Origin of the sequence: Enterobacter sp. Lyrl_3 (assembly GCF_051948675.1) — a bacterium.
In the GTDB taxonomy this organism is placed as follows: Bacteria; Pseudomonadota; Gammaproteobacteria; order Enterobacterales; family Enterobacteriaceae; genus Enterobacter; species Enterobacter cloacae.
This window is the reverse complement of sequence record NZ_JAYJLI010000008.1, coordinates 115,344-170,461: the sequence shown is the minus strand read 5'-3', so window position 1 is coordinate 170,461 and position 55,118 is coordinate 115,344. Positions and strand designations below refer to the sequence as shown.

Below are 55,118 nucleotides of genomic sequence, written 5' to 3'. Positions count from 1 at the left end.
CTCCCGTGGGAGAGGGAGGAATAAAGCGACTTACTGACTAAACGGCGATGCCGCAGGGACGCGCGCCTGCGATACCGCCAGGCCCAGCTGCCACACGGCCATCGCATAGTGCGTGCTGTGGTTATAGCGGGTGATGGTGTAGAAGTTTGGCATACCGTACCAGTACTGATACCCGGTTCCTACATCCAGACGCAGCAGGCTCACCTGATCGACATTACCCAGCGGCTGCGTTGGCGTTAAACCTGCCGCCGTCAGCTGCGCAACGCTGTATTTGGTTTTGAAGCCGTTTTCCAGACCAAACGCTTCGCCGTTAGCCTGCACGGCAACCTGCCCACCCGGCGTCCAGCCGTGTGCCTTGAAGTAGTTCGCCACGCTGCCGATGGCGTCCACCGGATCCCACAGGTTGATGTGACCATCTCCGTTAAAGTCGACGGCATACTGCTTGTAGGAAGAGGGCATAAACTGGCCGTAGCCCATCGCTCCGGCAAACGACCCTTTCAGATCGAGCGGGTCATCCTGTTCGTTACGCGCCATCAGCAGGAAGGTTTCCAGCTCGGAAGAGAAGTACTCGGCACGACGCGGATAGTTAAACGAGAGCGTGGCCAGCGCATCAAGAATGCGCGTTTTGCCCATCACGCGGCCCCAGCGCGTTTCCACACCAATAATGCCGACGATGATTTCAGGCGGCACGCCGTAGACCTGCCACGCGCGATTGAGGGCATCTTCATACTGATTCCAGAACACCACGCCATTTTGCACGTTGTCCGGGGTAATAAACTGTTTGCGATAGCGCAACCACGCACCGTTTGGCCCGGTTGGCACCTGCGCTGACGGTGCCTGCCTGTCCATCAGGCGCAGCACGTAGTCCAGACGTTTCGCCTGCGACAAGATTTCATGCAGTTGCTGTCTGTCAAAGCCGTGTTTGCTCACCATTTTATCGATGAACTGTTCGGCCGCCGGGTTATTCGCGAAGTCGCCCCCCATCTGCATCATATTGTGCTGCGGCTCCAGCAGGAATCCTCCTGAAGGCGCGCCAGCCGTCTGCACAGCGGCTTCAGTCTTGGGTTTACTACTACAGGCGGACAGCAGAATAAGCGCAGGTAACAACGCTGCATAACGACGCTTGAACATGGGACATCCATTTAACGGGTTCGATAAGAACCCAGTATGGTAAAGCATCCGCAACACCTCAAGGAAGCGGTACGCGCCTTACCCACCAAATCTTTACGCTCCTCAACGCAAATCTGCGCTTTTTTCAACCAAAATGCGTCTCCCCCGCCCATTAACTTTCAAAATAATCCATTTTTCTTTCATTGTGAGATCTGATTAACACTTTAAAACCTTTCAAAGTGATTATTATTAGTCCCGGAAATACAAAACAAGAAAAGCCTCACAGGAGAGAAGAATGATAGAAACCATCACCCACGGCGCCGAGTGGTTCATCGGGCTGTTTCAGAAAGGCGGAGAAGTCTTCACCGGCATGGTGACCGGGATCCTGCCCCTGCTGATCAGCCTGCTGGTGATCATGAACGCGCTGATTAATTTTATCGGCCAGCAACGCATTGAACGCTTCGCCCAACGCTGTGCCGGGAACCCGTTATCCCGTTACCTGTTGTTGCCCTGCATTGGAACCTTCGTTTTCTGCAACCCCATGACCTTAAGCCTCGGCCGCTTTATGCCAGAAAAATACAAGCCGAGTTATTACGCCGCCGCCTCATATAGCTGTCACTCCATGAACGGCCTGTTCCCGCATATCAACCCGGGGGAACTGTTTGTTTATCTCGGCATTGCCAGCGGCCTGACAACGCTTGGCCTGCCGCTCGGCCCACTGGCGGTGAGCTATCTGCTGGTCGGCCTGGTCACCAACTTCTTCCGTGGCTGGGTGACCGATCTCACCACCACCATTTTTGAGAAAAAAATGGGCATCCAGCTTGAGCAACGCGTTCATTTGTCAGGAGCCACAGCATGAGCCGGATCCGCATTGAGAAAGGTACGGGTGGCTGGGGCGGCCCGCTGGAGTTCGACGCCACCGAAGGCAAAAAAATCGTCTATATCACCGCAGGCACACGCCCGGCGATTGTCGACAAACTACGCGAGCTGACCGGCTGGGAAGCAGTCGACGGTTTCAAAGAAGGCGAACCACCGGAGGCGGAAATCGGCGTGGCAGTTATCGACTGCGGTGGCACCCTGCGCTGCGGCCTCTATCCGAAGCGTCGCATTCCGACGGTGAATATTCACTCCACCGGAAAATCAGGCCCGCTGGCGCAGTACATCCTCGAAGACATTTATGTCTCAGGCGTGAAGGAGGACAACATCACGCTGGTGAATGGCACTTCCGCGCCGCAAAAAGCCGCACCGCGTGATTACGACACCAGTAAGAAGATCACCGAGCAGAGCGACGGCCTGCTGGCGAAGGTCGGCATGGGAATGGGATCCGCCGTGGCGGTACTGTTCCAGTCCGGGCGCGACACCATCGACACGGTGCTCAAAACCATTCTGCCGTTTATGGCCTTCGTCTCCGCGTTAATCGGCATCATCATGGCCTCCGGTCTGGGAGACTGGATCGCCCACGGCCTCGCCCCGCTTGCCAGCCACCCGCTCGGTCTGGTGACGCTGGCGCTGATCTGCTCCTTCCCGCTGCTGTCGCCGTTCCTCGGCCCGGGGGCGGTGATTGCTCAGGTCATCGGCGTCCTGATTGGCGTGCAGATTGGTCTGGGCAACATTCCTCCGCACCTGGCTCTGCCTGCGCTGTTTGCCATTAACGCTCAGGCGGCCTGCGACTTCATTCCCGTAGGCCTGTCGCTGGCCGAAGCGCGCCAGGACACCGTACGCGTGGGCGTGCCGTCTGTGCTGGTCAGTCGTTTCCTGACGGGCGCACCGACGGTGCTGATTGCCTGGTTCGTTTCCGGCTTTATTTATCAATAAGAGGTTCCTGCGATGACCGTGATTTATCAGACCACCATCACCCGCATCGGCCAGAGCGCGGCCGATGCGCTCAGCGACCAGATGCTGATCACTTTCCGCGAAGGTGCACCGGCAGATATCGAAGAGTTTTGTTTTATCCACTGCCACGGCGAGCTGCACGGAGCGTTAAAGGCAGGAAGCCAGCTGGAGCTGGGTGACACCCGCTATGCCGTCACCGCCGTGGGCGACGTGGCCGAGCAAAACCTGCGCGAGCTAGGCCACATCACCCTGCGGTTCGATGGCCAGCCGCAGGCAGAGTATCCCGGCACGGTTCACGTGGAGGGGCCGGTTCCGCAGGCTGTTACCCCAGGCTGCACATTAAAATTTGTTGCGTAATTAAGGAGAGCGTTATGAGTCAGGTTGCCGTTGTCATTGGTGGAGGACAAACCTTAGGAGAGTTTCTCTGCCGTGGGCTTGCCGCAGAAGGTTACCGCGTGGCGGTAGTGGATATTCAGAGTGAGAAAGCCGCCCGCGTGGCGGATACCATCAACACCGAGTTTGGTGAGGGGATGGCGTACGGGTTTGGTGCCGATGCCACCAGCGAGCAGAGCGTCATGGCGCTGGCTCGCGGGGTAGACGAGATTTTTGGCCGTACCGACCTGCTGGTCTACAGCGCAGGGATCGCGAAAGCGGCGTTTATCAGCGATTTCGAACTGGGGGACTTTGACCGCTCGCTGCAGGTGAATCTGGTGGGTTACTTCCTCTGCGCCCGCGAATTTTCCCGTCTGATGATCCGCGACGGCATTCAGGGGCGCATCATTCAGATCAACTCCAAATCGGGCAAAGTGGGCAGCAAGCATAACTCCGGCTACAGCGCGGCGAAATTTGGCGGCGTAGGGCTGACCCAATCTCTGGCGCTGGATCTGGCCGAATACGGGATTACCGTTCACTCGCTGATGCTGGGCAACCTGCTGAAGTCGCCAATGTTCCAGTCGCTGCTACCTCAATACGCCACCAAGCTTGGCATAAAAGAAGACGAAGTGGAGCAGTATTACATCGACAAAGTGCCGCTGAAGCGCGGGTGCGACTATCAGGACGTGCTGAACATGCTGCTGTTTTACGCAAGCCCAAAAGCCTCGTACTGCACCGGCCAGTCGATTAACGTCACCGGTGGGCAGGTGATGTTCTGATCGAGCAGGCTGATGTCCTCACCCTCACCCTCTCCCTGTGGGAGAGGGAATATAACAAGGAGCCGATATGGTAACCGCACTCATCACCGTCGCCGCCCTCGCCTGGATCTGCCAGATGGCATTCGGCGGCTGGCAGATCCATCAGTTTAACCGCGCATTTGACGCCCTGTGCCAGAAGGGCCGCGTGGGCGTCGGGCGCTCCGGGGGGCGCTTTAAACCGCGCGTCGTGGTTGCAATTGCGCTGGATGAACAGAATCGGGTATGCGACTCCCTCATCATGCGCGGGATGACGGTGTTTGCCCGCCCGGTGAAAATTCAGGCAATTAACGGCATATCGTTGCAGGAATTACAGCCTGATGTGATCTTCCCCCACGATCCACTCTGTCAGAATGCACTATCATTAGCGCTTAAATTGAAACATGGATAATTTCGTTGTGAACGCGATAAGCTTGCGAAATTATCATTTCGCAACGTAAGGAACGAAGCGCCTATGAAACCTCGTCAGCGGCAGGCGGCCATTCTTGAGCATCTGCAAAAGCAGGGAAAATGCTCAGTAGAAGAGCTGGCCCACTACTTTGACACCACCGGCACAACGATACGCAAGGACCTGGTATTGCTCGAAAACGCAGGCGCGGTCATTCGAACCTACGGTGGGGTGATGCTCAACAAAGATGAAGCCGACCCGCCTATCGATCACAAAACGCTGATCAACACCCACCAGAAAGCGCTGATTGCCGAAGCCGCGGTGAAATTTATCCATGATGGTGACTCCATTATTCTTGATGCGGGCAGCACCGTCCTGCAGATGATCCCGTTGCTCAACCGCTTTAACAACATCACGGTGATGACCAACAGCCTGCACATCGTCAACGCCCTGGCAGAGTTCGACAGCGAACAAACCATTCTGATGCCCGGCGGTACCTTCCGTAAAAAATCGGCGTCCTTTCACGGCCAGCTGGCGGAAAACGCCTTCGAGCACTTCAGCTTTGACAAACTGTTTATGGGCACCGACGGCATCGACCTGAACGCCGGTGTCACCACGTTCAACGAGGTGTTCAGCGTCAGTAAAGCCATGTGCAACGCCGCCCGCGAAGTCATTTTGATGGCGGACTCCTCGAAGTTTGGCCGTAAAAGCCCCAACATTGTCTGTAGCCTTGAAAGCGTCGATACGCTGATTACCGACGCAGGGATCGATCCGGCGTTCAAAAAAGCGCTGGAAGAGAAAGGCATCGATGTGATCGTAACGGGAGAAAAAGATGAGTGATTTTCTGTTAAACGCAGGCCGTCAGACCCTGATGCTGGAGCTACAGGAGGCCAGCCGCCTGCCGGAACGGCTGGGCGACGATTTTGTCCGCGCCGCCAATACCATCATCCAGTGTGAAGGCAAAGTGATTGTCTCCGGGATCGGCAAGTCCGGCCACATCGGCAAAAAAATTGCCGCAACGCTGGCGAGCACCGGGACACCGGCGTTCTTCGTGCACCCGGCTGAAGCCCTGCACGGCGATCTGGGGATGATTGAAAGCCGTGACGTGATGCTGTTTATCTCCTACTCCGGCTCGGCCAAAGAGCTGGACCTCATCATCCCGCGCCTGCAGGAAAAATCGATCGCCCTGCTGGCCATGACCGGTAAATCCCGTTCGCCGCTGGCGCTGGCGGCCAAAGCGGTGCTGGATATTGCCGTGGAGCGCGAAGCCTGCCCGATGCACCTCGCCCCCACCTCCAGCACCGTCAACACCCTGATGATGGGCGATGCGCTGGCAATGGCGGTGATGCAGGCGCGCGGTTTCAATGAAGAAGATTTCGCCCGTTCACACCCTGCCGGGGCGCTCGGCGCACGGCTGCTGAATAATGTTCATCACCTGATGCGCTCTGGCGATGCCATCCCGCAGGTCAAACTCGATACCAGCGTGATGGACGCGATGCTGGAGCTGAGTCGCACCGGGCTGGGGCTGGTCGCCGTCTGCGACGATACGCGCCAGGTGAAAGGCGTCTTTACCGACGGCGACCTGCGCCGCTGGCTGGTGGGCGGCGGCAAGCTGGAGGCACGCGTCTCAGAAGCGATGACCTCTGGCGGGTTAACGCTGAATGCCAACAGCCGCGCAATTGAAGCCAAAGAGGTGCTGATGAAACGTAAAATCACCGCCGCGCCGGTGGTGGATGACGCTGGCCGTCTGTGCGGCGCCATCAACCTGCAGGATTTCTACCAGGCAGGCATTATTTAACCCTTCAGTCCCAGACGCTTCGCCAGCCGGTGCAGGTTGGCGACGTCCATTTCCAGCGCCCGCGCGCACGCCGCCCAACTCCGGTTGTTCTGTTCCAGCGCGCGGGTAATCATCTGACGCTGAAATTCTTCCGTCGCTTCACGCAGATTCTCGTTCACGCTTTCAGGCGCAGCGGGCTTCACGGACGGTATATTTTCATCATGCAGGGCAAAATGGCGCGCATGAATCACGATTTCATCCCCCGAGCGCGTCGCCCGCGCCAGCACCACCGCGCGATGGATGGCGTGCTCCAGCTCGCGTACATTACCCGGCCAGCCGTAGGTCAGCAGATGGCTTCGCGCCCCCGGGCTTAATACCACGCGCGACAAGCCCATTTTGAGCCGACACTGTTCGCAGAAAAAACCCGCCAGCAGCACCACATCGTCCCCACGCTCGCGCAGCGGCGGCACGGTAAGCGGAAAAACACTCAGACGATGGAACAGATCGGCGCGGAAATTGCCGTTCAGCACCGCTTCGCGCAGGTCGCGGTTGGTTGCCGCCAGCACGCGCACGTTGACCCGTAAGCTGCGGTCGTCTCCCACGCGCTGAATATCACCGTACTGTAATACGCGCAGCAGCTTGGCCTGCAGCGACAGCGAAAGCTCGCCTATTTCATCGAGGAATAGCGTGCCGTTATCGGCCATTTCAAACTTGCCGCTGCGGTTGCTGATGGCCCCGGTAAATGCCCCTTTGACGTGACCAAACAGCTCGCTTTCCGCCACGCTTTCCGGCAGTGCGGCGCAGTTAAGGTAGACCAGCGGGTTGGCCGCACGCGGTGAAGCTTCGTGAATGGATTTCGCCACCAGCTCTTTACCGGTGCCGGTCTCACCGAAGATCAGCACGTTCAAATCGGATGCCGCGACGATCTCAATCTCTTTTTTGAGTTGTACCATGCCTGGCGAGAGGCCAATCATCTCCGTATGCGCGACCTGTTCAAACGCCGCCGGGCTGCCGGGAAGAATATTCTGGCTCTCCAGCTGTTCAATCAGCAGAGCATTGTTCAGCGCCCCGGCCGCCAGGGCCGCAATCAGGCGCAGCTCTTCGTCGCTGAAGGTATCGAACTGGTCCGGCGACATGCCGTCGAGGGTCAGCGCCCCAATCAGGTTTTGTCCGGCAAACAGCGGCAGGCCGATACAGGCGTGCACCTTCAGGCTCTCCTGTCCGGGTATAAGGCCGTCGTACGGGTCGGGCAGATCGCTGTCTGCCGGAAAACGCACCACGTCACCCGCCCGGGCGATGGTCTCCAGCCGCGGGTGGCCTTCCAGCGTAAAGCGTCGCCCGAGCACGTCCTGCGCCAGCCCGTCGATGGCCAGCGGAATAAACTGCCGTCCCTCGTAGCGCAGCAGCGCCGAAGCATCGCAGTCCAGCACGTGGCGCAGCGTGGAGATCAGCCGCTGAAAACGATCCTGATGCCCGATGCCGGTTTGCAGTTCAATGGCGATTTTCGCCAGCACGTCTACGGAAAAGCTCATGTCTGCCTCGCTGTCATTTTGACAATACATAGTGTCATATTGACATCTTTAACGATAGTCATAATGACTACCCATTCGGGGGCATAAAAAATTTAACCCATAAAAATCAACAAAATAAAAGTTGGCACGCAAGTTGATATAGACAAAACAACTTATTCAACACGCCGTATTATTTGAGGTTGCTATGTCTATTCTGGTTAAAAATAACATTCATTGGGTTGGTCAACGTGACTGGGAAGTGCGTGATTTTCACGGAACGGAATATAAAACGCTGCGCGGCAGCAGCTATAACAGCTATCTCATTCGTGAAGGTAAAAACGTACTGATCGATACCGTCGATCATAAATTCAGCCGCGAGTTCGTGCAGAACCTGCGCAGTGAAATCGATCTGAACGACATCGACTACATCATCATCAACCACGCGGAAGAGGATCACGCCGGGGCGTTGACCGAGTTGATGTCCCACATTCCGGATACCCCTATCTACTGCACCACCAACGCCATCGACTCCATCAACGGTCACCATCACCATCCGGAGTGGAACTTCCACACCGTGAAAACCGGCGACACGCTGGATATCGGTAACGGTAAACAGCTGATCTTCGTAGAAACCCCGATGCTGCACTGGCCGGACAGCATGATGACCTACCTGACCGGCGATGCGGTGCTGTTCAGCAATGACGCCTTTGGTCAGCACTACTGCGACGAACGCCTGTTTAACGATGAAGTGGATCAGACCGAGCTGTTCGAACAGTGCCAGCGCTACTACGCCAACATCCTGACTCCGTTCAGCCGTCTGGTGACGCCCAAAATCACCGAGATCCTCGGCTTCAACCTGCCGGTGGATATGATTGCCACCTCCCACGGCGTGGTGTGGCGTGAAAACCCCACCCAGATCGTTGAGCTGTACCTGAAATGGGCGGCGGATTATCAGGAAGACCGCATCACGATTTTCTACGACACCATGTCCAACAACACCCGCATGATGGCAGACGCCATCGCCCAGGGCATCAACGAGGTGGACCCGAACGTGGCGGTGAAAATCTTCAACGTGGCGCGCAGCGATAAAAACGAGATCCTCACCAACGTCTTCCGCTCTAAGGGCGTGCTGGTGGGCACCTCCACCATGAACAACGTGATGATGCCGAAAATTGCTGGCCTGGTGGAAGAGATGACCGGTCTGCGCTTCCGTAACAAACGTGCCAGCGCCTTTGGCTCCCACGGCTGGAGCGGCGGCGCGGTAGATCGTCTCTCCACCCGCCTGCAGGATGCCGGTTTTGAGATGTCCATGAGCCTGAAGGCCAAATGGCGCCCGGATCTTGACGCGCTGGAAGTCTGTCGTCAGCACGGCCGCGATATTGCTCGTCAGTGGGCGCTTGCACCGCTTCCTGAGGCCGCAGCACTCCCCGCCGAACAGCCGCAAACCTGTGCCGGGGCAGCCAGCGCCGATCTCGGTCCACGCATGCAGTGCAGCGTCTGCCAGTGGATCTACGACCCGGAACTGGGCGAGCCGTTGCAGGACGTGGCTCCAGGTACGCCGTGGAGTGAGGTGCCGGACAACTTCCTCTGCCCGGAATGTTCCCTCGGAAAAGACGTCTTTGACGAACTGGCAACGGAGGCAAAATGAGCAACGGTATCGTCATCATCGGCTCGGGCTTTGCCGCCCGCCAGCTGGTGAAAAATATCCGCAAACAGGACGCTAACGTGCCGCTGACGATGATCGCGGCCGACAGCATGGACGAGTACAACAAGCCCGATTTAAGCCATGTGATTAGCCTGAACCAGCGCGCCGACGATCTCACCCGCCAGACGGCGGGGGAGTTCGCGGAGCAGTTCAACCTGCGTCTGTTTCCGTACACCTGGGTCACCGATATTGACGCCGATGCCCACGTGGTAAAAGCGAAAGATAAAACCTGGCAGTACGACAAGCTGGTGCTGGCGACGGGGGCCTCTGCGTTCGTGCCGCCGGTTACCGGCCGCGAGCTGATGATGACGCTCAACAGCCAGCAGGAGTATAGGGCCAGCGAAACGAAGCTTCGTGATGCAAAACGGGTAATGATTGTTGGCGGCGGTTTGATTGGCACCGAGCTGGCAATGGATTTTTGTCGGGCGGGTAAAGCCGTCACCCTGGTCGACCACGCGGCAAGCATTCTGTCGGCCTTGATGCCTGCAGAAGTAAGCAGTCGCTTACAGCACCGTCTGACCGACATGGGCGTGCATCTGCTGTTGAAATCGCAACTGCAACATCTGACCGAAACCGAAGGCGGCATTCGCGCGACGCTTGACTGCAATCGCAGCCTGGAAGTCGATGTGGTGGTTGCCGCGACGGGGTTGCGCCCGGAAACGGCGCTGGCGCACCGCGCAGGCGCTGAAACAGGCCGTGGCGTGAAGGTGAATAGCTACCTGCAAACCACGCAACCCGACATTTACGCCCTGGGGGACTGCGCGGAAATCAACGGCCAGGTACTGCCTTTCCTGCAGCCGATCCAACTTAGCGCCATGTATCTGGCAAAAAACCTGCTCGGCAACAGCGCGCCGCTGAAATTACCGGCCATGCTGGTGAAGGTGAAAACGCCAGCGTTGCCGCTGCATCTGGCAGGTGAAACCCAGCGCCAGGATCTGAACTGGCAGATCGCTGTGGAAGCTCAGGGAATGGTCGCGCGCGGCTCTGACGCCGATGGCCAGCTCCGCGCCTTCGTGGTTAGCGAAGATCGGATGAAGGAGGCTTTCGCGCTACTGAAATCACTGCCCGCTTAACCCTTAACCTTTTACCACGCTTACTTAACCCTGGGATTTTATTATCCGCAGCCCCGATGTCCCGGGGCTTTTTTTTACGTAATTTATTAGCAAGATAAATACAAAAGAGGTAAATCATCGCCATCTGTCCTTAACTTATCATTTGACTGAATATAAAAGTGTAAAAACCTTCATAAACAGCAAGATATTCATTCCATTTTTCCAGCAAAACGGCACCCTGCTTCGCTTTACCGGAACGACATCATGGCGATTTTACCCCTCAAACACAATGGTTTTAGCGCAGCGCTCAGGAATGTATGACCAGCGCGTCGTAGCCGCGCCAGCGGTAGTTGATCATGGAAATCAGCCAGCAGGCGACAAACAGCCCAACCACCACAAAACCGGCGTTGCCGAGGTTATCGTTGACGGCACCAATGCGATCCCAGATGCCGCCGCTGAGGGCAAATTTTTCCATCAGCAGCCCAAGCGCTTCCAGCCCGCCGATAAACACCGCCACCACCACAGAGGTACCGGTAATGGTCATGTTGTAGTAGAGCTTGCGCTGCGGCTTGTTAAATGCCCAACCGTAAGCCCCCACCATCAGCAGGTTGTCGAGGGTATCCACCAGCGCCATGCCGCTGGCGAAAAGCGCCGGGAAGATCATGATTGACCACACCGACATACCGTTTGAGGCGCTGGCGGCAGAGATCCCGAGCACGCCGATTTCAGTGGCGGTATCAAAACCAAGCCCGAACAGAAAACCGACCAGATACATCTGCCAGCTTTTGTTGACCAGGCGGAAAGTCGCGCCAAACAGCCAGTTCATTATTCCGCCCTGCGCCGGGAGGGAGATGTCTCCCTGCACCGCCTGCCCGTTTTTCAGCGCCTGAAAATTGCGCCAGACGCCGCGCAAAATCACCATATTGACTAACGCCATCGCCAGCAGGAACGTCGCGGAGACGGCCGTGCCAATCAGGCTGCCGGTTTCATGAAACCAGGCCATATTTTTCTGAAACGCGGTCGCCGTCGCGGCTATGGCGATGGAAGCCAGCACCACAATGGTGGAGTGCCCCAGTGAGAACCACGCCCCGACGCCTGAGGGGCGCTTGCCCTGCTGCATCATCTTGCGTGTCACGGTATCAATGGCCGCGATGTGGTCAGCATCCACCGCGTGACGCAACCCATAGCACCAGGCAAGCAGGCTTGCGGCCATTAACGCAGAACTGCTGCTAAAGGCGTTCCACGCCCAGCCCCACGCCAGAAGATTAGCCATTACCAGCGCCAGCAGCAGGAGCGCGGCGCGAGGTTCATTGCGTAAGCGTCGTAACATTTTACATCCTTTTTGAACATGACCGGGCTGCGGCAACCACCGCCTGCCCGAAGGAGATAGCCCCGTCACCCGCAGGCAGATGATGGGGAAAAAGAAGCGTGAAATCAGAGAGGTGTGCACGCAGACGCGCCCGCAGCAGGCGGTTATGCAACACGCCGCCGCTGAAACAGACGGTAGAGAGCGACAGGCGTCGGGCATGGTGTCGGGCTAACGCCGCCAGCCCTTTTGCCAGCGCATCGTGAAAGGCCCACGCGCGCTCGCAGGGTTGCGCCTGCCAGGCCAGCCACTGCCGCCAGAAGAGCGCAAGGTTTTCAACCTGAAGCGTCACCGGGTGCTCAACACCCGGGCACTGCGCGGCCAGCGCCTCCAGCCTGCAGGCGGCTTCGCCTTCATAGCGTTGTGTTTCAATACCCAGAGCACAGGCCACCGCATCAAACAACCGCCCGCAGGACGACGCCAGCGGCGCGTTAAGGCCGCGCTGAACGGCGGTCGCTAAAAGCGGCCAGTTTTGCGAACGTACGGCGCGGGTTTCCGGGTAGCGTTGCCAGTCAGGAACAAACGCCAGGCAGTGTGCCAGCAGATTTCGCCAGGGCTGCATGGCCGCGAGATCGCCGCCCGGCATCGCCACGGCGGGCAGGCCGCCCAGATGCTCGCACTCAAGGTAGTTCACCCGCAGACACTCCCCGCCCCACAGCGCGCCGTGCTCGCCCATGCCGATCCCGTCCAGCGTCAGGGCGATGGCGTCGCCACCGTCGAGCGGCCAGCCGTTTTCGGCAAGGCAGGCCGCGGCATGCGCGTGATGATGCAGTACGGTATCGACCGGCAGCGCCTGCTCCTGTGCCCAGTGCCGGGCGTGATAGCCAGGATGGGCATCGCACACCAGCCGCTCTGGCTGAAAGGCGTAGATCTGCTGCATCAACGACAGTGCTGAACGCCACTGGGCCTCGACACCGTCGTCACTGAGATCGCCAAAATGCTGGCTCAGCACCGCCTGGTTACCGCGCACCAGACAGAAGGTATTCTTCATGTCGGCACCGGTCGCCAGAATAGAGGGAACAGAGCTAAAACCGGCGGGTAACGTGATGGCATCCGGCACGAAACCCCGCGCCCGACGCAGCATGGCCCCGTCCTGATCCAGTACGGAATCGTCCATCCGCTGCAGGATGTCGCGGTTATGGAGCAGAAAACCGTCAGCAATCTCTGCGAGCTGTTCCAGCGCCTGTCGATTACTGATGGCAGGCGGTCTGCCGCTGAGGTTGCCGGAGGTCATCACCAGCGGGCGTTGCGTCGCCTGCATCAGCAAATGGTGCAGCGGATTGGCCGGGAGCATCACACCGAGGCTATCCAGGCCCGGCGCGATGTCGTCCGGAAAGGTCGGCAGCCAGGCTTTAGGGATCAGCACGATGGGCGCGGCAGGCGAGCGCAGCCGTGTTTGCACCGGCTGCGGAAAGCCGTCGGCGCTGGGGATCATCACCGCCAGCGGTTTCCCCGGACGCTGTTTACGTGCCCGCAGCGTTGCCACCGCCTGCGGGTTAAGCGCGTCGCAGGCCAGATGAAATCCGCCCAGCCCTTTGATAGCCACGATGCCACCGTTTTTCAGCATCTGCACCGCCGCGTTCAGCGCCAGCTCGCGGGTGACAACCCGATCGGCCGCACGCCACTCAAGCTCAGGGCCGCAGTCCGGGCACGCCACCGGCTGGGCGTGAAAACGTCGGTCCGCAGGGTTGCGGTATTCCGTTTCGCACGGCGAGCAGAGCGGGAATGGCGCCATGGCCGTGGCCGGGCGGTCATACGGCATGGCGCGGATAATGGTAAAACGCGGGCCGCAGTGGGTGCAGTTAATAAACGGGTAACGATAGCGGCGCTCGTGGGGGTCGTTCATCTCCGCAAGGCACGCGGGACAGGTGGCGGCATCCGGTACAATCTGGGTGTCCATTGCTCCGCCCGCGCTGTGGCGAATGGTGAATATCTCCGGCAGCGTTGACCAGTGGAACGGCTGCGTGTCGATACTCTCGATGCGCGCCAGCGGCGGGCAGTCCTGGCGCAGCCTCGCGGTGAAATGCCCCCCATTACCCGCGAGGCGCACCAGCACGCCCTCTCCGTCGTTGCAGACATCGCCGGTCAACTGCAGCGCCTGAGCCAGTTGCCAGACGAAGGGCCGAAAGCCCACGCCCTGCACCTTGCCACGCACCCGCAACTGTACGCCGTTACCGCCCATGACGGATCAGAACAGCAGAGATGAGGTGGTATCGAACGCTGCGCGACGGCGCTTCTCGGCGCTCATCTGCTCGAGCTTATCGCGATCCACGCAAACCAGCGCGTGTGTCGGGCAGGCCTCCATACAGGCCGGACCGGCGTCACGGTGATAGCAAAGATCGCATTTGTTGGCTTCGGCTTTTTCCGCCCGCACATTCAGCCCCATGCCGCTGTTGCGGACCACCGGACGAACCACCACCTCCATCGCGCCATACGGGCAGGCGACCACGCAGGTTTTACAGCCGATACAGCGCGCCTGCATCACATGCACAAAGCCTTTTTCACGTTTGATTGCTCCGTTCGGGCAGACGTTGGCGCACGGCGCATCTTCGCACTGACGGCAAATAGCGGCGGTGGAAATATTCACGCCTTTGATGACGTGGATCCGCGGCAAAAAGGTCTCAGGCGTAAGCGAAGCGCAATCCTGCTCCGCCTGATGAGACACCACGCACGCCACTTCACAGGTACGGCAGCCAATGCATTTACTGGCATCGGCCATAATAAAACGGTTCATCTGCTTCTCCAGCATTACAGTCATGCGCGGAGATATTCATAAACCGTGCCAGTTTTTAACTCGTTGATTTATAGTGATTTAGAAAATGTCGCGGGGGCTGTCATCGTCACTTCTGACGATGACAGCTGTCGACATCAGCGGTGCGGGCCGTCGATGACAGAGTCGCGCAGGATAAGCTCACCCGAGAAGGTTTGCTGATACTTAAACTCGCCGCCGTCGAGCATAAAAATCAGGCGGCTGATGGTCTCTTTAATCATCTCCGTAACCGGAATACGCACGCTGGAGAGCGAGGGCACGATGTAGGGCGCAATCGCCACATCGTCGAAGCCTACCACCGACACCGCATCAGGCGTGGCGACGCCGCTGTCGTGAAGCTGTTTCATGGCGCCAATCGCCATATCGTCGTTACTCGCCACCAGCGCGGTAAAGGTTTCGCCGCGCGAGAGCAGCTCAGACACGGCCGCCGCGCCGCTGGCCGGGTTCCATTTGCCGTGGGCGATCAGCGTCGGACGCAGCGGGATCTGGTGCTGCGCCAGGGCATCTTTGTAGCCGGAGAGACGCTCCACGCCCGTGGGCGAATCCAGCGAGCCGGTGATAAACGCAATGTCACGGTGCCCTTTCTCAATCAGCTGTGACACCGCTTCCTGACAGGAGGCTTTATGATCTGACCAGACGCTGTGGCTGCTGTTTTTACGCAGGCGACGGTTCAGTACCATGATCGGCTGCTCGTATTTCTCGACGATCTCGTCCATCTCTTCCACGCTCAGAAAACGCGGATAGATAATGACCGCGTCACAGCGCATATCAAGCAGGTACTGGATGGCTTCGCGCTCTTCATCGGCGCTGTGCTTGCCGTCCGCCAGGATCAGCTGCCGCCCCTTCTCTTCCGTCATGCGGGCGGCGTGAAACAGCAACTCACTAAAATAGACGCCGTGATACAGGGTGTTGGTCACCACCAGTCCCAGCGTCTGGGTGCGTTTGGTCGCCAGGTTGCGCGCCAGCAAATTGGGGCGATAGCCGCTCTCTTCGATGGCCTGAAACACCCGGTCTTTGGTCTCCTGGCTGACATAGCCATTCCCCGACAGCACCCGGGAAACCGTCGCTTTCGAAACGCCTGCCCGCTTCGCCACTTCAAGCATCGTGGTCATGTTGTTATTCCCTTTCATACTGATGGCACGCAGTGTACTGCACTGCAAAACAATTGTCGCAACGACGCGCTCACGCTTTTTGAACCGTCTGGTGATCGCCATCACGAAATGAAAAAATGGTCAAAATGCGATCTTGTTTCATTCAAAGAAACTCATGATGATTATGTGGAACCGGTTTCCTACATACTCTCACAACGACAACAGGATCACATCCGATGGCCAAAAATTATGCCGCGCTGGCGCAAGACGTTGTCAGCGCGCTTGGCGGCAAAGACAACATCGTCGCCGTCACCCATTGCATGACGCGACTGCGTTTCGTCCTGAAAGACGAAACCGCTACCGATACCGCACGCCTGAAAAATATCAGCGGCGTACTGGGCGTGGTACGTAACGACAACCAGTGCCAGGTGATTATCGGCAATACCGTTTCTCAGGCGTACCGTGAGGTGGTGAGCCTGCTGCCAACCGACCTGCAGCCTGCCGTGCCGGAAGGCCCACAGAAATTGACCCTGCGCCGCATCGGTGCCGGGATCCTCGACGCGCTGATTGGCACCATGTCGCCGCTGATCCCGGCGATCATCGGCGGCTCGATGGTCAAGCTGCTGGCGATGATCCTTGAGATGACCGGCGTGCTGGAGAAAGGCGCGCCGACGCTCACCATTTTGACCGTCATCGGCGACGGGGCGTTCTTCTTCCTGCCGCTGATGGTGGCAGCATCTGCCGCGGTGAAATTCAAAACCAACATGTCGCTGGCGATCGCCATTGCAGGCGTGCTGGTGCACCCGAGCTTTATCGAGCTGATGGCGAAAGCCGCGCAGGGTGAGCACGTCGAATTCGCGTTTATCCCGGTGACGGCGGTGAAATACACCTACACCGTGATCCCGGCGCTGGTGATGACCTGGTGCCTGTCGTATATCGAACGCTGGGTGGATCGCATTACGCCTGCGGTGACGAAAAACTTCCTCAAGCCGATGCTGATCGTGCTGATTGCCGCCCCGCTCGCCATCGTGCTGATTGGGCCGCTGGGGATCTGGATCGGCAGCGCCATCTCCGCGCTGGTCTACACCATCCACGGCTATCTGGGCTGGCTCTCCGTGGCGATCATGGGCGCACTCTGGCCGCTGCTGGTCATGACCGGGATGCACCGCGTCTTTACCCCGACTATCATTCAGACCATTGCCGAAACGGGTAAAGAGGGGATGGTGATGCCGTCGGAAATCGGTGCCAACCTGTCGCTCGGCGGTTCATCCCTGGCGGTGGCATGGAAAACGAAAAACCCGGAGCTGCGCCAGACGGCGCTGGCCGCGGCGGCTTCCGCCATCATGGCGGGCATCTCTGAACCGGCGCTGTACGGCGTGGCGGTTCGCCTGAAACGCCCGCTGATTGCCAGCCTGATTAGCGGCTTTATCTGTGGCGCGGTGGCCGGTATTGCGGGGCTTGCCAGCCACTCAATGGCGGCGCCGGGGCTGTTTACCAGCGTGCAGTTCTTCGATCCGGCCAACCCGATGACCATTGTCTGGGTATTCGGCGTCATGGCGCTGGCGGTCGTGCTCTCCTTCGTGCTGACCCTGATATTAGGCTTTGAAGATATCCCGGTCGAAGACGAGGCTGAAAAAGCCCGCGCCCTGCAGAGCGCGCCGGTGCAGGCCAAAACCGCACAAGTTTAACCGTATAACGAGGTAGAAATGTCTGTTTTTCCACAAGGATTTTTATGGGGCGGCGCGCTTGCCGCCAACCAGAGCGAAGGCGCTTACCGTGAAGGCGGCAAAGGGCTGACCACGGTCGACATGATCCCTCACGGCGCAAACCGCCTGGCGGTGAAGCTTGGTAAGGAAAAGCGTTTTTCGCTGCGTGACGACGAGTTTTACCCAAGCCACGAGGCGATCGATTTTTACCATCGCTACAAAGAGGACATCGCCCTGATGGCGGAGATGGGCTTTACGGTGTTCCGCACCTCGATTGCCTGGAGCCGCCTCTACCCGAACGGCGACGAACCGCTGCCGAACAAAGAGGGCATTGCCTTCTATCGCGCGGTGTTTGAAGAGTGCAAAAAGTACAACATTGAGCCGCTGGTCACCCTGTGCCACTTCGACGTGCCGATGCATCTGGTGACGGAGTACGGCTCCTGGCGCAACCGCAAGATGGTGGATTTCTTTGCCCGCTACGCCCGCACCTGTTTCGAAGAATTTAACGGCCTGGTGAAATACTGGCTCACCTTCAACGAGATCAACATCATGCTGCACAGCCCGTTCTCCGGCGCGGGGCTGGTGTTCGAAGAAGGTGAAAACGAAGATCAGGTGAAATACCAGGCCGCGCACCACGAGCTGGTCGCAAGCGCGCTGGCGACCAAAATCGCCCACGAGGTAAACCCGGAAAACCAGGTCGGCTGCATGCTGGCGGGCGGGAATTTCTACCCTTACTCCTGCAAGCCGGAAGACGTATGGATGGCGCTGGAGAAGGACCGCGAGAACCTGTTCTTCATCGACGTGCAGGCGCGCGGCAGCTATCCGGCCTACTCCGCCCGCGTGTTCCGCGAAAAAGGGGTGGTGATTGTGAAAGATCCGGGCGACGACGAAATGCTGAAAAACACCGTCGATTTTGTATCGTTCAGCTATTACGCCTCGCGCTGCGCGTCGGCCGATATGAATGCGAACAATACCAATGCGGCGAACATCGTCAAATCCCTGCGCAACCCGCATATTCAGGTGAGCGAATGGGGCTGGGGCATCGATCCGCTCGGCCTGCGCATCACCATGAACATGATGTACGACCGTTATCAGAAACCGCTGTTCCTGGTGGAAAACGGCCTTGGCGCAAAAGATGTCATTGATGAAAACGGCGAAATTAACGATGACTACCGCATCAGCTATCTGCGCGAGCATATCCGCGCGATGGGCGATGCCATTGAGGACGGTGTGCCGCTGATGGGCTATACCACCTGGGGCTGCATTGACCTGGTGGCGGCCTCAACGGGCGAAATGAGCAAGCGCTACGGGTTTGTCTACGTTGACCGCGACGATGCCGGAAACGGCACGCTGGAGCGCAAACGCAAGAAGTCGTTCTGGTGGTATAAGAAGGTGATTGCGAGTAACGGGGGGGATCTGGCGTAGCCTGTTGCCCTCACCCTAACCCTCTCCCACAGGGAGAGGGGACAAAAAACACCCTCACCCCTATGAGGAGAGGGGTTCAAACCCACCCTTTCCAACCCACCCCGCAAGCCGTGAATAGACCACTTCCACCGCGGCTTTCACCGGGGGTGTCATCGGGTAATAAAATCCGACGATGTCCGGCTGAATGCCCAGAAACAGCACCTCGCCCACGTCCTCTTTGATCTGATCCACCAGATAGTTAAGCGGCATATTATGCGTGGTCATCATGAACATGTCGGCAATGTCGTCCGGGTCGATCAGGCGGATGTCCCCCGGGTTCAGCCCCATATCCGTAGCATCGACAATCAACAGCCGATCAGGGTGAAGTTCGCGGATGGCCACCACGTCGTTTTCCGGCGCGCTGCCGCCGTCAATCACCACCCAGTTGCCCTGCGGATTCGCGGCACACATCTCTGCCAGCAGCGGGCCTGCGCCGTCGTCGCCCATCATGCTGTTGCCGACACACAGTAAAACGTCAGTCACGTAATCTCCTCACCATCAGGTAGATGGCACTTTCCTGATGAATATCATGCAGCATGCTGAGCAGCGTTTTGCTCCACGCCTGCTGTTCGGGGGTTTGCCGTTTCAGCGCCGCGTCAAACGCGTTCGCCAGCATCGCAATATGGTTGGCGTCGATAACGATCTCACCGTACTTCGGTACCCCTTCCATTTTGCGCCGCGCCGTACTGCCCTCTTCCAGCGTGGCGATCCACGCCAGATAGTCGGACCACGGGCAGCTCAGCGCCGCCTCCAGGCAGTCGATCACCCCGAGGTGATGCCCAATCGCCAGGCTGTAATAGACCACCTGCTGCGCCGCGTCCGGCGTGGCATCGTTCTCATCAATAAATTTACGGCTCAGCTGACTGAACACCACCGTCTCACTCATCGGATACGCGCCTCATCCACAATGCTGTTCAGGTTCGCCACAATCTCATTGAGACGCGGATCGTTTTCCGCCTCCAGCCAGCGCGCCACCTGGTGCTCGCCCTGGCTCAGCAGGCGCAGGTAATCGTCGGCAATCTGGCGGCCATAGCGATAGCCCGCCAGCCTGCGCGCCGTGCGGTCTACCTTCACCCGCAGCGGCTGCACCATGTCCGGGTGCAGGATCATCGCAGGCTGATTGTCGGGTTCACCCGGTTCACGGGCGTGGATTTTCTGCTCCAGCAGGCCGAGCGCCATGGCAAAGCCGTACAGCGTGGCGGCAGGCGTCGGCGGACAGCCCGGAATGTAGACGTCCACCGGCACGATTTTGTCGGTGCCGCCCCACACGCAGTAGAGGTCGTGGAAGATGCCGCCGCTGTTACCGCACGCCCCATAGGAGATGCAGATTTTCGGATCGGGCGCAGACTGCCAGGCGCGCAGCGCGGGCGATCGCATGGCGCGGGTGACGGCCCCGGTGAACAGCAGAATGTCGGCATGACGCGGAGACGGCACCACTTTGATGCCGAAGCGTTCGGCGTCAAACAGCGGTGACAGCGTGGCGAAGATCTCAATCTCGCAGCCGTTGCAGCCGCCGCAGTCCACGCGGTAAACGTAGGCCGAGCGTTTGATTTTTTTCAACAGCGACGCTTTCATGCTGGCGATGGACTCCTCCACCGTCATTGGCACCGGAATGCCCCGCTCGTCGCGCGGACCGAGTAAGTTTTCCATCAGCTGGCCTCTCTCATATGACGGGTGATATCGATGCGGTCGGACGGCAGCAGGCATTTCTGCCGTTTGCATTCCGGGCAGGTTTCAAAGCTTTCGCGATGATGCTCCGCGCGGGCATCGCCGTTGTGCTTAAGCAGCGCGATGGCATAGTCGATCTCTTTTTGCACGGCGAACGGACGTTTGCAGACGCGGCAGTTACACAGGGCAAAACGCGACTGCTGCAAAAAGTCCTCTTTCTTCCACACCGCCAGCTCGTACTCCTGAGACAGACGAATGGCGACCGTCGGGCAAACCTCTTCGCAGCGGCCGCAGAAGATGCAGCGTCCGAGGTTAAACTGCCAGGCCAGTTGGCCGGTTTTCAGATCCGTTTCCACCGTCAGGGCATTCGACGGACAGGCGTTGACGCAGGCCGCACAGCCAATGCACTGCTGCGGGTTGTGCTCCGGCTTGCCGCGAAAGTTTTTATCCACCGGCATCGGCTCCAGCGGGTAGCGGCTGGTGGGCGTGCCGGTTTTGATCACTTTTTTGATAAAGGTAAACATGACGAGTCCTTATTTCAGCGGCGAGTTCTTACGCTCGATGCTGTAGCGCTCAAGCTCTTTGTACGGCACCACCTGGCTTTTCTTCTTGCGCACGTCCACCACGGTCATGCGGTCGGTGCAGGAGTAGCACGGGTCGAGGCTGCCGATGATCAGCGGCGCGTCGGAGACCGTGTTGCCGCGCAGCATATAGCGCAGGGTTGGCCAGTTGGCGTAGGTGGCCGCACGGCAGCGCCAGCGGTAAAGCTTCTGATTATCGCCGGTCATGCTCCAGTGGATGTCGTCCCCGCGCGGCGCTTCGGCAAAGCCGAGGGCAAAGCGGTTCGGGATGTAGGTGAAGCCCTCCACCATCAGCGGGCCGCCCGGCAGGTTATCGAGCCCAAAGTCGATCATATTCAGCGCGGTGAAGACCTCGTTGATACGCACCTTCAGGCGGGAGATGACGTCGCAGCCCTGTTCGCTGTGTACGGTCATTGGCAGCAGGCCGTAACCGACAAACGGGTGATCGGCGCGGGTGTCGCGGGCGTGGCCGCTGGCGCGCACCATCGGGCCAACGTTGCTGAAGTCGCGGGCGATCTCCGGATCAAGGCGGCCGATCCCCACGGTACGCTGCTCGATGTTGGGCGTGCTGAGCAGCATATCCACCAGCTCCTGCACGTCGCGACGCATCTGCTGTGCCAGCTGTCGGGTCTGGATCATGTCGTTTTTAAGCAGGTCACGGCGGATCCCACCGATCAGGTTCAGACCGTAGGTTTTACGCGCCCCGGTGAGGATCTCCGCCATCTTCATCGACGCCTCGCGCACGCGGAAGAACTGCATAAACCCGGAGTCGAAACCGACAAAGTGACAGGCCAGACCGAGATTCAGCAGGTGCGAGTGCAGACGTTCCACTTCCAGCAAAATGGCGCGGATCATCTGCGCGCGCTCCGGCACCACGATCCCCATGCCGTTCTCCACCGAGGTGGTATAGGCGGTGCTGTGGGCGAAGCCGCAGATGCCGCACACACGGTCCGAGAGGAATGTCACCTCGTTATAGCCCATCCGGGTTTCCGCCAGCTTTTCCATGCCGCGATGGACGTAGAACAGACGGTAGTCGGCGTCAATGATGTTTTCGCCGTCAACAAACAGGCGGAAGTGGCCTGGTTCATCAGAGGTGACGTGCAGCGGGCCAATCGGCACCACGTTGTTCTTTTTGTTGCCGAGTTCGTTAATGAACTCGTAGGTTTCGCTGTCGGTGGTCGGGGCCGGACGCTGGCGGTAGTCCATGCTGTCCTTGCGCAGCGGATACAGTTCGTCCGGCCAGTCGTCCGGCAGCACCAGGCGGCGTTCATCCGGCAGACCCACCGGCACCAGGCCATACATGTCACGCACTTCGCGCTCGCCCCAGACGGCGGCAGGCACGCGCGGTGTGACGGACGGGTACTCCGGCTTGTTCGGGTCGACTTCCACGCGCACAGTAAGCCAGCACTTCTCGCCCTTCTCCATAGACATCACGTAGTACACCGCGTAATTGCCGCACAGCTGACGCTCGTCATTGCCGAACAGCACCGACAGCCAGCCACCCTGCTGGTAGTAAAGAAATTCCACCACTTCCGGCAGATAGTTCACCTTAATGGTGACGGTTACCTGGTCTTTGGTCTGCCATCCTTCATCCAGCACAACACCCGGAAAAGCCTGATGCAACGCGGCGAGATACTGCTGACCTTTCTTTTCTTCAGACATAAATACTCTCTTTAATCACGCCACCAGCAAGGAGACGAACGCTAAAAATGCAAAACCAAAACCGGCCCAGGTGATGCGCGAGGTCGCGACAAAGCGCAGACGTGCCATGCTGTTTTCAAACAGGGCAATCACCAGCACGCCGACCAGCAATTTGAGCGCGGCAACCACCACGGCCAATACCAGCCCCCCAGCGGAGAAGTGCGTCATCTGCCCCCACGGGAAGAAGACGCCAACAAACATCTGCAGGACCACCAGCTGCTTAAGGCTGATGCCCCACTTAAGCACCGCAAAGCCGTAGCCGCTGTATTCGGTGAGCGGCCCTTCCTGCAACTCCTGTTCGGCTTCTGCGAGGTCAAACGGCAGTTTGCCCATCTCAATAAAGGTGGCGAATGCGCAGGCGCAAAGGGCCAGCACTAGCGGGAGGGTACGTGACACCGGCCAGTGGTAAACGGTGTGGGTGATAAAGCTGATATGGGTGGAACCCGCGACCTGCGCGGCCACCCATAGCCCCAGCAGCAGGATCGGTTCGACCAGCACGCCCAGCATCGCCTCGCGGCTGGCGCCGATACCGGTAAACGGGCTGCCGGTATCCAGGCCCGCAATAGCAAAGAAGAAGCGGGCAATGGCGAAGAGGTAAATCAGCGTAATCAGATCCCCAAGTGCAGGCAGCGGCGAGCCCACCGTCACCACCGGCAGCGCGGTGGCGATGGTCAGCATCACGCCGACCATCACGAACGGCGTCAGGCGGAAGACCCAGCCTGCGGCATCCGGCGCCACGCTCTGGCGGGAGAGCAGCTTGAAGAGATCGCGGTACTCCTGGAGCACGCCAGGCCCGCGACGGTTGTGCATCCGGGCGCGCGCCACGCGCGTGATGCCCGACAGCAGTGGCGCAACGGCGAACAGCACCAGCGCCTGAAGTATTGCCAGTAACAGACTCATGTCAGGCTCCTCGTGAAATCACAATGACCACCAGCACCGCCAGCTCGATCAGCGCCAGACGGCGGAACAGCGCAGGTACGGCGGCGCTCTGCCAGCCCGGCATCCAGCCCACCGGGTTCAGCCAGTGGCGCAGCTTCAGCACGGCAGCGAAGTTCTCTTTCACCGGCATGGCAAAACCGTGGGCGGTGATGACCATCGATTGTTCGTGTTCGTAGCCACAGGCCCAGGCCGCCCCGCGCGAGCGGGAGGGGAGTCGGTCGCGCCTGAAGAACAGCATCAGCACAAACGGCAGCAGCGGTGCGGCAATCAGCAGCAGCGCCATCATTGGCTGGGAGACGGTGGTATGGGCGGTGGTCAGCGGCAGTGGAATGGCGTTACCCAGCAGCGGCAGCAGCCATGGGGCGGCGACCCCGCCCGCGATGCAGCACAGCGCCAGCGCGACCACGCTGGCACACATCAGTACCGGGGCGCAGCAGGCGTTTTCCGCTTCGCGGGTGCGCGGTGCGCCGAGGAAGGTGACGCCGTAGACTTTTGCCATACACATCACCGCCAACGCCCCGGTTATCGCCAGCCCAACCGCCAGCAGCGGGCCGAGCAGTCGGGCGATAAAGGCGTCGCTCTGACCGAGCGCGAAGAAGGACTGGTAGATCACCCACTCGCCCGCAAAGCCGTTCAGCGGCGGCAACGCGGCCATCGCCATCAGCCCGACCAGCATGGCGAGAGAAATCACCGGCATCTTTTTGCCAATGCCGCCGAGTTTTTCGATATCCCGATGACCGGTACGGAACCAGACGCTGCCCGCGCCCAGGAACAGGGTGCTTTTAAACAGGCTGTGGTTAACGAGGTGATACAGCCCCCCGATAAACCCGGCGGCAATCAGCGCCGGTTGATTAAGTGCCAGGCCGGTCACGCCTGCGCCGATGCCGAGCAGGATAATGCCGATATTTTCCAGGGTGTGGTACGCCAGCAGACGCTGAATGTTGTGCTCCATCAGCGCATACAGCCCGCCGACAAAGGCGGTAACCATACCTGCGATAAGCAGCGCGACACCCCACCACAGCGGCGGCTGGCCGCCGGTCAGGGTGATCGTCAGAACGCCGAACAGACCGACTTTCATCACCACGGTGGAAAACAACGCGGCGGCGGGTGCAGAGGCATTCGCGTGCGCCTGCGGCACCCAGCCGTGCAGAGGGATGATCCCGGCCAGCAGGCCAAAGCCCACCACGCCCAGCAGCCAGACGTCATTTCCCAGCGGCTGACCGTTAAGCGCTGCGAAGTCGAGCGTGCCGAAACGTTGCCACACCAGCCAGCAGGCCAGCGCCAGCAGCAGCGTGCCGAGGCGACCGAGCGCAAACCACAGCTTGCCGGAGGCGCTACATCCCGTCAGGAATACGCCGCAGAGCGCCATGATCTCCGCCATCACCACCAGCGCGCCGAGGTTGCTGGCAATGACGGTGCAGACCGCCGACGCCATCAGCAGATTAACCAGCAGACCATTCGCGCGGGTGTGCTGATGGCGGTGCCAGTCAATATTGAACAGGCTGATAAACATCCCGCACAGACCAAAAGTCACCAGCCAGATGGCGTTCAGCGGCGTGAGCTGAACGGTATGACGGACGATCGGAATCATTGCTTCGGCGGTCTGACCGCTGAGTAACACTGCCGTACCTGCTGCCAGCGTCATCAGGCTGCCCACCGCCCCGCCGATACCGGCGATCCAGCCGCTCAGGGTTTTATGGAATGACAGGAGCCACGCCAGCACAGCAGCGGCGGCAAAGTACGCCACGGCGCTGTTAATCATGAATATCGCGTTCATTTCGCCCCCTCGTTAAGCGCCTGAAGCAGAGAAATATCGCCGACGTCGGTATTAATGGTCAGCTCGCGCTTGCGTTTGCTGGTGCGGGCAATATCGCGAATGTTGACCAGAATCAGCGCTTTGGTCGGGCAGGTGCGCACGCAGGCCGGGCCCTGCTCATCGAAGCTGCACAGGTCGCACTTCACCGCCACCGCACGCACGCCGGGCACCCAGTCAAGCAACGTACTGACACGTGCCGGAGCCGGGGGAGCAGGCGGCGCTTTTGGAGTATTGGCATTCGCCGGAATATGCAGCGGACGGCTGCCGGAAAATTCAATCGCACCGAACGGGCAGGCTATGCCGCACAGCTTGCAGCTCACGCACAGGCTTTCGTTCAGCTGTACCGCGCCGTCAACGCGGGTGATGGCATTCACCGGACAGACGCCCGCGCACGGCGCATCTTCACAGTGGTGGCAGAGCTGCGGGGCAGACTCTTTTTCATTACGCATGACGCGCAGGCGCGGCATGGACTGGAGCCCGTGCAGGCGGTGCGTTTCCGAACAGGCCGCCTCACAGGTTCGACAGCCAATACAGACCGTCGAGTCAGCAATTACAAAACGGTTCACCGGGTCATCCTCTGGTGATAGTCATTTTTGACGAAAAACTGTCATGTCGACACTTCTCGACACGTGATGATCAGGCCACGTCCGCTGAGGCGTGTTCATCCATCAGCTGCTTCAGGTTGACCGGGAGATCGTGTTCAACGGCGGTGTACAGACCGTTATAAACCGGCGCGATTTTTTCCAGATAGTGCTCCAGCACCTGCTGGCGATCGCGGTTGCTGACGTGACCGTCAACCATGCCGTCGGCCATCAGTTGCGCCTTCGCAATACACTGTTTTTCACCCTCTTTTGTCTCGACGTAGTACTCAATGGTGTGACTGTTGAAGGTGTCGGCCAGGGTGACGTAAATCGTGAAATGGCCGAACAAAACAAAGCGCATATCCCCCTGCGCCGCACAGCTCATAGCGTGGTGAAGACGGGCTTTGGAGAGGGTGATCCCCTGGACCAGCGAGTTGCAGTAAAGGTGCCACTGGTCCTGTAACTGCTGGTGACGCTGCGCGATGTAATCCGCTTTTTCGCTAATTTCCCAAATAGTCATAGAAGGTATCCGGTTTATGGAGATAGCGGCTGTTAAGCAGATTCCATGCCAGTTTTTAATACATTGATATTTAATGGATTTAATTCAAAACAGGCTGTCAACAAGAGGGTGTCGACGTGTCATTTCGACAGCGTTGACATCGTCACCCCCTAACCAAAACCAGGCTGGCATTGTTATTGCATTAACGGGGCAATTCATTAAGGAGGCGTTATGCACGAAATCACCCTCTGCCAGCGGGCACTGGAACTCATCGAACAGCAGGCAGCGCAAAACCACGCGACGCGCGTGACCGGCGTCTGGCTGAAGGTCGGGGCCTTTTCCTGCGTCGAAACCAGCGCCCTCACCTTCTGTTTTGAGCTGGTGTGCCGCGGCACGCTGGCGGAAGGCTGCGAACTTCATATTGAAGAGCAACAGGCGGAGTGCTGGTGCGAGCAGTGTCAGCAGTACGTCACCCTGCTGTCGTCGAAGGTCCAGCGCTGCCCACAGTGTCAGCACACCGGCCTTCGCATCGTGGCGGATGACGGGATGCAGATCCAACGCCTTGAAATCGAGAAGGAGTAAAGTATGTGTAGCACCTGCGGTTGCGCCGAAGGCAACCTGTATATCGAAGGGGATGAACACCGTCCTCACTCCGCGTTTCGCTCCGCCCCTTTTACCCCCGCACCGCGTCCGGCAGCGGCACTCACCGGGATTCGCTTTGCGCCTCAACGCTCCGATATGGGCGATCTTCATTACGGCCACGGCGAGGCGGGTACCCATGCGCCGGGCATGAGCCAGCGCCAGATGCTGAACGTGGAAATCAACGTACTCGATAAAAACAACCAGATCGCCGCCCGCAACCGCGCCCGGTTTGCCGCACGTCAACAGCTGGTGCTCAACCTCGTCTCCAGCCCCGGCTCCGGCAAAACCACGCTGCTGACGGAAACGCTCAAACGCCTGAACGAACGCGTCTCCTGCGCAGTGATCGAAGGCGATCAGCAAACGGTCAACGATGCCGCCCGTATTCGTGAAACCGGCACCCCGGCGATTCAGGTCAATACCGGTAAAGGCTGCCATCTGGATGCGCAGATGATTGCCGATGCCACACCGCGTCTGCCGCTGGCGGATAACGGCATTCTGTTTATCGAAAACGTCGGCAATCTGGTCTGCCCGGCCAGCTTCGATCTCGGGGAGCGGCATAAAGTGGCGGTCCTCTCGGTGACCGAAGGAGAAGACAAGCCGCTCAAATATCCGCATATGTTTGCCGCCGCGTCGCTGATGCTGCTGAACAAAGTGGACCTGCTGCCGTACCTGAATTTCGACGTGGATAAATGTCTGGCTTATGCCCGTGAAGTGAACCCGGACATTGCGATCCTGCTGGTCTCCGCCACACGCGGCGACGGCATGGCGCACTGGCTAAACTGGCTGGAGAGAGAACGATGTGCATAGGCGTCCCTGGACAAATCCATTCCATTGATGGAAACCAGGCCAAAGTGGAGGTCTGCGGCATATTGCGTGACGTCGATTTAACGCTGGTGGGCAGCACCGATGAGACGGGCGTCTCGCGCCTTGGTCAGTGGGTGCTGGTACACGTGGGGTTTGCCATGAGCGTGATTAATGAAGCGGAAGCGCGCGACACGCTGGATGCCCTGCAGAACATGTTTGATGTGGAGCCGGACGTCGGCGCGCTGCTGTACGGCGAGGAACGGTAATTATGCGTTACGTTGATGAATACCGCGCACCTGAGCAGGTGATGCAGCTTATCGGTCATCTGAAAACGCGGGCCGCCCTGCTGAAACACACGGCGGAAAAGCCGCTGCGGATCATGGAAGTCTGCGGCGGGCACACCCATGCCATTTTCAAATTTGGCCTCGATCAGCTGCTGCCGGACAACATAGAGTTTATCCACGGCCCGGGCTGCCCGGTTTGCGTGCTGCCCATGGGGCGCATCGACAGCTGTATCGAGATCGCCAGCCAGCCTGACGTCATTTTCTGTACCTTTGGCGACGCGATGCGCGTGCCGGGGAAAAAGGGCTCGCTGCTGCAGGCCAAAGCGTGCGGCGCGGATGTGCGCATCGTGTACTCGCCGATGGATGCCCTGAAGCTTGCAACCGATAACCCTGGCCGAAAGGTGGTATTTTTCGGGCTGGGTTTTGAGACCACCATGCCCGCTACGGCGATCACGCTGCAGCAGGCAAAACGCAGCAACGTCACCAATTTTTTCTTTTTCTGTCAGCACATTACGCTTATCCCGACGCTGCGTAGCCTGCTGGACGCCCCGGACAACGGCATTGACGCGTTTCTGGCACCGGGCCATGTCAGCATGGTGATCGGTACCGGGGCCTACGGCTTTATCGCTGACGATTACCATCGCCCGTTAGTCGTCGCTGGTTTCGAACCTCTTGATCTACTGCAAGGCGTCACCATGCTGGTTGAGCAGAAAATAGCAGCCCTGAGCGCGGTGGAAAATCAGTACCGCCGCGTGGTGCCGGATGCCGGAAATGAACGGGCGCAGCAGGCGATAGCTGACGTATTTAGCGTTGAGGGCGACAGCGAGTGGCGCGGGCTGGGGTTGATTGCTGAATCCGGCGTGCGCCTGACCCCAGCCTACCGGTCGTTTGATGCAGAAACGCATTTCCGCCCACAGCCACAACAGGTTTGCGACGATCCCCAGGCTCGCTGCGGCGAGGTCCTTACCGGAAGATGTAAACCCCACCACTGCCCGTTATTTGGCAACACCTGTAACCCGCAAACGGCATTTGGCGCGCTGATGGTCTCTTCCGAAGGGGCATGTGCCGCGTGGTATCAGTACCGCAACCAGGAGAGTGAAGCATGAACACGGTTGAAATGGCGCACGGCAGCGGCGGTCTGGCGATGCAGCAGCTGATAAACCGGCTGTTTATGGAGGCCTTTGATAACCCCTGGCTCGCCGAGCAGGAAGACCAGGCCCGCATTGACCTCGCTTCCCTCACCGCCCAGGGCGACAGGCTGGCCTTCTCCACCGACAGCTATGTGATTGACCCGCTATTCTTCCCCGGCGGCGATATCGGCAAGCTGGCCGTCTGCGGTACCGCGAACGATGTCGCCGTCAGCGGTGCCATTCCGCGCTACCTCTCCTGCGGATTTATCCTTGAAGAAGGTTTGCCGATGGAGACGCTCGCGGCGGTGGTCAGCAGCATGGCGCACACCGCGCGCGAGGCAGGGATTGCTATCGTCACCGGCGATACCAAGGTGGTGCAGCGCGGCGCGGCGGATAAGCTCTTTATCAACACCGCCGGGATGGGGGCGATCCCCGTCGATATTCACTGGGGCGCGCAGCAACTGGCCGTGGGCGACGTGCTGCTGGTCAGCGGCACGCTGGGCTGTCACGGGGCGACCATCCTTAACCTGCGCGAAGGGCTGGGGCTGGACGGGGAACTGCGCAGCGACTGCGCGGTGCTCACCCCGCTTATCCAGACGCTGCGGGCGATCCCCGGCGTGAAAGCCCTGCGGGATGCCACCCGTGGCGGCGTCAATGCCGTGGTGCATGAGTTCGCGGCCTGCTGCGGCTGCGGTATTGAACTTATTGAGCGCAGCCTGCCCGTGAAGCCTGCGGTTCGCGGGCTGTGCGAGCTGCTGGGGTTGGATCCACTCAATTTTGCTAATGAAGGCAAGCTGGTGATAGGCGTTGAGCGCGCCGCGGCCGAAGCCGTACTTGAACAGTTGCGGGCGCATCCGTCAGGAAAAGAGGCCGCGATAATTGGTGAGGTGGTTGAGCGCAAAGGGGTGCGCCTGGCCGGACTGTATGGCGTGAAGCGCACGCTGGATTTGCCGCACGCGGAACCGTTACCCCGCATTTGCTAGAACCGCGTGAAAAGCGGTCGGCACGGAATTTTTTTTTGCCCGTTTCTACTGGAAAGCACTATGCCGTATACACCGATGAGCGATCTCGGACAGCAGGGTCTGTTCGACATTACGCGAACACTTTTACAGCAGCCCGACCTGGGTGCGCTGAGCGATGCCCTGACGCGCCTGGTCAGGCAATCTGCACTGGCAGACAGCGCCGCCATTGTGCTCTGGCATAGCGGGAGCCATCGTGCGAGCTACTTCTCCACACGAGAAAACGGAAAAGCGTTTGAATACGAAGACGAAACGTATCTCGCTCACGGGCCGATACGCCGTATTCTTTCCCGGCCGGAAGCGCTGCACTGCAATTTTGAGGAGTTCCGTCAGGCGTGGCCGATGCTGGCCCGGAGCGCCTTATATCAGCCGTTTGGTCATTACAGCCTGCTGCCGCTGGCGGTGGAAGGCCACATTTTTGGTGGCTGCGAGTTTATCCGTAATACCGACCAGCCATGGAGCGAGGCGGAATATGAGCGTCTGCACACCTTCACCCAGATAGTGGCCGTCGTCGCCGAGCAGATCCAAAGCCGCGTCAGCAATAATGTGGATTACGACCTGCTGAGCCGTGAGCGTGACAACTTCCGCATTCTGGTGGCAATCACCAACGCCGTGCTCTCCCGTCTCGACATGGATGAGCTGGTCAGCGAAGTGTCGAAGGAGATCCATCACTACTTCAAAATTGACGCCATCAGTATTGCCTTGCGCGGCCATCGCAAGGGCAAGCTCAACATCTACTCCACGCACTATCTCGACGAAGCGAACCCGGCCCATGAGCAGAGCGAGGTGGATGAAGCGGGAACCCTTTCTGAACGGGTGTTTAAAAGCAAGGAGATCCTGCTGCTCAATCTCAGCGAGCAGGATGTGATGGCGCCTTACGAGCGAATGCTGTTTAACATCTGGGGCAACAAAATCCAGACCCTGTGCCTGCTGCCGTTGATGTCCGGTAACACCATGCTGGGCGTTCTGAAGCTGGCGCAGTGTGAGGAAGGGGTGTTCACCACCGCCAACCTGAAGCTGCTGCGTCAGATTGCCGAGCGTATCTCCATCGCGCTGGATAACGCGCTGGCGTATCAGGAGATCCACCGTCTGAAAGAACGGCTGGTGGATGAAAACCTGGCGCTGACGGAACAGCTTAACAATGTCGACAGCGAGTTTGGCGAAATCATCGGACGCAGCGATGCCATGTACAGCGTGCTCAAACAGGTGGAAATGGTCGCGCAAAGCGACAGCACAGTGCTGATCCTGGGCGAAACCGGTACGGGTAAGGAGCTGATTGCCCGCGCGATCCACAATCTCAGCAACCGCAACAGCCGCCGGATGGTGAAAATGAACTGTGCCGCCATGCCTGCGGGTCTGCTGGAAAGCGATCTCTTTGGCCATGAGCGCGGTGCGTTTACCGGTGCCAGCAGCCAGCGCCTGGGCCGTTTCGAGCTGGCGGATAAAAGCTCGCTGTTCCTCGACGAAGTGGGCGATATGCCGCTGGAGCTACAGCCTAAACTGCTGCGTGTGCTGCAGGAACAGGAGTTCGAACGTCTTGGCAGCAATAAGCTGATTCAGACCGACGTGCGGCTGATTGCCGCCACCAACCGCGATCTGAAAAAAATGGTCGCCGACCGCGAGTTTCGCAGCGACCTCTACTATCGCCTGAACGTGTTCCCGATTTGCCTGCCGCCCCTGCGCGAGCGTCCGGAAGATATCCCGCTGCTGGTCAAAGCGTTTACCGCCAAAATTGCCCGCCGGATGGGACGCAACATCGACAGCATTCCCGCCGAGACGTTACGCACCCTTTCCTCGATGGAGTGGCCCGGCAACGTGCGCGAGCTGGAAAACGTCATTGAGCGTGCGGTGCTGCTGACGCGCGGTAATGTGCTGCAACTCTCCCTGCCGGAGGTTTCTCTGCCGGACTCTCCCGCGGCCGCGACCGACGTGGCCCAGGACGGGGAAGATGAATATCAATTGATCGTCCGCGTGCTGAAAGAGACCAACGGCGTAGTGGCCGGGCCGAAAGGGGCAGCCCAGCGTCTGGGGTTAAAACGCACCACCCTGCTGTCGCGCATGAAGCGTCTTGGAATAGATAAAGAGAGCCTGATTTAAGGCGCATTCCGGCGGTGCTTTCTGGCACCGCCTTTTGTCACCCTGCGTTATTGTCCCTCATTGACACACAATATTTTCCTCTGTATAAAATTCCGCCTTAATAATGAGTTTCATTTGCATCAAAAATAACTTTAATGAAGGGTAGCGTTTAATGAAGAAGGTCATCTGCGCGTTAGGCCTGGCGGTTGCGTCGGTCAGTTCTGCTCTGGCAACCACTTATCCTCTGACCATTGAAAACTGCGGTTATAAAGAGACCTTCACCAAAGCGCCGGAACGCGTCGTGGCCCTTGGTCAAAATACCGTTGAGATTTTGCTTCTGCTGGGTCTGGAAGATAAGGTGAAGGCCAGCGCCTTCTGGCCGACCAAAGTGCTGCCGCAGCTGGCCGAACAGAATGCCAAAATCAAAACGCTCACCGTCGAAATTCCTACGCTGGAATCTATCCTTGCGCAAAACCCCGATTTTGTTCCTGCACAATTGCCGCTGCTGCTCGGGCCAGAAAGTAAGGTCGCAAAACGTGAGGATCTGGCTACCGTCGGCGTGAACAGCTATTTATCACCGGGCATGTGCGCCACTAAAAAAGCCTCGGGCGATATGTACGGCAGCCGCCAGAAGCTGTGGGACATGACATACCTTTATAAAGAGATTGAAGATTTCGCCAAAATTTTCAACGTTGAAGACCGTGGCCAGGCCGTTATCGCCAGCTTCAAAAAACGTGAGGCAGACCTGCGCAAAGAATTTGGCAAAAGCAAAAAAGACCTCTCCTTTGTGTTCTGGTTCTCAAGCGCCTCTCCTTCTGCTGATGCCTACGTGGGCGGTAAAAACAGCGCCTCAGGCTTTATCGCTGACGTACTGGGTGGCCATAACGCCATCACCGCCGAGGCCGAATGGCCAACCGTGGGCTGGGAAAGCATCATTGCCGCTAACCCGGACGTGATTGTGGTCTCAAGCCTCGACCGTAACCGCTGGGCGCTGGATAACGCGAAAGAGAAAATCAAATTCCTGAAAAGCGATCCGGCCGTCAGCCAGCTTGAGGCCGTCAAAAAAGGCCATATCGTGGTGATGGACGGCCAGGCAATGAACCCGACGATCCGTACCATTTATGGCGCTGAACAGGTGGGCGAACAGCTCAGAAAACTGGGGCTGAACTGATGACGGCAGCTGTACTTCAGGCCCGACAGGGCCTGTTCCTGACCACTTCCGCTCTGCTGGCTATTGTCCTGCTGTTTCTGGTGATCGCCCTTGGCGTAAGCGTCGGAGAGTTGTCGATTCCGCTGTCCAATGTCTTTTATGCTATCGGTAATAAGCTGGGGCTGACCGCGGTTCCGCTCAACCGCATCTATGAGAGCGTGATCTGGGACTTCCGCCTGAGCCGCGCGCTGGTGGCGGCCTGCTGCGGTGCGGGGCTGGCTATCTGCGGCGCGGTTTTGCAGAGCCTGCTGAAAAACGCGCTGGCTGAACCTTACGTGCTCGGCGTCTCTGCGGGGGCGTCCACCGGCGCGGTTTCCGTCGTGGTGCTGGGGATGGGGACCGGCGCGGTGTCGCTCTCTGCGGGCGCGTTTGCCGGCGCATTCGCCGCCTTTGCGTTTGTCGCCTTTCTGACCAACGGCGCGCGCGGCGGCAACGAGCGCACCATTCTGGCGGGCGTAGCCGCCTCTCAGCTCTTCAACGCCATCACCGCCTATACCATCAGCACCTCTGCCAGCGCGCAGCAGGCGCGTGATGTGATGTTCTGGCTGCTGGGCAGCTTTAGCGGTGTACGCTGGCCTGAATTCCAGCTGGCACTGGTTGTGGTGCTGATTGGGTTAGCCATTTGCCTCTACTATTCCCGGGCGCTGGATGCCTTTACCTTTGGTGACGACGCCGCGGCCTCGCTGGGGATTGCCGTCCCCTGGGTGCGCCTGGCGCTCTTTACCACCACCGCATTGATTACTGCAACCATCGTCAGTATGGCGGGCTCAATCGGCTTTGTCGGGCTGGTGGTTCCGCACGTCATGCGTTTCTTGTTCGGTCCTCTGCATCGAACCCTGCTGATTGCCAGCGCACTGGCGGGGGCGATCCTGATGGTGCTGGCAGATATCGCCTCGCGCATGCTGATTGCCCCGCAAAGTCTGCCCGTCGGGGTGGTAACCGCCCTGGTTGGCGTGCCGTTCTTTGCCGTGATCATCTACCGCTCAAGGAATAAGTAATGAGTATCTGCGCTGAAAATATTACCTGGAAGGTAGGCAAAAAGGTCATCGTCAATAACGTGTCGCTCAAGGTGGCGCGCGGTGAAACGGTAGGACTGCTTGGCCCTAATGGTTGCGGTAAATCATCGCTTCTGCGCATTCTGGCTGGCCTGCGCCGCCCGGATGCGGGCTGTGTGACGCTGGACGGTCAGGACATTTCCCGCATCGCCAAAAAGCAGCTTGCGCGCCGGGTGGCCTTCGTTGAACAGCACGGCATGACCGATGCCAATATGCGCGTTCGCGATGTCGTCAAACTTGGTCGCATCCCGCATCACTCCCCGTTCTCGAACTGGAGCAAGCAGGATGACGAGACCGTTACCGCCGCCCTGCAGCGGGTGGATATGCTGGAAAAAAGCGATCAGGGCTGGCTGAGCCTCTCCGGCGGGGAGCGCCAGCGCGTGCATATCGCCAGGGCGCTGGCGCAGACGCCTACAGAAATTTTGCTGGATGAACCGACCAACCACCTGGACATTCACCATCAGATGCAGCTGATGCACCTGATAAGCGACCTGCCGGTGACCAGCATTGTGGCTATTCACGATCTCAACCATGCATCGATGTTCTGCGATTCGCTGATTGTGATGCAGCAGGGGCAAATCGTGGCCACCGGAACGCCGCAGGAGATCCTCTCTGAGACGTTGCTCTGGGACGTTTTTCGGGTCAAAACCAAAATCGAGATCTCGCCGTTCCATGGCAAAAAACACATTCATTTTATCGTTTAAGCGCCCGTAACATGATGCCCCTGCGCCCTGCCACAACGCTCTGGCCGCCCGTCTTACTGGGCAGCCAGTTTGTGTTTAACATCGGTTTTTACGCGGTCGTCCCCTTCCTGGCGATCTTTTTGCGCGACGACATGCTGCTTTCCGGCGGCCTTATCGGGCTGATTCTGGGGCTGCGTACCTTTTCGCAGCAGGGGATGTTCATCGTCGGCGGTGCGCTCTCAGACCGCTTTGGTGCCAAAATCATTATCCTCTGCGGCTGCGTCATCCGCGTTGCGGGTTATCTGCTGCTGGCATTTGGACACGCGCTCTGGCCCATCATCCTTGGCGCCTGTCTGACCGGCATTGGCGGCGCGTTGTTCTCTCCCTCCATCGAAGCGCTGCTGGCCAGGGCGGGTACGCATAGCGAGACTAAAGGTCAACGCAGCCGTGCAGAGTGGTTTGCGCTGTTTGCCGTCTGCGGTGAACTCGGCGCGGTGCTGGGCCCGGTTGTCGGGGCGTTGCTCACGGGGCTGGGGTTTCGCCAGGTGGCGCTGGCGGGTGCGGGGGTCTTCGTCGTCGCGCTGATGGTGCTCTACTTCTGCCTTCCGGCTGCGCAACACAGCAAGCAGGCTCTCAATATTGTTCCCTGGTGGACAACCTTCCGTCAGCCGCGCTTTGTCGCCTTTATCATCGCCTACAGCTCGTGGCTGTTGAGCTACAACCAGCTCTATCTGGCGCTGCCCGTAGAGATCCAGCGTGCCGGTGGTAACGAGAAAGATCTCGGCCCCCTGTTTATGCTGGCCTCTGTGCTGATCATCACCTTGCAGCTTCCGCTGGCCCGCTTTGCACGACGCGTGGGCGCGGTGAGAATTTTGCCGGTGGGCTTTTTACTGCTCTCGGCATCTTTTGCGAGCGTGGCGGTGTTCGCCCCGACGGTGCCGCCGGAAGGCTGGCTGCGCTTGCTGCCGTCGGTATGTTTTGTGGCGCTATTAACGCTTGGGCAAATGCTGCTGGTGCCCTCGGCGAAAGATCTGGTTCCACGCTTTGCGGAGGAATCGACGCTTGGCGCGCACTACGGGGCACTCGCCACCGCAGGCGGTGTTGCGGTGCTGCTGGGGAATTTGCTGTTTGGCAGTCTGCTGGATCGTGCGCTTGTGCCTTCGCCGCAGGCGATGTTCCCCTGGCTGCTGCTGGCCCTGTTCCCGCTATGCAGCGCGATCGCCATGAAGATCATTTGTCGCCCTTTCACACGCTGAGACGGTTACTTTTTCGGGCGATACTTTTCCGGTAATTCCGGTACCGGGCGACGATCGTCAAGCAGATGGCGTACCGTCAGAATGGGGTGACGCCACAGCATGCGGGGCCCCGCCCAGCGCATAATCTGCTTCATCTCTTCACGCCGGGCGGGCTGGTAGCAGTGTACCGGACACTGTTTACAGGCCGGTTTTTCCTCACCAAAGACGCACTTATCCAGACGCTTATCTGCATAGGCATTCAGCGCCTGATAATGCCCCTCTTCCTGAGAAGCCTGCGGGCACTGTTTTTCATACAGAGCGATCATTCTGGCGATCGTCTTTTTTTCCCGTGAAATACGTTTACCAGACATAGCGGCTCACCGACTAAAAACATGCATTAATAATACTCCTTTATCTGCCACTTTTCAGTCGTTGCATTTCGTTTTCTGAAGCCGCCTTCCACTATTAAGCCCACCCCCACCCTTTTTTACTGGTATTTTATACAGGCATTAACAACACGCGTCGCTCATCGTTACGGAGGCTATATGCAAGAGATCGCCACGACCAAACACTATCGCCACTTAAAAGTCGGTTATTTCAGAAAGCGTCACGAAGACCGGAAGACCAAAATCCCGCGACGTTACAGCGTACATGCGGCGTTGAGCTTAAAAGGCGACTGGCTGGAGCAGGCAGGGTTTACTACCCACTCTCAGGTCAGGGTGGGGGTTGAACAGGGGAAAATTGTCATCGAACTACTGAAAGAAGATCTCAGCGAGAGCAGAAGAAAATAGGACGCTTACCGACGGTAAATAGAAACCCTCTGGGCCCTTGTTTCAGAATGGTATAGTTCAATTTATGGTTCGGATAAATAAAGAAATCAGGCAATACGTCGCCGAGTACATTATCCGGCAGGGAGTCTTCATTAACCTCATGGATCTTCACGGAGGTAAACTGGAAAGAGTCTTTGTTTTCGGTCCAGATATAAGACACATCCCGGCGGATAGAGGCTATCGCCTTCTCATTTTTAAAATATGTCCCGCTTAGCGCGATGACCCCGGTCTGCTTTTGCATGGTGTACATAAAATCCAGCGTCAGGTTTGCGCGGGCATCTTCATGGTAAACAACAACAGAAACTGAACAGGCTTCCGTATTTTGTTTTTTTTCTAAGTGATAATGATAAAGCCAGGACGTCAGCGCCCCAACGGCAAACAGGACGAGACACAGGATGGCAGTAGACTTTTTAGTCACTGATTGTACCCCCTAAAATAAAGCGTAACGCATCCTGCATCTTCTTCTTGCTCATACGGTTTTCTGCAAATGAGTACAGAAAGTGCCGGAGCCGTGCTGGATGAAGAGAAGTAGGCCCAGGGGTATTTTTTACAATCGAGCCCTGTTCGCATGATAATTTGCTTATAACGCGTGAAGTTACCCCTGCTTTTAATATCATCGTTTCGTGAGAAAAAATGGCAGCCATTTTCCGTACTGCTTATGGTGTAGTCTTTAAAAAAGTCTTTTCTGGAATAGTCATGGACCGCCAGATGAAGAATAAAATAGCCCAGCCCAAAAGAGAGGGCCATAAAAAGCAGTGGAAGATAGCGACGATAGTAATGACGCGGGGTCTTATCTTTCACCTGAACGGCAGCAGTTTCCGCAATCACCTCTTTCGAGCCGGTGACAGGCTGGGCTTCTGCTATCGCGCTTTCTGATTCTGTTACGTCGTTTTCAATTCGGCTGACCTTTACTTCTTTTTTAATCTGGAACCCTTTTCTGGGTACCGTGGCAACCAGCGTGTCGTCAGTCTCTCCCGTCGTGCGCAACCCACGCCGGATAATGGAGATATTCTGATAAAGGGTATTGGCCGGAACTAACATTCCGTCTTCACCCCAAACTTTAGTAAAGAAATCCCTTTGATTAACCACTTCCGGGGCGGACTCAAGCAGAAGAACCAGACAACGACTGGCTGGCGTGGTCAGAATGACGCTCAACTCCGGTCGGGTCATAGAGACAAGTAAGTTTTTCTCTGGACAAAATTTAATATTATCGTTAATTATCCAGAACATATGAGACTCACTATGCAATAAACAGAATCAGAAAACTGTTGCCAGAGTTAGCAAGTATACTCTGCGAATATTCCTTGTCAAAGCAGTAAGTTATGGTGTTTGTTCAGCAGTAACACCGAAATAAAATAATGTGAGCATAATAGAATATTATCCCCACATCGAAGACAAATACGTTTCTGAAACAGAAAAAAAGGATGACGTTATATTCTGACGCCTTTATTCCCGTTTACGTTTAATACGCAAGGAATATCGCGCGGTGTTCCTTTAGCGTTACCGGACCAGCGTGCCTGTCGCAATTGCGGCAAGACAGGCCCACGTCTTCAGTATCGCTGGAATCAGGTACGCATTTTAGTCGAAAGAGCCTGCACGTCTGTTTTCCTGTCCAGCAGAGTCCGTTATCATGGTCCGTGAACGATTCATGATAAGAAACGCAGGCTGTCATGCGTTCCAATGAGAGAGTAAGAAACCTGACAATAAAAAAGACAACTCATTGAAATTGAAAAAAAATGGACACGGTAACCTAATGAGTACACTTGAAAATTTTGACGCCCATACCCCAATGATGCAGCAGTACCTGAAGCTGAAAGCGCAGCATCCGGAAATTCTGCTGTTTTACCGCATGGGCGATTTTTACGAGCTGTTTTATGACGATGCTAAACGGGCATCGCAGCTGCTCGACATCTCTCTGACCAAACGTGGCGCATCGGCAGGTGAACCCATCCCGATGGCAGGCATTCCGCATCATGCGGTAGAAAACTACCTGGCCAAGCTGGTGAATCAGGGCGAGTCGGTTGCCATCTGTGAGCAGATCGGCGATCCGGCCACCTCAAAAGGCCCGGTTGAACGCAAGGTCGTGCGTATCGTCACGCCAGGCACCATTAGCGACGAAGCCCTGCTCCAGGAGCGTCAGGATAACCTGCTGGCGGCCCTGTGGCAGGACGGCAAAGGGTTTGGTTACGCCACGCTGGATATCAGCTCCGGGCGTTTTCGTCTGAGCGAGCCGGCTGACCGGGAAACCATGGCAGCCGAGCTGCAGCGCACCAACCCGGCGGAACTGCTGTATGCCGAAGATTTTGCCGAAATGGCGTTGATCGAAGGTCGTCGCGGCCTGCGCCGCCGTCCGCTGTGGGAATTTGAAATTGATACCGCTCGCCAGCAGCTCAACCTGCAGTTTGGCACCCGCGATCTGATTGGCTTTGGGGTGGAAAACGCCCCGCGCGGATTGTGCGCCGCGGGCTGCCTTTTGCAGTATGTGAAAGATACCCAGCGCACCGCCCTGCCGCATATCCGCTCTATCACCATGGAGCGCCAGCAGGACAGCATCATTATGGATGCGGCCACGCGTCGGAATCTGGAGATCACCCAGAACCTGGCGGGTGGCGTTGAGAACACGCTGGCATCCGTCCTCGATAACACCGTGACGCCGATGGGCAGCCGCATGCTGAAGCGCTGGCTGCATATGCCCGTCCGCGATACGGATACGCTCGTTTGTCGTCAGCAGACCATTGCCGCGCTGCAGGATCGCTACACCGAACTGCAGCCTGTGCTGCGTCAGGTGGGCGATCTGGAGCGTATTCTGGCTCGCCTGGCACTGCGCACGGCGCGGCCTCGCGACCTTGCACGAATGCGTCATGCCTTCCTGCAGTTGCCGGAACTGCGTGCTCAACTGAGCGACGTTGACAGCGCACCGGTTCAGAAACTGCGCGAAACCATGGGCGAGTTTGCTGAACTCCGCGATCTGCTGGAGCGCGCTATCATTGATGCGCCGCCGGTTCTGGTGCGCGACGGTGGCGTAATTGCCCCTGGCTACAACGAAGAGCTGGATGAATGGCGCGCGCTGGCTGACGGCGCAACGGATTACCTCGACAAGCTGGAGATCCGCGAGCGCGAACGTCTCGGGCTCGATACCCTGAAAGTCGGCTATAACGCAGTCCACGGTTACTATATTCAGATCAGCCGCGGGCAGAGCCATCTGGCGCCGATTCACTATGTGCGTCGCCAGACGTTGAAAAACGCTGAGCGCTACATCATTCCTGAGCTGAAAGAGTATGAGGACAAAGTTCTCACCTCGAAAGGCAAAGCGCTGGCCCTGGAAAAGCAGCTTTACGACGAGCTGTTCGACATGCTGATGCCACACCTGGCGGACCTGCAGTTAAGCGCTGGCGCGCTGGCGGAGCTGGATGTGCTGGTGAATCTGGCTGAGCGCGCTGAAACGCTGAACTATACCTGCCCGACCTTTACCGACAAGCCCGGCATTCGCATTACCGAAGGCCGCCACCCGGTGGTGGAGCAGGTACTGAACGAGCCGTTCATCGCTAACCCGCTGAGCCTGTCGCCGCAGCGAAGAATGCTGATCATTACCGGTCCGAACATGGGCGGTAAAAGTACCTATATGCGCCAGACGGCGCTTATCGCCCTGCTCGCCTACATCGGCAGCTACGTTCCGGCGCAGAAAGTTGAGATTGGCCCCATCGATCGTATCTTCACCCGCGTGGGTGCGGCGGACGATCTGGCCAGCGGCCGTTCCACCTTTATGGTCGAAATGACGGAAACCGCCAATATCCTGCACAACGCGACAGAACACAGCCTGGTGCTGATGGACGAAGTCGGACGCGGCACCTCAACCTACGACGGACTGTCGCTGGCATGGGCGTGTGCGGAAAACCTGGCGAATAAAATCAAGGCCATGACGCTGTTCGCGACGCACTACTTTGAACTGACGCAGTTGCCGGAGAAAATGGAGGGCGTGGCAAACGTCCACCTGGATGCGCTTGAGCATGGCGATACCATCGCCTTTATGCACACGGTGCAGGAGGGGGCCGCGAGCAAGAGCTATGGCCTGGCCGTCGCGGCACTGGCGGGTGTGCCTAAAGAGGTAATTAAACGCGCGCGTCAGAAACTGCGCGAGCTGGAAAGCCTGTCACCGAATGCGGCGGCCACCCAGATTGACGGTACACAGATGTCGCTGCTGGCCCCTGCGGAAGAGACGTCACCCGCCGTTGAAGCGCTGGAGAATCTCGACCCGGATTCACTGACGCCGCGTCAGGCGCTGGAGTGGATTTATCGGCTGAAAAGTCTGGTTTAGTTTTCTGCGGTCTGTTTTGTCGGGTGGCGGCTTCGCCTTACCCGACCTACAAAACCCGTAGGCCCGGTAAGCGTAGCGCCACCGGGCAAAGGACCGCACGATGTTACCGCCCGGTAAGCGCAGCGCCACCGGGCTTTTTTTTACAGCAATGGCGGAATGGTCGGCACCTGCGGCGCCTCATCAATATCCTTCTGCGTCATACGGAACGCTTCAGGGTAATGTTCGCGACTGGTACGACGCAGCGGCTCGGTATCGCGCCAGGTATACAGGCAATGCTGGCACTGATAAACCGTCCAGATCCCTTTCACCGGTGATATGGCCATCACCTCAATTTGCTCATCGGCACAACGTGGACAAATCATCTTTTCCTCCTTATTGGCGTGCTGCCAGCATCGCAGTCAGCTTTTCAGCCCAGGCTTTGGTTTCAGGTAAATCCTGCACCGGCTGGCTGTAGTGACCGCGGTTATCCGGCGCAACAGGCGTGGTGGCATCAATAATCAGCTTGTCGGTGATGCCTGCCGGGCTGGACCCAGGATCAAGCTCAAGAACCGACATGTTCGGCAGCTGCACCAGATCCCCTGCCGGGTTCACTTTCGATGACAGCGCCCACATCACCTGCGGCAGGTTGAACGGATCGACATCTTCATCCACCATAATCACCATCTTCACATAGCCCAGGCCATGCGGCGTGGTCATGGCGCGTAAACCGACCGCGCGGGCAAAACCACCGTAGCGTTTTTTGGTGGAGATGATCGCCAGCAGACCGTGGGTGTACATCGCGTTCACCGCCTGCACTTCAGGGAACTCCGCTTTCAGTTGCTGGTAAAGCGGCACACAGGTGGCTGGCCCCATCAGGTAGTCGATCTCGGTCCAGGGCATCCCGAGATAGAGGGATTCGAAAATCGGTTTAGTGCGGTACGAGACTTTATCAATACGGACCACTGTCATATTGCGTCCGCCCGAATAGTGCCCGGTAAACTCACCGAACGGCCCTTCAATTTCACGTTTACGGCCTTCAATCACCCCTTCCAGGATCACTTCAGACCCCCACGGCACATCGAAGCCGGTCAACGGCGCGGTCGCAATCGGGTACGGGCTTTCACGCAGCGCCCCGGCCATTTCATACTCGGACTGATCGTATTTCAGCGGCGTTGCGCCCATCAGGGTGATGATCGGATCGTTGCCCAACGTAATCGCAATCGGCAGGTCTTCACCACGCTCTTCGGCTTTATGCAGATGCAGGGCGATATCATGCATCGGCACCGGCTGCAGGCCGAGCTTACGTTTGCCCTTCACTTCCATGCGATAAATACCGACGTTCTGCTTGCCGAAATGGTCCGGGTCGAGCGGATCGCGCGAGACAACGCACGCTTTGTCGAGATAAAAACCGCCGTCCCCGTCGTTCAGGCGAAACAGCGGCAGGATGTCGAACAGGTTAATCTCTTCACCGTCCACCGTATTCTGCGCCCATGCGGGGTTGGCCCGGCGCTCCGGTGCGACCGGGAATTTATCCCAGCGGCGAATAAACTCATCGATCTGCTTTTTGACCGGGGTATTCGCCGGCAGCCCCATCGAAATGGCGTGGTTCTGCCAGGAGCCGATGGTGTTCATCACCACCCTGGCATCGGTAAACCCGCGAATGTTATCGAACCACAGCGCAGGCGCACCATCACCGATACGTCCCGTCGCGTTAGCGGCCGCCGCCAGATCCGGCTCCGCATTGACCTCTTCTTCAATTTTCAGCAGTTGCCCTTGCTCATCGAGCGCCTGCAGGAAGCTTCTCAAATCATCAAATGCCATCGTTATTCTCCTGTGAAAAATGTTTCGCCGCCTGCAGGCCGTTCCAGCGACGCGCCTTTTTGTGCTCCAGACCAAACTGGTCGAGTACGCGGGTCACGATATGCTGGGTGATATCATCGGCGGTTTGCGGGTGGTTGTAATACGCAGGCATGGGCGGCACCATCGCCACCCCCATGCGGGAAAGCGCGAGCATGTTCTCCAGATGAATGGTGCTGAGCGGCGTTTCACGCGGGACCAGCACCAGCTTGCGCCCCTCTTTCAGCACCACGTCTGCCGCACGGCCCACCAGCCCTTCGGCATAGCCCGCGCGGATACCCGCCAGCGTTTTCATGCTGCAGGGAATGACGATCATGCCGTCGGTACGAAACGAGCCGGAGGAGATGGTGGCAGCCTGATCGGCAGGACTGTGAATGACATCGGCCAGGGCGGCGACATCCTGCGCGGTATAGGGCGTTTCCAGCTCAATGGTGGTTTTCGCCCATTTCGACATCACCAGATGGGTTTCAACCTCTGGCATGTCCCGTAACGCCTGCAGTAAAGCCACACCCAGCGGAGCACCTGTTGCTCCCGTCATTCCCACGATCAATCTCATTCAGCACCTCAATTAATTTGTTCGCATACGAACATAATGGCTACGTTACTCCCGGTGAGCTGACCTGACAATATTGTTCGTACACGATCACACGTAATGCTAAAAACTGCTGCGTTAAAATCGCAGGCAATAGCGGCTATCATAGGGGGAGATTTTTTTCGTCGGAGTGTTCATGGAACTGAGACAAGAAGCGTTCCACCTGCTACGGCAGCTTTTTCAACAGCATACTGCCCACTGGCAACATGCTTTACCGGCGCTGACCAAGCCGCAATATGCGGTGATGCGATCTGTTTCTGAAAATCCGGGGATCGAGCAGGTCGCCCTGACGGAAGTTGCCGTGAGCACAAAAGCGACGCTGGCCGAAATGCTGAGCCGCATGGAATCGCGTGGGCTGGTGAAGCGCGAACACGATCCTGCGGATAAGCGCCGCCGGTTTGTCTTCCTCACGCCTGAAGGGGAAGCCCTGCTTGCAAGCTGTAAACCGGTCGGCAATGAGGTGGATGAGGCGTTTTTAGGGCGTCTCAGCCAGGACGAGCGGGAACAATTTACGGCACTGATCAAAAAGATGATGCATGACTAGTTCACCCGGGCACGCATAAAATCAATAAATGTCCGAACCTTAGCGGGCACATGCTGGGCATCTGGATAAACGGCATAGATGCCCTGCTGAGCAAACGTGTATCCCGGTAAAAGCGATACCAGCCCCCCCGAATTCAGTGCGTTTCGCACCAGCCACTCCGGCAGCAGCGCCACACCACATCCCGCATGCGCGAAAGCCATCAGCGCCTGGGCGCTATCTGCGTACAGGCGCGGGGCTTTTTTAATCTCAAAGGCAACCAGATTGCCAGCTGCATCTTTTACCTGCCAGTGCAGCGGCGAAGGTAAACGCTCGTGAACGATCCACTCTGCCTGTGCCAGGTGTTCGAGAGATTCAACGGGATGGTTAGCCAGCCACCCGGGGGCGGCAACCGGCAGGATAGTAAAGTTTGAAATCAAGGCGGCGTGGTAGCGCGAATCAGCGAGTGTTCCCAGCCGGATGGCGACATCAAAGCGCTCCGAGATGAGATCGGCGTGCTGAGACGACGAAACATGACGAACGCGAAGCTCCGGATGCTGCTGGCTAAATTCGGCCAGCAAAGGCACAACCACCTGCGAACCGTATTCGGGCGTGGTGGTGATCCGCAATTCGCCGGTCAGGCCGGCATGGTTAGCGCGAACGTCGTCCTGCAGGCGTTCAGCCTCCTGTAAAAGCCTGACGCTTCGCTGATGAAAAAGCACGCCCGCCTCGGTTAACGTCAGGCGACGGGTGGATCGCAACAGCAGCGTGACTCCCAGCTCATCTTCCAGCTGGCGAATATTGAAGCTGACCACGGCCTTTGTCAGCCCCATCGACTCTGCGGCGGCAGTAAAACTGCCCGCATCCGCTACCGCCACAAACATCGCCGTTCGCTGGAGATTCAGCATCCTTAACCTTCATAATTGTCAAAATAGTTTTGACAGTATATCGCGAATTGTTGCGTTTATCGGCACCGGACAAGCCGATACGATACGCCCCCTCACCGGAGGATCCACCATGACGTATCGCAGCAAAGTCGCCGTAGTCTATCTGCTGGGCTTTTTTCTTGATTTGATCAACATGTTTATTGCCAGCGTCGCCTTTCCGGCAATGGCGCAGACCTATCACGCCACGCCCTCTGCACTTGCCTGGGTCAGTAACGGGTATATTGCCGGCCTGACGCTGGTGATCTCGTTCAGCAGTGCCCTGACGCGCCGCATCGGGGCAAAGCACGTCATCCTTCTCTCGTTGGTTCTCTTTAGCGTAGCCTCCACCGCGGCAGGCTTGTCTGCCACACTTGAAAGTCTGATTGCCTGGCGGGTGCTGCAGGGCGTGGGCGGTGGCTTATTGATCCCCGTAGGGCAAGCGCTGACCTGGCAACAGTTTAAAGCGCATGAACGCGCCAGGCTCTCTTCCGCCGTCATGCTGGTTGCACTGCTTGCCCCCGCATGCTCACCTGCGTTAGGGGGCGTACTGGTTCAGGCGTTAAGCTGGCGGTGGGTATTTTTTGCTACCCTCCCGGTTGCTCTCCTGACCTTTGCGTTGGCCTGTCTGTGGCTTAAGCATGAAATGCCCGCGATGAAAGCAAACCGACTGCTGAACCTGAGTTTGATCGCCGATCCGCTTCTGCGCGTTTCAATGATGGTTTATGTATGTGTCCCCGGCATGTTTATCGGAATAAACGTCACCGGCATGTTTTATCTGCAGAGCGTGGCCAACATGACGCCAGCCGCGACGGGCATGCTGATGCTGCCGTGGTCTCTGGCATCATTTATGGCCATCACCGCAACGGGCCGTTACTTTAACCGTGTCGGCCCCCGACCTCTGTTGATCGCGGGTTGCCTGCTTCAGGCGTCCGGTATTCTGCTTTTGCTCAGCGTCAGTGCGACCACGGGCACGCTGCCAGCGATCGTTGCGTTTGCATTAATGGGCACAGGAGGCAGTCTTTGCAGCAGTACGGCGCAGAGCAGTGCATTTCTGACAACGCGTCGGGAAGAGATGGCTGATGCCAGCGCGCTGTGGAATCTTAATCGTCAGCTGAGTTTTTTTGCGGGTGCCTTTCTGCTGGCACAGGTGCTGGATCTGGCCCAGAGGTATTTGCCCCCCGTCGCCGCGTGGCACGGGATCTTTCTGGTTGCTTCGGCCATCACCCTGGTGCCCGTCATCTCTGTATTTCGTCTTAACAACCCGCAGGTGCTTGCACAACTGCAACAGGAGAAACCATGACGCCTTTCGAACACGACATCATTGATATTCATATCGCACTGGAAAACTGGCTGGGTGCCGGTGAAGATAATATTGATGCCCTGCTCGCCCGTTTCCAGCCAAACTTTCTGATGGTTCCCCCGAGTGGGGCGCATTTAAACCATGACGCCCTTGTCCGTTTTCTGCACGCCCAGCGTGGAAGCCGACCCGGCCTTAAAATCATCATTGATGAGTTAGCCACGATTCAGTCATGGGATAACGGTGCGGTGCTTCATTACCGGGAGACGCAGACCCGCCCGGACCAGCCCGTCAACGTACGCTGGTCAACCGCGGTGCTCAATCGGGATGGCGAGAAAATCAGCTGGCGTCTGCTGCACGAAACGGCGCAGCCGTAAGAGATAAAAAAGGCCCGTCTCACGACGGGCCTTTTTTTGACGAAAGGTTGCTTATTCGCGGAACAGCGCTTCGATATTCAGACCTTGCCCCTGCAGAATTTCACGCAGGCGGCGCAGACCTTCAACCTGAATCTGACGAACACGTTCACGGGTCAGGCCAATTTCACGGCCGACGTCTTCCAGTGTCGCAGCTTCATACCCCAGTAAACCGAAACGACGTGCCAGCACTTCACGCTGTTTGGCGTTCAGTTCGAACAGCCATTTGACGATGCTCTGTTTCATGTCATCGTCCTGCGTGGTGTCTTCCGGGCCGTTGTCTTTTTCATCGGCCAGGATATCCAGCAGCGCTTTTTCGGAGTCGCCACCCAGCGGGGTGTCAACCGAGGTAATGCGCTCGTTGAGACGCAGCATGCGGCTTACGTCATCAACCGGTTTGTCGAGTTGCTCAGCAATCTCTTCTGCGCTTGGCTCGTGGTCCAGTTTATGGGACAACTCGCGCGCGGTACGCAGATAGACGTTCAACTCTTTGACGATGTGAATCGGCAGGCGAATCGTACGGGTTTGGTTCATAATGGCCCGTTCGATGGTCTGACGAATCCACCAGGTCGCGTAGGTGGAGAAGCGGAACCCACGTTCTGGGTCAAACTTCTCTACTGCGCGGATGAGACCTAAGTTGCCCTCTTCAATCAGATCCAGCAGAGCCAGACCACGATTGCCGTAACGACGGGCAATTTTCACGACCAGACGCAAGTTACTTTCAATCATGCGACGGCGCGAGGCAACATCACCACGCAAAGCACGACGTGCGAAATAGACTTCTTCTTCGGCCGTTAACAGTGGGGAGTAACCAATCTCCCCAAGGTAAAGCTGAGTCGCGTCCAGTACACGCTGTGTGGCACCCTGCGATAACAGCTCTTCTTCAGCCAAATCGTTATCACTGGGTTCCTCTTCTACTAAGGCTTTTTCGTCAAAAGCCTCTGCTCCGTTCTCATCAAATTCCGCATCTTCATTTAAATCATGAACTTTCAGCGTATTCTGACTCATAAGGTGGCTCCTACCCGTGATCCCTGAACGAGACACCCTGGCTGGCATGCCCCGTCAATTTATCGCTGCGGCAAGTACTGCAGCGGGTTTACGGATTTCCCCTTGTAACGAATTTCAAAATGCAAGCGTGTAGAACTGGTTCCGGTGCTACCCATGGTAGCGATTTTTTGCCCCGCCTTAACTTCTTGTTGTTCCCGGACCAGCATTGTGTCGTTATGGGCGTAGGCACTCAGGTAATCATCGTTGTGTTTGATGATAATAAGATTACCGTAACCGCGCAGAGCGTTACCGGCATACACAACGCGTCCGTCTGCGGTCGCGATGATAGCCTGTCCCTTACTTCCTGCGATATCGATCCCTTTGTTCCCTCCTTCGGAGGAAGAGAAGTTCTCGATAACCTTACCGTCAGTTGGCCAGCGCCAGGTTGAAATTGGCGAACTGGAACTCATACTGCTGGCAGTCGGTTCAGTAGAGCTAACCACAGGTGCCGTAGCCGGTGCTGTGACAACAGTCGCAGTCCCTTTATTATTCGGCAACATTTTGTTAGCAGTCTGATCACCTGAATCTTCAGAATACGTAATTACAGGTTGTGAAGCAACCACCGTGGTGGATTTTTGTGCAGGCTTAACGCTGTTATTTTGCGCGGTCACGTCGGCTGCAGAAACGGTATTGCCAGGCGTAAGCGGCGTACCCGTCGCGTTGCCCACCTGGAGCGTCTGCCCGACTTCCAGCGCATACGGTGCCTGGACGTTGTTGCGCTGCGCGAGGTCACGGAAATCGTTCCCGGTGATCCACGCGATATAGAACAGCGTATCGCCACGTTTCACGGTATAGGTGCTGCCGCCGGTATAGCTGCCTTTCGGAATGTTCCCATACTGACGGTTATACACAATGCGGCCATTTTGGGTCTGAACAGGTTGTTCGACTGGCTGAATCTGTGTTGGCTGTGTAACAGGATGTTGCACAGGCTGAATTTGTGGTGTTTGCTGCGGCGCAGCAGTGCCCATTTTAGGTGGCGGCGTGATCAACATTCCGCTGGACGTGTTACCGGAGCCGCTGTTTCCGCCAACAGAACTGACAGGCGCAGGTGCATTGTTAGAACTCGAACAGCCTGCCAGCCAGAGCGAAACCAGTGATAATGCCGCAACACGGCTGATGGTGAATTTAGGGCTTCCCGCGCTCATTTATCCCCCAGGAATGTGTTAACTACCAGTGACTTAAAATTAACCGTGATGGCACGACTCTTTCGCGCCACACCATACGCTGAATTTGCCTTAATAACCCTGGATAATTCCGAGTCTTAGGCCAGTTCCCCCTTTACCAGAGGCACAAAGCGCACGGCTTCTACGGTATCGATAATAAACTCGTCGCCACGTCGACGAACGCGCTTTAACAGCTGCTGCTCATCGCCAACAGGCAATACAAGAATGCCCCCCTCATCCAGCTGCGACAACAGGGCCGCAGGGATCTCCGGTGGAGCCGCCGTCACGATGATTGCGTCAAACGGGGCGCGAGCCTGCCAACCCTGCCATCCATCACCGTGTCGTGTCGAAACATTGTGTAAATCAAGTTGTTTCAGGCGACGACGCGCCTGCCACTGTAAACCTTTGATCCGCTCAACCGAGCACACATGATGCACCAGATGCGCCAGAATCGCAGTCTGATACCCGGACCCGGTGCCAATCTCCAGCACGCGGGAGTCGGGGGTGAGCTCCAGCAGCTCCGTCATGCGCGCCACCATATAGGGCTGCGAAATCGTCTGGCCCTGCCCGATGGGCAACGCCACGTTTTCCCACGCTTTGTGTTCAAACGCCTCGTCTACAAATTTCTCACGCGGAACCTGGGCGAGCGCGTCAAGCACATGCTCGTCGCGGATCCCCTGTGCGCGAAGTTGTTCCAGAAGAGTTTGTACACGTTTGCTTACCATTGCGCGTTCACTCCTGCGCGATCAAGCCAGCCCGACACCACATCATGCGCGCTATACGCGGTTAAATCTACGTGCAGCGGCGTTACCGAGACATAGCCTTCATCCACAGCGGCAAAGTCGGTATCCGGCCCCGCATCGCACTTATCGCCGGGAGGGCCAATCCAGTAGAGCGTGTTGCCGCGCGGATCCTGCTGCGGGATGACCTGATCGGCCGGATGACGGCTTCCGCAACGCGTGACGCGAATGCCCTTGATTTCATTCAGCGGGAGATCCGGCACGTTGATGTTGAGGATGCGTCCGGTACGCAGCGGTTCACGGCTAAGTGCCCGCAGGATAGAACAGGTTACCGCTGCCGCCGTGTCGTAATGAGTGTGACCATTTAACGATACCGCCAGCGCCGGAAAGCCAAGATGACGGCCTTCCATTGCGGCCGCCACGGTACCAGAGTAGATAACGTCATCACCCAGATTCGGCCCGGCGTTAATCCCGGAAACGACGATATCCGGGCGTGGGCGCATCAGCGCATTCACCCCCAGAAAAACGCAGTCCGTTGGCGTGCCCATCTGCACGGCAATATCGCCATTTTCAAAAGCAAAGGTGCGAAGCGACGACTCCAGCGTCAATGAGTTAGACGCTCCACTGCGGTTACGATCGGGAGCCACGACCTGCACATCCGCAAATTCGCGAAGGTGTTTCGCCAGCGTCTGAATGCCTGGGGCATGGATCCCGTCATCGTTACTCAGCAATATTCGCATAATCACCCGACGTGTTGATAAGTTCCCTGACAACACTGGTGGCAAAGCTACCTGCCGGCAGCCAGAAGCGTAACTCAACGGTTACGTCATCCCACCAGTTCCAGCTTAACTGCTGCGGGTAGAGCAACATCGCCCGGCGTGCTGCTTCGACTTTTTCCCGCACCAGCAATGATTGTAATTCTTGCGCTTCGGCCACGGCTGCCTGCTCCGCGGCCAGCGCGTCACCCTGCGTTCCCCAGTCGCCCGTGCCGGGCAAGGCTGCGGTGATCATCAGCGTTTTAGCGTCCACGCGCGACTGTACATCGGCCATTTCTTCGGCCGTTGCCACAAACCAGCTACCGCGTCCCGCTAATTGTAGCGCATCGCCGACAACAACTTGATTCGCGTCCGGTTTTTTCAGCCGTTCGCTTACGATCTGATTAAACAACGCACTGCGGGCCGCCGACAACCAAAAACTGCGTTTATTCCTGTCGCGCACCGGCGCATCGCTCTGCGCCCAGCGCAGTGCGCCCTGCAGGTTACTGCCGCCGATGCCAAAACGCTGTGCGCCAAAGTAGTTAGGCACACCGCGTTCATTGATGGCCTGCAAGCGTTTTTCCACGTCGTCACGGTCGGTCACTTCACGCAGTACGAGGGTAAAGTTGTTACCTTTCAACGCCCCCAGACGCAGTTTGCGCTTGTGACGGGCGTACTCCAGCACCTTACAACCCTCAAGCTCAAATTTGCTTAAATCAGGCATCGCATTGCCTGGAACGCGCGCGCAAAGCCACTGTTCGGTGACCGCGTGTTTGTCTTTCTGCCCGGCGAAGCTCACTTCGCGGGCATGGATTTTCAGGAATTTAGCCAGCGCATCGGCCACAAAGCGGGTATTGCAGCCATTTTTGAGGATGCGCACCAGGATATGCTCGCCTTCGCCGTCCGGCTCAAAGCCCAAATCTTCCACGACCACGAAATCTTCGGGGCTGGCTTTCAGCAGACCACTCCCCAGCGGTTTACCGTGCAGGTAGGTCAGGTTGTCAAAATCGGTCATTTGCTCGCCTTCACCAGCAGCGCCACGGCTTCGCAGGCGATGCCTTCGCCGCGACCGGTAAAGCCCAGTTTCTCCGTGGTGGTCGCTTTGACGTTAACGTCATCCATATGGCAGCCCAGATCTTCAGCGATAAATACGCGCATCTGAGGAATGTGCGGCAGCATTTTAGGGGCCTGAGCGATGATCGTCACATCGACGTTACCCAGGGTGTAGCCCTTCGCCTGAATACGGCGCCAGGCTTCACGCAACAGCGCACGGCTGTCTGCGCCTTTAAACGCCGGATCGGTGTCCGGGAACAGCTTGCCGATATCGCCCAGCGCCGCCGCGCCCAGCAAGGCGTCGGTTAAGGCGTGTAGTGCCACGTCGCCATCAGAATGCGCCAGCAGCCCTTTTTCATAAGGAATGCGCACGCCGCCAATGATAATTGGGCCAACGCCTCCAAAGGCGTGTACATCAAAACCGTGTCCAATTCGCATTATGCCTTCTCCTGATGGGTCAAACGGGTAAGATAAAATTCCGCGAGCTGTAAATCTTCCGGGCGCGTCACTTTTATATTATCAGCGCGCCCTTCAACAAGCGTTGGGTGGAAACCGCAATACTCCAGCGCAGAGGCTTCGTCGGTGATGGTCGCACCTTCTTTAAGCGCGCGCGTTAAGCAGTCGTGGAGTAATTCGCGGGGGAAAAATTGTGGCGTCAGCGCGTGCCAGAGATCGACGCGCTCAACGGTATGCGCGATAGCCTGTTTGCCAGGCTCGGCACGCTTCATGGTGTCGCGTACCGGCGCGGCCAGAATGCCACCGACTTTACTGGTTTCACTCAGCGCCAGCAGGCGCGCAAGATCGTCCTGATGCAGGCACGGGCGCGCAGCGTCGTGGACCAGTACCCACTGGGCATCGCCAGCGGCCTGGATGCCCGCCAGCACGGAATCGGCGCGCTCGGCACCGCCATCAACGACGGTGATCTGCGGATGAGCGGCCAGCGGTAACTGTGCGAACCGGGCATCGCCCGGACTGATGGCGATGATGACACGCGTCACTCGGGGGTGCGCCAGCAGCGCCGCCACGGCATGTTCGAGGATCGTTTTATCGCCAATAGAGAGGTATTGCTTAGGACATTCTGTCTGCATGCGCCGGCCAAAACCCGCGGCCGGCACCACGGCGCATACGTCCGAAAAAGTCACTGCCATGTCGTAATCCTGGGCCTGATTATCGATTGTTTTGTGCTGAGCCCTGATTGCGTTTAGACGCATCCGGAACCAGACGATAAAAGGTTTCGCCCGGTTTAGTCATACTGAGTTCATTGCGTGCGCGTTCCTCAATCGCCTCCTGCCCGCCATTGAGGTCATCAATTTCAGCAAAGAGTTGATCGTTTCGCGCCTTAAGTTTGGCGTTAGTTGCCTGCTGAGCCGCGACGTCATCACTTACCCGGCTATAGTCGTGCAGTCCGTTTTTACCGAACCACAGCGAATATTGCAGCCAGACCAGCAGAGCCAGCAACAGCAGCGTTAGTTTACCCATCCTGCCCCCTGAAAAACGGCATCTTCATCCCACAACGCCCCCGGCGCTCTATGCCGGAGTAACAGAGATGCCGCAACATCGCGGGCAAATGTACCACATTTTTTCCGCAGAATCGCCCTGCTCAATATCGTCACACAGTTGGTTACGGTTTGAATTATGGCTGAAGTTAGCCCATGAGCCACAAAAATAACAGACCAAACATCAGGACCACCGTCACAATCGTGACAACGGTGCTGTACAGCAGTTTGCCGTTAAGCAGTGAATGCAGGGCGATGCCGACGACAACCGCCACGGGCATCAGCGCCAGGAAGAAGGGCCAGGTGTAGAGAAAGAAGAACAGCGTGTTACCGCCGTAGATGAGAAACGGGATGCCCAGCGCCAGCAACCACGAGACGAAGCCGACGAAGGCCCCGGGAAAGGACCAGGTCGTCTCGTCGTCGGTCGCTATCGGATCCGACCCGGTGGTAATCATGTAGTTTTCACTGTTGCGCATAGCTAATCCTGTGACCGTGACTCATCGTTCGGGAAGACAGCTCCCGAACGATACCGTCTCAGGATCTGATAATATCGTCCCGTCTGAGCAGGTCTAATAATTGGCTTACTAAATTTGTTACCAATTGTTGACCTTCCAGGTGAATCTCAGGGGATTCAGGCGCTTCGTAGACCGAGTCGATGCCGGTGAAGTTTCGCAACTCACCCGCGCGGGCTTTTTTGTACAGCCCTTTCGGATCGCGCGCTTCGCAGATTTCCAGCGGCGTATCGACAAACACCTCGATAAATCGATCCTGACCGACGCGCTCGCGTACCATCTGCCGCTCGGCGCGGTGAGGCGAGATAAACGCGGTCAGCACCACCAGCCCGGCATCCGCCATCAGGCTGGCCACTTCCCCAACCCGACGGATATTCTCCTTGCGGTCTTCATCGCTAAACCCTAAATCACTGCACAGGCCGTGACGCACGTTGTCACCATCCAGCAGGTAGGTGCTCACCCCCTGCTGATGCAGCGCCTCTTCCAGCGCGCCCGCGACCGTCGATTTACCGGAGCCGGACAGCCCGGTAAACCACAGCACAACCCCACGGTGGCCGTGGAGTTGCTCCCGCTGAGCGACGGTAACCGGATGAGGATGCCAGACGACGTTCTCATCATGGGCGGCCATTACTTGCCTCCCTGCAGATCGCGTGCGCCCCAATGCGGGAAGTGCTTACGCACCAGCGCATTCAGCTCAAGCTCAAAGGCGCTGAATTCAGACACCGCTGCCGCCTGTTGAT

At 57.8% G+C, this 55,118-nt stretch carries 59 protein-coding genes (1 of these 59 only partly in view); 26 read left to right on the top strand and 33 right to left on the bottom strand.

What is annotated here, in order from left to right:
- Positions 1-30: 30 nt before the first annotated feature.
- Entirely contained in the window at positions 31-1,131 is a 1,101-nt protein-coding gene (mltB, locus tag VF709_RS16095; RefSeq protein ID WP_023620633.1) for a lytic murein transglycosylase B, read from the bottom strand.
- Between the two features lie 274 nt (positions 1,132-1,405).
- On the opposite strand from mltB, the gene srlA reads away from it, so the two are divergent.
- From srlA to gutQ, 7 genes are all read left to right on the top strand, one after another.
- Entirely contained in the window at positions 1,406-1,969 is a 564-nt protein-coding gene (gene srlA, locus VF709_RS16090) for a PTS glucitol/sorbitol transporter subunit IIC (protein ID WP_013098444.1), read from the top strand.
- A complete protein-coding gene (gene srlE / locus VF709_RS16085) occupies positions 1,966-2,925 on the top strand; it encodes a PTS glucitol/sorbitol transporter subunit IIB (protein ID WP_020689263.1) in 960 nt (319 codons plus the stop codon). The genes srlA and srlE overlap by 4 nt, the downstream gene beginning before the upstream one ends.
- 12 nt (positions 2,926-2,937) lie before the next feature.
- On the top strand, positions 2,938-3,300 hold the full coding sequence (srlB, locus tag VF709_RS16080; protein ID WP_013098446.1) for a PTS glucitol/sorbitol transporter subunit IIA: 363 nt from the start codon (positions 2,938-2,940) through the stop codon (positions 3,298-3,300).
- 14 nt (positions 3,301-3,314) lie between these two features.
- Positions 3,315-4,094 (top strand): sorbitol-6-phosphate dehydrogenase, encoded by a 780-nt coding sequence (gene srlD / locus VF709_RS16075; RefSeq protein WP_013098447.1) that lies wholly within the window; start codon positions 3,315-3,317, stop codon positions 4,092-4,094.
- A 67-nt stretch (positions 4,095-4,161) separates the two neighbouring features.
- A complete protein-coding gene (gene gutM, locus VF709_RS16070; RefSeq protein ID WP_013098448.1) occupies positions 4,162-4,521 on the top strand; it encodes a transcriptional regulator GutM in 360 nt (119 codons plus the stop codon).
- A gap of 63 nt (positions 4,522-4,584) precedes the next feature.
- Positions 4,585-5,358, top strand: a complete 774-nt coding sequence (gene srlR, locus VF709_RS16065) for a glucitol operon DNA-binding transcriptional repressor SrlR (protein ID WP_013098449.1) — start codon at positions 4,585-4,587, stop codon at positions 5,356-5,358.
- Positions 5,351-6,316, top strand: coding sequence for an arabinose-5-phosphate isomerase GutQ (gutQ, locus tag VF709_RS16060; protein ID WP_013098450.1), 966 nt, complete (start codon positions 5,351-5,353; stop codon positions 6,314-6,316). The genes srlR and gutQ overlap by 8 nt, the downstream gene beginning before the upstream one ends.
- Here gutQ and norR read toward each other — a convergent pair.
- On the bottom strand, positions 6,313-7,827 hold the full coding sequence (gene norR, locus VF709_RS16055; RefSeq protein ID WP_058678788.1) for a nitric oxide reductase transcriptional regulator NorR: 1,515 nt from the start codon (positions 7,825-7,827) through the stop codon (positions 6,313-6,315). The genes gutQ and norR overlap by 4 nt on opposite strands.
- Before the next feature lie 184 nt (positions 7,828-8,011).
- Here norR and norV point away from each other — a divergent pair, with 184 nt between their 5' ends.
- Positions 8,012-9,454 (top strand): anaerobic nitric oxide reductase flavorubredoxin, encoded by a 1,443-nt coding sequence (gene norV / locus VF709_RS16050; protein ID WP_013098452.1) that lies wholly within the window; start codon positions 8,012-8,014, stop codon positions 9,452-9,454.
- A complete protein-coding gene (gene norW, locus VF709_RS16045; protein WP_062856977.1) occupies positions 9,451-10,584 on the top strand; it encodes an NADH:flavorubredoxin reductase NorW in 1,134 nt (377 codons plus the stop codon). The genes norV and norW overlap by 4 nt, the downstream gene beginning before the upstream one ends.
- A gap of 286 nt (positions 10,585-10,870) precedes the next feature.
- Here norW and VF709_RS16040 read toward each other — a convergent pair whose 3' ends face one another.
- From VF709_RS16040 to VF709_RS16025, 4 genes are all read right to left on the bottom strand, one after another.
- On the bottom strand, positions 10,871-11,893 hold the full coding sequence (locus VF709_RS16040; protein ID WP_038984766.1) for a HoxN/HupN/NixA family nickel/cobalt transporter: 1,023 nt from the start codon (positions 11,891-11,893) through the stop codon (positions 10,871-10,873).
- Position 11,894: 1 nt separating this feature from the next.
- The gene (hypF, locus tag VF709_RS16035) at positions 11,895-14,111 is read right to left on the bottom strand and encodes a carbamoyltransferase HypF (protein WP_149896895.1); all 2,217 of its coding nucleotides are present in this window, start codon (positions 14,109-14,111) and stop codon (positions 11,895-11,897) included.
- Positions 14,112-14,117: 6 nt separating this feature from the next.
- Positions 14,118-14,663 carry an electron transport protein HydN gene (gene hydN, locus VF709_RS16030; protein WP_014833044.1) on the bottom strand — a complete coding sequence of 182 codons (546 nt, stop codon included), beginning with the start codon at positions 14,661-14,663 and terminating at the stop codon, positions 14,118-14,120.
- Between the two features lie 134 nt (positions 14,664-14,797).
- Entirely contained in the window at positions 14,798-15,811 is a 1,014-nt protein-coding gene (locus tag VF709_RS16025; protein ID WP_029883949.1) for a LacI family DNA-binding transcriptional regulator, read from the bottom strand.
- 215 nt (positions 15,812-16,026) lie between these two features.
- Between VF709_RS16025 and ascF the strand changes: the two genes are divergently transcribed.
- Together ascF and VF709_RS16015 are read left to right on the top strand one after the other, a co-directional pair.
- A complete protein-coding gene (gene ascF, locus VF709_RS16020) occupies positions 16,027-17,478 on the top strand; it encodes a PTS cellobiose/arbutin/salicin transporter subunit IIBC (RefSeq protein ID WP_013098459.1) in 1,452 nt (483 codons plus the stop codon).
- A gap of 18 nt (positions 17,479-17,496) precedes the next feature.
- The gene (locus tag VF709_RS16015; RefSeq protein WP_038420482.1) at positions 17,497-18,921 is read left to right on the top strand and encodes a 6-phospho-beta-glucosidase; all 1,425 of its coding nucleotides are present in this window, start codon (positions 17,497-17,499) and stop codon (positions 18,919-18,921) included.
- 60 nt (positions 18,922-18,981) lie between these two features.
- Here VF709_RS16015 and hycI read toward each other — a convergent pair whose 3' ends face one another.
- The 9 genes from hycI to hycA form a co-directional block, all read right to left on the bottom strand.
- Entirely contained in the window at positions 18,982-19,443 is a 462-nt protein-coding gene (gene hycI, locus VF709_RS16010) for a hydrogenase maturation peptidase HycI (protein ID WP_038420483.1), read from the bottom strand.
- Complete coding sequence (locus tag VF709_RS16005; protein WP_014833049.1) at positions 19,436-19,846, bottom strand: formate hydrogenlyase maturation HycH family protein; 411 nt, start codon at positions 19,844-19,846, stop codon at positions 19,436-19,438. The genes hycI and VF709_RS16005 overlap by 8 nt, the downstream gene beginning before the upstream one ends.
- Positions 19,843-20,610, bottom strand: a complete 768-nt coding sequence (locus tag VF709_RS16000) for an NADH-quinone oxidoreductase subunit B family protein (RefSeq protein ID WP_014833050.1) — start codon at positions 20,608-20,610, stop codon at positions 19,843-19,845. The genes VF709_RS16005 and VF709_RS16000 overlap by 4 nt, the downstream gene beginning before the upstream one ends.
- Positions 20,610-21,152, bottom strand: coding sequence for a formate hydrogenlyase complex iron-sulfur subunit (locus tag VF709_RS15995; protein WP_023620172.1), 543 nt, complete (start codon positions 21,150-21,152; stop codon positions 20,610-20,612). Before VF709_RS15995 ends, VF709_RS16000 begins: the two co-directional genes overlap by 1 nt.
- A gap of 9 nt (positions 21,153-21,161) precedes the next feature.
- Positions 21,162-22,871 carry a formate hydrogenlyase subunit HycE gene (gene hycE / locus VF709_RS15990; RefSeq protein ID WP_013098465.1) on the bottom strand — a complete coding sequence of 570 codons (1,710 nt, stop codon included), beginning with the start codon at positions 22,869-22,871 and terminating at the stop codon, positions 21,162-21,164.
- A gap of 15 nt (positions 22,872-22,886) precedes the next feature.
- Positions 22,887-23,810 (bottom strand): respiratory chain complex I subunit 1 family protein, encoded by a 924-nt coding sequence (locus tag VF709_RS15985; RefSeq protein ID WP_013098466.1) that lies wholly within the window; start codon positions 23,808-23,810, stop codon positions 22,887-22,889.
- Position 23,811: 1 nt separating this feature from the next.
- Positions 23,812-25,626, bottom strand: a complete 1,815-nt coding sequence (hycC, locus tag VF709_RS15980; protein WP_149896896.1) for a formate hydrogenlyase subunit 3 — start codon at positions 25,624-25,626, stop codon at positions 23,812-23,814.
- The gene (locus VF709_RS15975; RefSeq protein WP_149896897.1) at positions 25,623-26,231 is read right to left on the bottom strand and encodes a 4Fe-4S dicluster domain-containing protein; all 609 of its coding nucleotides are present in this window, start codon (positions 26,229-26,231) and stop codon (positions 25,623-25,625) included. The genes hycC and VF709_RS15975 overlap by 4 nt, the downstream gene beginning before the upstream one ends.
- 70 nt (positions 26,232-26,301) lie before the next feature.
- On the bottom strand, positions 26,302-26,766 hold the full coding sequence (hycA, locus tag VF709_RS15970; protein ID WP_013098469.1) for a formate hydrogenlyase regulator HycA: 465 nt from the start codon (positions 26,764-26,766) through the stop codon (positions 26,302-26,304).
- Between the two features lie 210 nt (positions 26,767-26,976).
- Here hycA and hypA point away from each other — a divergent pair, with 210 nt between their 5' ends.
- The 10 genes from hypA to VF709_RS15920 all read left to right on the top strand — a co-directional run bounded on the left by hypA (position 26,977) and on the right by VF709_RS15920 (position 36,904).
- Positions 26,977-27,327 (top strand): hydrogenase maturation nickel metallochaperone HypA, encoded by a 351-nt coding sequence (gene hypA / locus VF709_RS15965; protein WP_014833056.1) that lies wholly within the window; start codon positions 26,977-26,979, stop codon positions 27,325-27,327.
- A 3-nt stretch (positions 27,328-27,330) separates the two neighbouring features.
- Positions 27,331-28,194 carry a hydrogenase nickel incorporation protein HypB gene (gene hypB, locus VF709_RS15960; protein ID WP_149896898.1) on the top strand — a complete coding sequence of 288 codons (864 nt, stop codon included), beginning with the start codon at positions 27,331-27,333 and terminating at the stop codon, positions 28,192-28,194.
- Positions 28,185-28,457 (top strand): HypC/HybG/HupF family hydrogenase formation chaperone, encoded by a 273-nt coding sequence (locus VF709_RS15955; RefSeq protein WP_020689280.1) that lies wholly within the window; start codon positions 28,185-28,187, stop codon positions 28,455-28,457. The genes hypB and VF709_RS15955 overlap by 10 nt, the downstream gene beginning before the upstream one ends.
- A 2-nt stretch (positions 28,458-28,459) precedes the next feature.
- Entirely contained in the window at positions 28,460-29,581 is a 1,122-nt protein-coding gene (gene hypD / locus VF709_RS15950; protein ID WP_013098474.1) for a hydrogenase formation protein HypD, read from the top strand.
- Complete coding sequence (gene hypE / locus VF709_RS15945; protein ID WP_040023593.1) at positions 29,578-30,588, top strand: hydrogenase expression/formation protein HypE; 1,011 nt, start codon at positions 29,578-29,580, stop codon at positions 30,586-30,588. Before hypD ends, hypE begins: the two co-directional genes overlap by 4 nt.
- 60 nt (positions 30,589-30,648) lie before the next feature.
- Positions 30,649-32,721: a formate hydrogenlyase transcriptional activator FlhA gene (gene flhA / locus VF709_RS15940; protein WP_029883188.1), complete on the top strand. Its 2,073-nt coding sequence runs from the start codon at positions 30,649-30,651 to the stop codon at positions 32,719-32,721.
- A 151-nt stretch (positions 32,722-32,872) separates the two neighbouring features.
- The gene (locus VF709_RS15935) at positions 32,873-33,871 is read left to right on the top strand and encodes an ABC transporter substrate-binding protein (RefSeq protein ID WP_149896899.1); all 999 of its coding nucleotides are present in this window, start codon (positions 32,873-32,875) and stop codon (positions 33,869-33,871) included.
- Positions 33,871-34,908 (top strand): FecCD family ABC transporter permease, encoded by a 1,038-nt coding sequence (locus tag VF709_RS15930; RefSeq protein ID WP_013098478.1) that lies wholly within the window; start codon positions 33,871-33,873, stop codon positions 34,906-34,908. The genes VF709_RS15935 and VF709_RS15930 overlap by 1 nt, the downstream gene beginning before the upstream one ends.
- Positions 34,908-35,669 (top strand): ABC transporter ATP-binding protein, encoded by a 762-nt coding sequence (locus VF709_RS15925; RefSeq protein WP_038984751.1) that lies wholly within the window; start codon positions 34,908-34,910, stop codon positions 35,667-35,669. The genes VF709_RS15930 and VF709_RS15925 overlap by 1 nt, the downstream gene beginning before the upstream one ends.
- A 14-nt stretch (positions 35,670-35,683) precedes the next feature.
- Positions 35,684-36,904, top strand: a complete 1,221-nt coding sequence (locus tag VF709_RS15920; protein WP_149896915.1) for an MDR family MFS transporter — start codon at positions 35,684-35,686, stop codon at positions 36,902-36,904.
- 5 nt (positions 36,905-36,909) lie between these two features.
- Here the strand turns inward: VF709_RS15920 and VF709_RS15915 are convergent, their stop codons facing one another.
- Complete coding sequence (locus tag VF709_RS15915) at positions 36,910-37,254, bottom strand: nitrous oxide-stimulated promoter family protein (protein WP_038420491.1); 345 nt, start codon at positions 37,252-37,254, stop codon at positions 36,910-36,912.
- A gap of 174 nt (positions 37,255-37,428) precedes the next feature.
- Here VF709_RS15915 and VF709_RS15910 point away from each other — a divergent pair, with 174 nt between their 5' ends.
- Entirely contained in the window at positions 37,429-37,674 is a 246-nt protein-coding gene (locus tag VF709_RS15910; RefSeq protein ID WP_013098482.1) for a SymE family type I addiction module toxin, read from the top strand.
- On the opposite strand, the gene VF709_RS15905 is transcribed toward VF709_RS15910, so the two are convergent.
- Positions 37,652-38,131, bottom strand: a complete 480-nt coding sequence (locus VF709_RS15905) for a membrane protein (protein WP_023621089.1) — start codon at positions 38,129-38,131, stop codon at positions 37,652-37,654. The two genes, VF709_RS15910 and VF709_RS15905, sit on opposite strands and share 23 nt — an antisense overlap.
- A complete protein-coding gene (locus VF709_RS15900) occupies positions 38,128-38,943 on the bottom strand; it encodes a winged helix-turn-helix domain-containing protein (protein WP_029883184.1) in 816 nt (271 codons plus the stop codon). Before VF709_RS15900 ends, VF709_RS15905 begins: the two co-directional genes overlap by 4 nt.
- 523 nt (positions 38,944-39,466) lie before the next feature.
- On the opposite strand from VF709_RS15900, the gene mutS reads away from it, so the two are divergent.
- Positions 39,467-42,028, top strand: coding sequence for a DNA mismatch repair protein MutS (gene mutS / locus VF709_RS15895; protein ID WP_149896900.1), 2,562 nt, complete (start codon positions 39,467-39,469; stop codon positions 42,026-42,028).
- Positions 42,029-42,168: 140 nt separating this feature from the next.
- On the opposite strand, the gene VF709_RS15890 is transcribed toward mutS, so the two are convergent.
- Genes VF709_RS15890 through VF709_RS15880 form a run of 3 tightly spaced genes read right to left on the bottom strand, consistent with a single transcriptional unit; the run spans position 42,169 to position 44,420 of the window.
- Positions 42,169-42,390, bottom strand: coding sequence for a non-oxidative hydroxyarylic acid decarboxylases subunit D (locus VF709_RS15890; RefSeq protein ID WP_149896901.1), 222 nt, complete (start codon positions 42,388-42,390; stop codon positions 42,169-42,171).
- Positions 42,391-42,400: 10 nt separating this feature from the next.
- Positions 42,401-43,828: a non-oxidative hydroxyarylic acid decarboxylases subunit C gene (locus VF709_RS15885; protein WP_013098487.1), complete on the bottom strand. Its 1,428-nt coding sequence runs from the start codon at positions 43,826-43,828 to the stop codon at positions 42,401-42,403.
- Complete coding sequence (locus VF709_RS15880) at positions 43,818-44,420, bottom strand: non-oxidative hydroxyarylic acid decarboxylases subunit B (protein ID WP_149896902.1); 603 nt, start codon at positions 44,418-44,420, stop codon at positions 43,818-43,820. Before VF709_RS15880 ends, VF709_RS15885 begins: the two co-directional genes overlap by 11 nt.
- Positions 44,421-44,592: 172 nt before the next feature.
- Between VF709_RS15880 and VF709_RS15875 the strand changes: the two genes are divergently transcribed.
- A complete protein-coding gene (locus VF709_RS15875) occupies positions 44,593-45,000 on the top strand; it encodes a MarR family winged helix-turn-helix transcriptional regulator (RefSeq protein WP_020689291.1) in 408 nt (135 codons plus the stop codon).
- Here the strand turns inward: VF709_RS15875 and VF709_RS15870 are convergent.
- Positions 44,997-45,884 carry a LysR family transcriptional regulator gene (locus VF709_RS15870; RefSeq protein ID WP_149896903.1) on the bottom strand — a complete coding sequence of 296 codons (888 nt, stop codon included), beginning with the start codon at positions 45,882-45,884 and terminating at the stop codon, positions 44,997-44,999. The genes VF709_RS15875 and VF709_RS15870 overlap by 4 nt on opposite strands.
- A 109-nt stretch (positions 45,885-45,993) precedes the next feature.
- Here VF709_RS15870 and VF709_RS15865 point away from each other — a divergent pair, with 109 nt between their 5' ends.
- On the top strand, positions 45,994-47,202 hold the full coding sequence (locus tag VF709_RS15865; protein WP_149896904.1) for an MFS transporter: 1,209 nt from the start codon (positions 45,994-45,996) through the stop codon (positions 47,200-47,202).
- Complete coding sequence (locus VF709_RS15860) at positions 47,199-47,576, top strand: DUF4440 domain-containing protein (protein ID WP_045294956.1); 378 nt, start codon at positions 47,199-47,201, stop codon at positions 47,574-47,576. The genes VF709_RS15865 and VF709_RS15860 overlap by 4 nt, the downstream gene beginning before the upstream one ends.
- Before the next feature lie 51 nt (positions 47,577-47,627).
- Here VF709_RS15860 and rpoS read toward each other — a convergent pair whose 3' ends face one another.
- The 11 genes from rpoS to cysN all read right to left on the bottom strand — a co-directional run.
- A complete protein-coding gene (rpoS, locus tag VF709_RS15855; protein ID WP_013098493.1) occupies positions 47,628-48,620 on the bottom strand; it encodes an RNA polymerase sigma factor RpoS in 993 nt (330 codons plus the stop codon).
- Positions 48,621-48,679: 59 nt separating this feature from the next.
- Positions 48,680-49,804, bottom strand: a complete 1,125-nt coding sequence (gene nlpD, locus VF709_RS15850; RefSeq protein WP_023620533.1) for a murein hydrolase activator NlpD — start codon at positions 49,802-49,804, stop codon at positions 48,680-48,682.
- Positions 49,805-49,920: 116 nt separating this feature from the next.
- A complete protein-coding gene (locus tag VF709_RS15845) occupies positions 49,921-50,547 on the bottom strand; it encodes a protein-L-isoaspartate(D-aspartate) O-methyltransferase (RefSeq protein ID WP_013098496.1) in 627 nt (208 codons plus the stop codon).
- Entirely contained in the window at positions 50,541-51,302 is a 762-nt protein-coding gene (gene surE / locus VF709_RS15840; RefSeq protein WP_029883175.1) for a 5'/3'-nucleotidase SurE, read from the bottom strand. Before surE ends, VF709_RS15845 begins: the two co-directional genes overlap by 7 nt.
- Positions 51,283-52,332, bottom strand: coding sequence for a tRNA pseudouridine(13) synthase TruD (truD, locus tag VF709_RS15835; protein WP_040023576.1), 1,050 nt, complete (start codon positions 52,330-52,332; stop codon positions 51,283-51,285). The genes surE and truD overlap by 20 nt, the downstream gene beginning before the upstream one ends.
- The gene (gene ispF, locus VF709_RS15830; RefSeq protein WP_013098499.1) at positions 52,329-52,808 is read right to left on the bottom strand and encodes a 2-C-methyl-D-erythritol 2,4-cyclodiphosphate synthase; all 480 of its coding nucleotides are present in this window, start codon (positions 52,806-52,808) and stop codon (positions 52,329-52,331) included. The genes truD and ispF overlap by 4 nt, the downstream gene beginning before the upstream one ends.
- Complete coding sequence (ispD, locus tag VF709_RS15825) at positions 52,808-53,518, bottom strand: 2-C-methyl-D-erythritol 4-phosphate cytidylyltransferase (RefSeq protein ID WP_149896905.1); 711 nt, start codon at positions 53,516-53,518, stop codon at positions 52,808-52,810. The genes ispF and ispD overlap by 1 nt, the downstream gene beginning before the upstream one ends.
- A gap of 19 nt (positions 53,519-53,537) precedes the next feature.
- A complete protein-coding gene (gene ftsB / locus VF709_RS15820; RefSeq protein ID WP_003862095.1) occupies positions 53,538-53,849 on the bottom strand; it encodes a cell division protein FtsB in 312 nt (103 codons plus the stop codon).
- A 166-nt stretch (positions 53,850-54,015) separates the two neighbouring features.
- Positions 54,016-54,342 (bottom strand): DUF3561 family protein, encoded by a 327-nt coding sequence (locus VF709_RS15815; protein ID WP_013098502.1) that lies wholly within the window; start codon positions 54,340-54,342, stop codon positions 54,016-54,018.
- A gap of 58 nt (positions 54,343-54,400) precedes the next feature.
- A complete protein-coding gene (gene cysC, locus VF709_RS15810; RefSeq protein ID WP_013098503.1) occupies positions 54,401-55,006 on the bottom strand; it encodes an adenylyl-sulfate kinase in 606 nt (201 codons plus the stop codon).
- Positions 55,006-55,118: the final stretch of a sulfate adenylyltransferase subunit CysN gene (gene cysN, locus VF709_RS15805; RefSeq protein WP_440231887.1), read on the bottom strand. The gene runs 1,312 nt beyond the window's last position; 113 of the gene's 1,425 nt are visible here — the last part of the coding sequence; the start codon falls outside the window, past its right edge — the gene reads right to left on this strand; the stop codon is at positions 55,006-55,008. The genes cysC and cysN overlap by 1 nt, the downstream gene beginning before the upstream one ends.

Excerpts from the sequence above, each read along its gene's own strand:
- hypD (WP_013098474.1), top strand. The coding sequence starts at position 28,460 with ATGCGTTACGTTGATGAATACCGCGCACCTGAGCAGGTGATGCAGCTT.
- mltB (WP_023620633.1), bottom strand. The coding sequence starts at position 1,131 with ATGTTCAAGCGTCGTTATGCAGCGTTGTTACCTGCGCTTATTCTGCTG.
- VF709_RS15900 (WP_029883184.1), bottom strand. The coding sequence starts at position 38,943 with ATGTTCTGGATAATTAACGATAATATTAAATTTTGTCCAGAGAAAAAC.
- gutM (WP_013098448.1), top strand. The coding sequence starts at position 4,162 with ATGGTAACCGCACTCATCACCGTCGCCGCCCTCGCCTGGATCTGCCAG.
- hypA (WP_014833056.1), top strand. The coding sequence starts at position 26,977 with ATGCACGAAATCACCCTCTGCCAGCGGGCACTGGAACTCATCGAACAG.
- ispF (WP_013098499.1), bottom strand. The coding sequence starts at position 52,808 with ATGCGAATTGGACACGGTTTTGATGTACACGCCTTTGGAGGCGTTGGC.
- VF709_RS15915 (WP_038420491.1), bottom strand. The coding sequence starts at position 37,254 with ATGTCTGGTAAACGTATTTCACGGGAAAAAAAGACGATCGCCAGAATG.
- hypB (WP_149896898.1), top strand. The coding sequence starts at position 27,331 with ATGTGTAGCACCTGCGGTTGCGCCGAAGGCAACCTGTATATCGAAGGG.
- VF709_RS16040 (WP_038984766.1), bottom strand. The coding sequence starts at position 11,893 with ATGTTACGACGCTTACGCAATGAACCTCGCGCCGCGCTCCTGCTGCTG.
- srlE (WP_020689263.1), top strand. The coding sequence starts at position 1,966 with ATGAGCCGGATCCGCATTGAGAAAGGTACGGGTGGCTGGGGCGGCCCG.
- norW (WP_062856977.1), top strand. The coding sequence starts at position 9,451 with ATGAGCAACGGTATCGTCATCATCGGCTCGGGCTTTGCCGCCCGCCAG.
- srlR (WP_013098449.1), top strand. The coding sequence starts at position 4,585 with ATGAAACCTCGTCAGCGGCAGGCGGCCATTCTTGAGCATCTGCAAAAG.
- VF709_RS15865 (WP_149896904.1), top strand. The coding sequence starts at position 45,994 with ATGACGTATCGCAGCAAAGTCGCCGTAGTCTATCTGCTGGGCTTTTTT.
- ispD (WP_149896905.1), bottom strand. The coding sequence starts at position 53,518 with ATGGCAGTGACTTTTTCGGACGTATGCGCCGTGGTGCCGGCCGCGGGT.
- VF709_RS16025 (WP_029883949.1), bottom strand. The coding sequence starts at position 15,811 with ATGACCACGATGCTTGAAGTGGCGAAGCGGGCAGGCGTTTCGAAAGCG.
- mutS (WP_149896900.1), top strand. The coding sequence starts at position 39,467 with ATGAGTACACTTGAAAATTTTGACGCCCATACCCCAATGATGCAGCAG.
- srlD (WP_013098447.1), top strand. The coding sequence starts at position 3,315 with ATGAGTCAGGTTGCCGTTGTCATTGGTGGAGGACAAACCTTAGGAGAG.
- VF709_RS16005 (WP_014833049.1), bottom strand. The coding sequence starts at position 19,846 with ATGAGTGAGACGGTGGTGTTCAGTCAGCTGAGCCGTAAATTTATTGAT.
- VF709_RS15890 (WP_149896901.1), bottom strand. The coding sequence starts at position 42,390 with ATGATTTGTCCACGTTGTGCCGATGAGCAAATTGAGGTGATGGCCATA.
- srlB (WP_013098446.1), top strand. The coding sequence starts at position 2,938 with ATGACCGTGATTTATCAGACCACCATCACCCGCATCGGCCAGAGCGCG.
- VF709_RS15885 (WP_013098487.1), bottom strand. The coding sequence starts at position 43,828 with ATGGCATTTGATGATTTGAGAAGCTTCCTGCAGGCGCTCGATGAGCAA.
- gutQ (WP_013098450.1), top strand. The coding sequence starts at position 5,351 with ATGAGTGATTTTCTGTTAAACGCAGGCCGTCAGACCCTGATGCTGGAG.
- ascF (WP_013098459.1), top strand. The coding sequence starts at position 16,027 with ATGGCCAAAAATTATGCCGCGCTGGCGCAAGACGTTGTCAGCGCGCTT.
- VF709_RS15860 (WP_045294956.1), top strand. The coding sequence starts at position 47,199 with ATGACGCCTTTCGAACACGACATCATTGATATTCATATCGCACTGGAA.
- VF709_RS15875 (WP_020689291.1), top strand. The coding sequence starts at position 44,593 with ATGGAACTGAGACAAGAAGCGTTCCACCTGCTACGGCAGCTTTTTCAA.
- surE (WP_029883175.1), bottom strand. The coding sequence starts at position 51,302 with ATGCGAATATTGCTGAGTAACGATGACGGGATCCATGCCCCAGGCATT.
- ftsB (WP_003862095.1), bottom strand. The coding sequence starts at position 53,849 with ATGGGTAAACTAACGCTGCTGTTGCTGGCTCTGCTGGTCTGGCTGCAA.
- VF709_RS15920 (WP_149896915.1), top strand. The coding sequence starts at position 35,684 with ATGCCCCTGCGCCCTGCCACAACGCTCTGGCCGCCCGTCTTACTGGGC.
- VF709_RS15925 (WP_038984751.1), top strand. The coding sequence starts at position 34,908 with ATGAGTATCTGCGCTGAAAATATTACCTGGAAGGTAGGCAAAAAGGTC.
- truD (WP_040023576.1), bottom strand. The coding sequence starts at position 52,332 with ATGACCGATTTTGACAACCTGACCTACCTGCACGGTAAACCGCTGGGG.
- VF709_RS15935 (WP_149896899.1), top strand. The coding sequence starts at position 32,873 with ATGAAGAAGGTCATCTGCGCGTTAGGCCTGGCGGTTGCGTCGGTCAGT.
- VF709_RS15870 (WP_149896903.1), bottom strand. The coding sequence starts at position 45,884 with ATGCTGAATCTCCAGCGAACGGCGATGTTTGTGGCGGTAGCGGATGCG.
- hycC (WP_149896896.1), bottom strand. The coding sequence starts at position 25,626 with ATGAACGCGATATTCATGATTAACAGCGCCGTGGCGTACTTTGCCGCC.
- VF709_RS15815 (WP_013098502.1), bottom strand. The coding sequence starts at position 54,342 with ATGCGCAACAGTGAAAACTACATGATTACCACCGGGTCGGATCCGATA.
- VF709_RS15930 (WP_013098478.1), top strand. The coding sequence starts at position 33,871 with ATGACGGCAGCTGTACTTCAGGCCCGACAGGGCCTGTTCCTGACCACT.
- VF709_RS15985 (WP_013098466.1), bottom strand. The coding sequence starts at position 23,810 with ATGAGTCTGTTACTGGCAATACTTCAGGCGCTGGTGCTGTTCGCCGTT.
- VF709_RS16000 (WP_014833050.1), bottom strand. The coding sequence starts at position 20,610 with ATGGAAAACTTACTCGGTCCGCGCGACGAGCGGGGCATTCCGGTGCCA.
- VF709_RS15910 (WP_013098482.1), top strand. The coding sequence starts at position 37,429 with ATGCAAGAGATCGCCACGACCAAACACTATCGCCACTTAAAAGTCGGT.
- cysC (WP_013098503.1), bottom strand. The coding sequence starts at position 55,006 with ATGGCCGCCCATGATGAGAACGTCGTCTGGCATCCTCATCCGGTTACC.
- hycA (WP_013098469.1), bottom strand. The coding sequence starts at position 26,766 with ATGACTATTTGGGAAATTAGCGAAAAAGCGGATTACATCGCGCAGCGT.
- VF709_RS15845 (WP_013098496.1), bottom strand. The coding sequence starts at position 50,547 with ATGGTAAGCAAACGTGTACAAACTCTTCTGGAACAACTTCGCGCACAG.
- srlA (WP_013098444.1), top strand. The coding sequence starts at position 1,406 with ATGATAGAAACCATCACCCACGGCGCCGAGTGGTTCATCGGGCTGTTT.
- norR (WP_058678788.1), bottom strand. The coding sequence starts at position 7,827 with ATGAGCTTTTCCGTAGACGTGCTGGCGAAAATCGCCATTGAACTGCAA.
- VF709_RS15955 (WP_020689280.1), top strand. The coding sequence starts at position 28,185 with ATGTGCATAGGCGTCCCTGGACAAATCCATTCCATTGATGGAAACCAG.
- hypE (WP_040023593.1), top strand. The coding sequence starts at position 29,578 with ATGAACACGGTTGAAATGGCGCACGGCAGCGGCGGTCTGGCGATGCAG.
- hypF (WP_149896895.1), bottom strand. The coding sequence starts at position 14,111 with ATGGGCGGTAACGGCGTACAGTTGCGGGTGCGTGGCAAGGTGCAGGGC.
- VF709_RS16015 (WP_038420482.1), top strand. The coding sequence starts at position 17,497 with ATGTCTGTTTTTCCACAAGGATTTTTATGGGGCGGCGCGCTTGCCGCC.
- flhA (WP_029883188.1), top strand. The coding sequence starts at position 30,649 with ATGCCGTATACACCGATGAGCGATCTCGGACAGCAGGGTCTGTTCGAC.
- hydN (WP_014833044.1), bottom strand. The coding sequence starts at position 14,663 with ATGAACCGTTTTATTATGGCCGATGCCAGTAAATGCATTGGCTGCCGT.
- rpoS (WP_013098493.1), bottom strand. The coding sequence starts at position 48,620 with ATGAGTCAGAATACGCTGAAAGTTCATGATTTAAATGAAGATGCGGAA.
- hycE (WP_013098465.1), bottom strand. The coding sequence starts at position 22,871 with ATGTCTGAAGAAAAGAAAGGTCAGCAGTATCTCGCCGCGTTGCATCAG.
- nlpD (WP_023620533.1), bottom strand. The coding sequence starts at position 49,804 with ATGAGCGCGGGAAGCCCTAAATTCACCATCAGCCGTGTTGCGGCATTA.
- VF709_RS15995 (WP_023620172.1), bottom strand. The coding sequence starts at position 21,152 with ATGTTTACCTTTATCAAAAAAGTGATCAAAACCGGCACGCCCACCAGC.
- VF709_RS15880 (WP_149896902.1), bottom strand. The coding sequence starts at position 44,420 with ATGAGATTGATCGTGGGAATGACGGGAGCAACAGGTGCTCCGCTGGGT.
- norV (WP_013098452.1), top strand. The coding sequence starts at position 8,012 with ATGTCTATTCTGGTTAAAAATAACATTCATTGGGTTGGTCAACGTGAC.